Consider the following 42,435-nt stretch of genomic DNA (forward strand, 5'->3'; position numbering starts at 1 on the left):
GCTTCGGCGGCTCGATGATCTGGTTCGGATCGTCGGCCGGCGTCGCGCTGTCGAACATGTTCCCGGAAGCCCGCTCGGTCGTCGAATGGATCAGGCGCGGCTGGTACGTGACCGCGGGCTACGTGATCGGCTTTTTCGTGCTGCTGCTCCTGCACGGCTGGAACGCGCTGCCGCCCGCGTAGCCGGAGCTCGCCCGAACGCACCGTGGCACGAGTCTTGCTCCGAACGGTGTCACCGTTCATGCAAGGAGCGAGGCATGGCCGACCGTAACGAAGGCGAGGGCAGCCGCACTGCCGCGAGGCGCTACAACGAAGGCGCGACGAAGACGGCGAAGGAAAAGCCGAAGGCCGATCCGGCGCCCGGATCGGACGAGGAGCGCCAAGAGATGGAGCGCGCGGAAGAGGAAGGACGGCGGCGCGCCAAGGAGCTCGACCCGTCCGTCGATCGCGACTACTCCCGCCCGACGAAGTAGCCGCAACCGGCTGCGGCCGTTTGCAAATCGCGCCTCGGTGCTCGACACTACGCGCCATGGTTCGCTGGCTCGCGGGCGCGCTCAGCCTCTGCATCGCATTCGGCGGCATCGATGCGGCCGCCGACGTCGAGAGCAACGGCACGTGTGTCGAGAGTCTCGCGCAGGCGCAGGGCGAGCCCGGCAGCCCGGCGCTTCGCGCCCCGCGCTCGGATGAGCCGCCGGCTTCGGCCGCGGAGCAGGCTCCGCACTTTTGCCACTGCGGGCTGCACGTGCCCGCCGTCGCGGCTTCGGTAATCACGTCCATTCATCCGTCGCCGCAGCCCGTGCCGGCGCTGCCGGTCCACGTGTTCGGCACCTGGCGCACGCCGCCCCCCGTTCGCCCGCCGAAACTCGGCTGATCTCCCGTCTGCCTTCCGGCGCCGCGCACCGTGCTTTCTCGGTGCCGGCGTGCCGCTTCTTTGCACGGGACTCGGTCGATGCACAAACGTTTTCTTTGGGCGGCCGCGGCGATGCTGGCCGGCCCGCCTCTTCAAGCACAGGCGCCGATCGCGGCGGAGCGCATCGCCCCGGTCGACGCCCCGGCGCTCGCGGGGCTCGTGGCCGCCGCGCTCGCCGAGCACCCGGCGGTTCTCGCCGCCGAAGCCGGGCTCGACCGCGAGCAGGCGCTCGCGAGGGCCGCCGCGCGGCCGCTCTTCAATCCGGAGATCGAGCTCGATTACGAGAGCGCGGCCACCGACGACACGGCGCTGCGTCTCACGCAGACGCTCGACTTCGCCGGCCGGCGGAGCGCGCGTACGCGCGTGGCCGAGCGTCGGATCGACGCGACCGCGCAGCGCGTCGCGGTCAGCCGGCGCGACCTCGCGCTCGAAGTGCTCACGGCGCTCGGCGCGTACTGGACCGCCGACGGCCTCGTGCAGCTCGCGACCCGCCGCTCGGAGCTGCTCGAGCGCGTGGCCGACGTCGCGGCGCAGCGGGCCCGGCTCGGCGACGCGCCTCGATCCGACTTGAACCTCGCGAACCTCGCGCGCGCTCAGGCGAGGATGGAACGCGCCCGCGCGGCAGCCGATCTCGCCGAAGCCGAAGCAGCGCTGCAGGCGCTCGTCGCCGACCCGCCTGCCGCATGGCCGTTGCTGCCCGTCACGCTCCCCGAGGTCGATCTCGCTCCGGGCGAGCTCGCCTCCCTCGTGGCCGAAGTCCCGGACGTGGAGCTGCTCGAGGAGACGTCCGCGGTCGCCGCCGCCGAGGTGCGGCTGCGCGAGCGCGAGAGGCGGCCGAGCCCGAGCGTGAGCGTGGTCGGCGGCGAGGAGGACGACGAGTCCATGCTCGGCATCGGTTTCTCGATTCCGCTCAACGTGCGCAACCGCTTCGTTCACGAGGTCGAAGCCGCGCGCGCGGATGCGCGGCGCGCGGAGCGCGAGGTCGACGACGTGACGATTCGTGCCCTCGCGGCGGCGCGCTCCGCCACCGCCCGCTACGAGCTCGTGAACGACGCCTGGTCCGAATGGACCGGCTCGGGCGCCGTGAGCCTGACGCAGCAGACCGAGCTGCTCGAGCGGCTGTGGCGCGCCGGCGAGCTCACCCTCACCGACTACCTCGTGCAATTGAATCAGACGCTCGAGACCCGGCGCAGTGCGCTCGAGCTGCGGCAGGAGCTGTGGGACGCGTGGTTCGCGTGGCTCGCGTCCACCGGGCAGATCGGCGACTGGCTCGGCCTGCCGGTCGAGTCGATCCGCGGAGATGCGGGCGCAGGGCCGGTTCCGAATCGATGACTGCGGAGGTTCGATCATGAACGTCCAGTGGAAGAGGCTTTGGCCGCTCGCCGCGGCCGCGGTGCTCGCGGCTGGCGCCGCCGGGCAGGAGCGGGCGGAGGACGAGCATGCCCACGGTCTCGACGAGGCGCACGAGGAAGGCGTGCTCGAAATGCCGGCCGGCGTGCGGGAGGCGCAAGGTGTGCTGACTGCGCGGGTCGGGCCGCGGCAAATGTCGGCGACGTTGTCCGCGCCGGGCGAGGTGCGCACGAACGCCTATCGCTCGAGTCAGGTCACGCCGCGGATTCCGGCGCAGATCGTGGCGCGCCATGCGCGACTCGGCCAGGCGGTCGAGGCCGGTGACCCGCTCGTGACGCTTTCGAGCGTGCAGATGGCCGAGGCGCAAGGCGCATTGATCGAAGCCGATCGCGAGTGGCGGCGCGTCAGCGAGCTCGGCCGTGACGTCGTTTCCGAGCAGCGCTACATCGCCGCGCAGGTGGCGCGTCAGCGCAGCTACGCGACGGTGCGCGCCTACGGCATGACGGCGGAGCAGATCGACGAGCTTCTCCGGCAAGGCGACGCCTCGCTCGCGACGGGCGAGTTCCGGCTGCCGAGCCCGCAGGCGGGCACCGTGATCTACGACGATTTCGTCGTCGGCGAGGTCGTCGAACCCGGGCGCGTGCTGTTCGAGATCAGCGACGAGTCGGTGCTGTGGGTCGAGGCGCAGCTGTCGCCGGAGGATGCCGCCAGGATCGCGATCGGAAGCACGGCGGTGATCTTCGCCGGCGACGGGCGTCGGATCGAAGGCAACGTGACGCAGCGTCACCACCGGCTCGACGAGACGACGCGCACGCAGGCCGTCCGCATCGAGGTCGACAACGCGGACGACGTGCTGCACGCGGGCGAATATGTCGAGGTGGAGCTTGCGACGTCCGCCGCCGAGGCGCGCTTGGCCGTTCCGGAGCCCGCGGTGCTGCTGATGGACGGGGTGCCGACCGTGTTCGTCGTGGACGGCAGCGAGATTCGGGCGAGGCCGGTGGAGGTCGGGGTCACGGCGTCGGGCTGGACCGAGATCGTCGCCGGGCTCGCGCCCGGAGACGAGGTCGTCACGCAAGGCGCGTTCCTGATCAAGTCGCTGATGCTGAAGTCGCAGATGGGCGAAGGCCATGCGCATTGAAGGACACGCCCGGTGCTGAGCAAGATCGTCGAAGCTTCACTTCGCTATAAATTTCTCGTCCTCATCGCATTCGCCGCCGTCGCGTTCCTCGGCATTCGCGCCGCAACGACGGTGCCGATCGATGCTTTTCCGGACGTGACCCCCGTCCAGGTCAACGTCTACACGGAGTCTCCCGGGCTCGCGCCGGAGGACGTCGAGCAGCTGCTGACTTTTCCGATCGAATCCGGCATGGCGGGGCTGCCCGGCGTCGAGCAGATCCGGTCCGTGTCGCTCTTCGGGCTGTCGTACGTGTCGGTCTACTTCGCCGACGACGTCGACATCTACTTCGCGCGCCGCCTCGTGAACGAGCGGCTGCAGGAGGTCGCCGAGCGCATTCCGGAAGGCTACGGCGTTCCCGAGATGGGCCCGAACTCGTCCGGGCTCGGGCAGGTGTTCTGGTACACGCTCGAGCAGGCCGACGCGAAGCTCTCGGGCGAGCTGTCGGCGATGGACTTGCGGACGCTTCAGGATTGGACGGTGCGGCTGATCCTGAGGACGGCTCCGGGCGTCGATGACGTGCTCTCCTGGGGCGGGCACGAGCGCCAGTACCAGGTCGTCATCGATCCGCTCCGGCTCATCGAGTATGGGCTGTCGTACCGGGAGATCATCGAGGCGATCGACGCGAACAACCGCCAGGTCGGCGGTCAGTACGTGAACCTCGGGCCGGAGCAGTATCTCGTGCGCGGGCTCGGCCTCGTGGACGGCGAGAAGGATCTCGGGAACATCGTCGTCGAGGTCGAGGACGGCACGCCCGTCTACCTCCGCGACGTCGCGCGCATCGAGCAGGCGCCCGGGCTCCGCTTCGGCGCCGTCACGCGCGACGGCAAGGAGGTCGTGCTCGGCATGGCGTTGTCCCGGATCGGCACGAACGCGGCCGACGTCGTCGAGGCGGTGAAGGAGAAGGTCGAGACGGTCCGCTCCGCGCTGCCCGACGGGGTCGTCCTCGACCCGGTCTACGAGCGGTCGGATCTCGTCGAGCAGGCGGTCGGTACCGCGGAGCGCGCGCTGATCGAAGGCTCGATCCTCGTCGCGATCGTGCTGTTTTTGTTTCTCGGCGAGCTCCGGGCGGCCGTCGTCGTGATCGCCGCGCTGCCGCTCGCGATGCTGATTGCATTCATCTTCATGGAAAGGGCCGGCCTCTCGGCGAACCTGATGTCGCTCGCCGGGCTCGCGATCGGCATTGGCATGATGGTGGACGGCGCGGTCGTCATGGTCGAGAACTTCTATCGGATCATGGCCGAGCGGCAAGCCGAAGGCCGCGAGGTCGACCGAACCGAAGCCGTGCTCGCGGCGGCTAAAGAGGTCGCGAATCCGATCGCGTTCGCGATCCTGATCATCATCGTCGTGTTCCTGCCGCTCTTCAGCCTCGAAGGTCTCGAGGGGAAGCTCTTCAAGCCGATGGCGTTCAACATCAGCTTCGCGATGGCGGGCTCGCTGATCCTCACGATGACGCTGATCCCGGTGCTCGCGGCGATCATCCTCAGGCCGAAGGAGGGGCGCGACACGCCGCTCGTGCGCGCCGTCAAGCGCCGTTACGTGCCGCTTCTCGCATGGTCGCTCGCGCACCGGAAGATCGTGCTCGCGGGCGCGGCGGCTCTGCTCGTCGCGAGCCTCGTGCTGTATCCGTTCCTCGGCAAGGAGTTCATGCCGCAGCTTCGAGAGGGCGCGATCATGTGGCGGGTCACGTCCATTCCGTCGACGTCGCTCGAGCAGTCGATCGAGATCTCGAAGCGCATCGAGAACGCGCTCGGCGAGTATCCGGAGGTGACGACGACGATCGCGATGATCGGCCGGGCGGAGAAGGGCGAGACGGCGGACGTCAACTACATGGAGATCTACACGGGCCTCGTTCCGCCCGACGAGCGAGAGCGCTCGATCGCCGAGCTCACGGAGGCGATGCGCGAGACGCTCGAGGAGATCGTGCCGACGGCCGTGTTCGCGTACACGCAGCCGATCCAGATGCGTGTCGAGGAGCTGATCTCGGGCGTGCGCGCGACGCTCGCGGCGAAGCTCTACGGCGAGGATCTCGCCGAGCTCGACCGGCTGAGCGCCGAGGTGCTCGACGTCATCGCGCAGGTGCCGGGCGCCGCGGACCTTTCGCTCGAGGCCAATCTCGGCAAGCCGCAGATCAGGATCGAGGTCGATCGCGGGCAGCTCGCCCGGTACGGCATGAACGCGGACGACGTGCTCACGATCGTGCGCACCGGCATCGGCAACGAGCCGGTCTCGACGTTGATCGACGGTGTCCGGCGCTTCGACATCACCGCGCGAATCGACGACGCCTCGAAGACCTCCGTGGAGGCGATCCGCAACATCCCGCTCGAGACCGCGACCGGCGCGATCGTGCCGCTGTCGCGGGTCGCGCGCGTTTCGGTCGCGGAGGGCTACTCGTTCATCCGGCGCGAGCAGCTCCAGCGCTACGCCGTCATTCAGATGGACGTGCGCGGCCGCGACGTCGACAGCTTCGTGCAGGACGCGAACGCCCTGATCGAGGAGCAGGTCGATCTGCCGCCGGGCTATTGGATCGAGTGGGGCGGCGCGTTCGAGAACCAGCAGCGGGCTCTGACGCGGCTCGCGGTAATCGTGCCGGTGACCGTCTTCTTCATCTTCGTGCTGCTCTACACGGCCTTCAACTCGATTCGCTACGCTGCGCTGATCATCGCCAACGTGCCGTTCGCGATCATCGGCGGCGTCTTCGCCCTTTGGATCACCGGGCAGTATCTCTCGGTGCCCTCGGCGATCGGCTTCATCGCCGTGTTCGGCGTAGCGATGCTGAACGGGATCGTGCTCGTCGCGTTCATCAACGAGCTGCGGCGAAGGGGGCTCGGGGTGGCGGAGGCCGTCCGCGTCGGCGCGGAGCGCCGGCTTCGGCCGGTGCTGATGACCGCGAGCGTCGCGATCCTCGGGTTGATCCCGATGCTCTGGGCGACCGGGGCGGGCGCGGAAACGCAGCGGCCGCTCGCGACGGTCGTCGTCGGCGGGCTCGTCACGTCCACGGCGCTCACGCTGCTGTTGCTTCCCGTGATCTACGAGTGGATCGAATCGGGGAGATCGCGGGGGCCTACCGCATGAGCGCCGTCGTCGCGCCGCCTATCCCTGCCGGCGGCCGCGGCGCTCGACGGCCTCCCTTAGCGCACGCACATGCGCGGGCCTGGTCCCGCAGCAGCCGCCGATGACTCTCGCGCCGGCCGCGATCCACTCCGCGGCGAGCGCCGCGAGCCGGTCGGGGCCGAGCGGCTCCGCGGCCGGGACGCGCCGGCCGGCATAGCCGCCGAGCTCCGGATATGCCCCGATCACGGCGCAGCCGCGGGCTCGAAGCGCCGCGAGGGCCGGGGCGACGGCGTCGGGCGGCGTGTGCATCACGTTGACCACGTCGGGCGCGTAGACGAGGAGCGCGTCGAGCACCGCGGCGAGCGGGATCTCCGGGAAGTCGTACGCGACGAGCCGGCCGTTCGCGTCGAGCCGGGCGCTGACGCCGATCCAGAACGGCAGGCCGGTGTCCCGCGCCGCCTCGCACGCGCGCGGCGCGTGCTCCGTGTCCTCCATCATCTCGAGCGCGAGCAGGTCGACGCCGAGGTCGGCGAGGAGCGCCGCGAGCTCGGCATAGGCGGCACGCTCCGCCGTCGCGTCCGGATAGGCGTTCACGTCGAAGCGGGGAGGCAGGCAAGAGATCGAGCCCGCGATCGCGACGTCGGCCGCGGCGATCTCGCGCGCTCGCATCGCGGCGCTGACCGCCGCGCGGTTGAGCTCCTCGAACCGGTGACCGAGGCCGGCCGCGTCGAGAACGAATCGGCTCGCGGCGAACGTGTTCGTCGTGACGACCTCGGCGCCGGCGCGGATGTAGTCGAGATGGATCGACGTCAGCACGTCCGGATGCGTGAGCGCGGCGGGAGCGCTCCACGCCGCGTCGTCGGGCGTTACGCCGCGGCGGCGAAGCTCCGTGCCGGTCGCGCCGTCGACGACCAGGATTCCGCCGGCCTCGAGCTTTCTGCGCCAGCTATCCGTCACGGAGACGGCGCGGCCTCGGGCGGCGCGGCCGCGGCCGGCGGCGGCCCGGGCGCCGCGACGGTTCCCGGCTCGACCTCGCCGAGCGTGCCGTCGAGACCGAAGAGCCAGACGCTGTCGCCGCGAACGGAGCCGGCGAAGAGATTGCCGGCGGAATAGGCGACGACGTATTCCCGGCCGTCGTGGCGGAACACGGTGACGGGCGCGTTCATTCCGGCGCCGGTCTGGAACTCCCACAGCAGCGTGCCGTCGCTCGAGTCGAGCGCCGTGAGCCGGCCGTCGCTGCGGCCGACGAAGACGAGCCCGCCGGCCGTCGCGACCGCGCCGCTGTAACAAGGCTCCGGCCAGTGCTGCTGCCAGACGAGCCGATTCGTGCGCATGTCGAGCGCCGCGAACACGCCGAGCGAATGGAGATGGAAGCCGCCGAATCCGCCGGCGATGTACGTCGCGCCTTCGGGCGGGCGCTCCGGTCCGACCTCCTCCGCGAGATAGGCCCAGATGCGGTCGGCCGCGCAGACGTAGAGGTAGCCGGTCGTCGGGTCGTAGGCGCTCGGGGGCCAGTTCGCGCCGCCGCCGACGCCGGGCTTCACGGCGACGGGCGACGTCCAGAACGGCGTGAAGATGCGGCCCTGGTTCACGAGCGTCACGCCTTCCGGCGGGATCGGGATCGACTGCGGCACGAACGCGTCGCCGACGGGGTAGGGCTGCGTCGCCGCCGTCGCTTGCCGCGGCTCCTGCGGGACCGGCCGCTCCTCGATGCCGATCAACGGCGTGCCGTTCGTCCGGTCGAGGATGTAGACCCACCCGGTCTTGCTGGCCTGCGCGAGGCCCTTGCGGACCTCGCCGTCGATCTCGAGATCGAACAGCACGACCGGGGCCGGGCCGTCGTAATCCCAGATGTCGTGATGGACCTGCTGGAAGTGCCAGCGGTATTCGCCGGTCTTGGCGTCCACGGCGACGATCGACGCGGAGAAAAGATTATCGCCGGCGCGGATCGAGCCGTTGTAGTCCGGCCCGGGGTTGCCCGTCGAGAAATAAAGGAGACCGAGCTCCGGATCGACGGCCGGCGTCTGCCAGACCGGCGCGCCGCCGTCCATCCAGACGTCGTTGTCCTGCGGCCAAGTGTCGTGCCCGACCTCGCCGGGCCCCGGGATCGTGTAGAACGTCCAGACGAGCGAGCCGTCATCGGCGTCGTAGGCCTTGACGCGCCCGCGGATGCCGCGCTCGCCGCCGGCGAAGCCGGTGATCACGAGCCCGTCGTAATAGAGCGGTGCGCTCGTGATCGTATAGCCCTCCTGCCAGCGCTCGGCCTGCACGGACCAGACCACGGCGCCCGTTTGCCGATCGAGCGCGACGAGCTTGCCGTCGAGCTGGCCGACGTAGACCTTGCCGTCGCCGAAGCCGACGCCGCGGCTCGTCCAGCCGCAGCAGACCGCGTCGTTCGCGGGATCGAGGTTCGCGCGGTAGTCCCAGAGGATCTCGCCCGTCTCGACGTCGATCGCGAACACGTCGTCGGCGCCGGTGACGATGTAGATCACACCGTCGACGACGATCGGCTGCGCCTCGCCGGAGTACTGCGGTCCGACGCCGGAGGCGCCGAGGCGCGTGCGCCAGACGCCCTTCAGCCGCGCGACGTTCCCGCGGTCGATCTCGGCCAGCGGCGAGTAGCGCCGGTTGTAGAGATCGCCGCCGTTCGTCGGCCAACCGTCGGTCGGCGGCTCCGTGAGCGCCCGCATCTCGTCGGCCGGCGCGGCCTGCCCGCAACCCGCCGCGAGCCCCGCCGCCGCCACCAAAAATGGTGTCAGACACCTTTTCCAAGAAAATCGTGTCAGACACCCTTTTTTGAAATCCATCGCGCCCTCGCTGCTAGCGCGTTCCGAGCTCGCGCACGTAGGCGCTCACGTCGCGGATCTGCTCGGCCGTCAGCGCGCCGCCGAAGGCCGGCATGTCGTTGCGGCCTTCGCTGACGATCTGGATGATCGTGCCGAGGGTTCGAGCTTCGGTGAAGGCGGGGCCGCCGCCGTGGCCGCCTTCGCCTTCCGCGCCGTGACAGAACGAGCACGCGGTCGCGTAGACGGCCGCGCCGCTCTCGACGTTCGCGGCTTCCTCGATGTCCCGAGGCAAGCTCATGATCGCGCTGGCCGGCTCGGCCGCGTCGAGCGTGCCTTCGAGCCCGAAGAGCCAGACGCTGTCGCCGCGGGCCGAGCCGGCGAAGAGATTGCCGGCCGAGTACGCGGCGACGTACTCGCGCCCGTCGTGCTCGAACACGGTGACCGGGGCGTTGACGCCGGCGCCGGTCTGGAACTCCCACAGCTTCTCCCCGGTGCTCGAGTCGAGCGCCGTGAGCCGTCCGTCGTTGCGCCCGACGAAGACGAGCCCCCCGGCCGTCGCGACCGAGCCGCTATAGCAGTTGTCCGCCCAGTGCTGCTGCCATACGAGACGGTTCGTGTGCATGTCGACGGCCGCGAAGATGCCGAGGCGCGGCAGGCTCGTTCCGCCGAAGACGCCGGCCGCGTACAGCGCGCCGGGCTCCGGCCGCGACGCATCGATCTCCTCCGCCTGATAGACGCCGATGCGGTCCGTCGCACAAACGTAGAGGTAGCCCGTGCGCGGGTCGTAAGAGCTCGGGGGCCAGTTCGCACCGCCGCTGATCGAGGGCTTCGCGACGATCGGCTGCTCGGTCCAGAACGGCGTGAAGATCCGTCCGCCGTTCACGAGCCGATAGCCTTCCGGCGCGATGTCGATCGACTGCGGCACGAACGCGTCGCCGACGGGATAGGGCTGCGTCGGCGACGTCGCTTGCCGCGGCTCCTGCGGGACCGGCCTCTCCTCGATGCCGATCAACGGCGTGCCGTCCGTCCGGTCGAGGATGTAGACCCAGCCCGTCTTGCTCGGCTGCGCGATCCCCTTGCGCAGCGCGCCGTCGATCTCGAGATCGAACAGCACCACCGGGCTCGGGCCGTCGTAGTCCCAGATGTCGTGATGGACCTGCTGGAAGTGCCAGCGGTACTCGCCGGTCTTCGCGTCCACGGCGACGATCGACGCCGAGAAGAGGTTGTCGCCCGCGCGGACGGCGCCGTTGTAGTCCGGGCCCGGATTCCCGGTGGAGAAATAAAGGAGGCCGAGCTCCGGATCGACGGCCGGCGTCTGCCAGACGGACGCGCCGCCGTGGTGCCAGACCTCGTTGTCTTGCGGCCAGGTGTCATGGCCGACCTCGCCGGGCCCCGGAATCGTGTAGAAGGTCCAGACGAGGGCGCCGTCGTCCGCATCGAACGCTTTCACGCGGCCGCGGATGCCGTATTCGGCGCCGGCGAAGCCCGTGATCACCAGACCGTCGTAGTAGAGCGGCGCGCTCGTGATGCTGTAGCCTTCCTCGGCCCGCTCCGCCTGCACCGACCAGACGACCTCGCCGGTCCGCTGGTCGAGCGCGACGAGCCGGCCGTCGAGCCGCCCGACGAAGACCTTGCCGTCGCCCAATCCCACGCCGCGGCTCGTCCAGCCGCAGCAGATCACCGAGCCGATCGAAGGATCGAGGTTCGCGCGGTAGTCCCAGAGGATCTCGCCCGTCTCGACGTCGATCGCGAAGACGTCGTCGGCCCCGGTAACGATGTAGAGCACGCCTTCGTAGACGAGGGGCTGCGCCTCCCCGGAGTACTGCGTGCCGACGCCCGAGCCTCCGAGGCGCGTGCGCCAAACGCCCTTCAAGCGGGCCACGTTGTCGCGGTCGATCTCGTCGAGCGCCGAGTAGCGCCGGTTGTACCAATCCCCGCCGTTCGTCGCCCAGTTCTCCGCCGCCGGATTCACGAGCGCATCGCCGGTGAAGGCCGGCGCGAGCGCGATGCCGCTCTTCTGAGCGAGGCCGGCGGCCGGCAGCACACCGAGAAGCAGCGCCGCGGCGACGCGGATCGGCGCGCCTCGGCCCCCGATCCGCGCGCCTCGGCCGCCGATTCGCCGGCGGCCGCTCGACCGTCGCCCACACGATGATCCGCCGCTTCCTCCGGCGCCTCGCCGGGATCGCATCCCCGTCATGCCCGCTCCCCCCACGTGCATCGATCGTTATTTCGTGCCCTTGTAGTGCTCGAGCCCCGGCTTGAAGCTCTTCTCGTCGAGAAAGGCTTTCATCGCATTCGCGCGGTTCTCCGCGCCGCCGAGGTGGAGCGCCTCGGCCATCTTCGCGTAGAGATAGTCCGCGGAGACCTCCCAGTCCATGTACTTGACGCGCTTCATCGCGAGCTTCGCGCCGCGCAGGACCGTCTGGTTCTTCTCGAGCAGCACCTTCGCGAGCGCGCGCGTGCGCTCCCGCAGTTGGGCGCGCGGGACGGCCTCGTTGACCAGCCCCATCTCGGCCGCCTTGCGGCCGTCGAAGCTCTCGCCGGTCATCGTGTAATACAGGGCGTTGCGGTAGCCCATCGTCTCGATGGCGGCCTTCGTCACGTTGCCCGCCGGCAGGATGCCCCAGTTGATCTCGGAGAGCCCGAATATCGCCTCCTCGGCCGCGATCGCGAGGTCGCAGGCGACGACCGGCGTGAACGCCCCGCCGAAGCACCACCCGTTCACCATCGCGATCGTCGGCTTCGGATAGTCGCGGAGGCGCCGCCACTGCCACTCCTCGGCCGTGCGGCGGACGTGGAGCAGGATCGTGTCGGGCGCGCCGTCGGTCATCCGGAAATACTCCTTCAGATCCATGCCTGCCGCGAACGACTCGCCCGCGCCGGTCAGCACGAGCACGCGGCAGCGGTCGTCCGTGGCGAGCGCGACGACCGTCCGCAACATCTCCTCGTTCAGCGCGGGGCTCATCGCGTTGCGCTTCTCCGGGCGGTTCATCGTCACCCAGGCGATCCCCTCGTCGAACTCGACGAGCACCAGGTCGCCCCACGGTTCCTTGGTTTCGGACATGCGGTTCCTCCTTCAGCCGATATGAATGCGCGGCGGTCGGCGGCTCGGGCGGCGCGCGGGGCCGCGGCCCGGCGCTCTCCGGGGCCGTCCGGGGCCGGCCCGATGCCCCGCTACTGTCTTCCCTGATGGATTGTTGTAGGCTATGAATTTCAGCCGCCGGCGCTTCAGCCGGGTATCGTACAGCGAGAAACGGGACCAATGCTGCCCGATTGCGCCTTTCCGTTCCCAACCGGGCACGCGCGGAGAGGTCTGCGCCGCCCGCCGGGGCGGGGAGGGCTTGCGGCGAGCGCCCGGACGGAAGGCGCCATGCGCCAGGGCCCGGGGGGCGGCGGCGATCGAACGGCCGTAGGGCCAAATTGAGCGGAGAGCATTCCGATGGCGGACGATCCGAACGCACACGAGGGACGAGGCGAGGGGCTTTATCCGGAGCCGAGGTACGACGGCGGCGGGCTGTCGAGGGCCGGGTCGCTGAAAGCGACGCGGCGGCAGTTCATCAAAGGCGTGATCGCCTCGGGGGCGGTGGTGTCCGGGGCCGGGTACCTGTTCGGGTGCTCCTCCGGCGAGCGCGCGGGGCCGACCGGCGGCGTGGAGCGGCTGCTGAGCCTGACGGTGAACGGCGAGACGCGCCGGGTCGACGTGCTGCCGAACGAGACGCTGGCGATGACGCTGCGGTACAAGCTCGGGCTGACGGGGACGAAGCTCGGGTGCGACCGCGGGGAATGCGGGGCGTGCACCGTGCTCATCGACGACGTGCCGACGTACTCGTGCTCGACGCTGACGCATCGGGTTCGAACGCGGGCGATCACTACCGTGGAGGGGCTCTTGGGGCCGAACGGTGAGCTGCACCCGGTGCAGGAGGCGATGATCGAGGAGCTGGGGCCGCAGTGCGGGTTCTGCACGCCGGGGCAGGTGATGAGCGCCGTGGGGCTGCTGAAGGCGAACCCGACGCCGACGCGCGAGGAGGCGCGGCGGGCGATGTCCGGGAACCTCTGCCGCTGCGGCGCGTACGACCACTACCTGAACGCGGTGCTTCGCGCCGCGGAGAGCGGCCGCGTGACGCAGGCGTAGGAACGAAAAAGGTGTCTGACACCTTTTTCGTGATGCAGGTGTAGGAGACGACTCATGGCTTACGAACTGCTCGGGAAGGACTTCGTGCCGCCGGACGTGCACGGCAAAGTCACGGGCATGGCGAAGTACGCCGAGGATTTTCGCGCCGACGGCATGGTGTTCTGCCGGCTCATGCTGTCGCCGATGCCGCACGCCCGAGTTCGCAATCTCGACGTGTCCGAGGCCCTCGCGATGGAGGGCGTCCTCGCCGTCCTGACCGCCGACGACGTCCCGGCGCAGCCCCCGCCCGCCGACCCGATCCTCACGAACGAGCCGCTGTTCGTCGGCCAGCCGATCCTCGCGGTCGCCGCCGAGTCCGAGACGCTCGCGCAGGACGCGATCGACCGGATCCGGATCGAGCTCGAGGAGCTGCCGTTCACGGTGGATCCGCTCGAGAGCCTCTATCCCGGCGGCCCGGACGCGCGCACCGACGGCAACGTCGTCGACAACCGTTTGATCGGCCCGCCGCAGCTGAAGCGCGTGAAGTGGACCGCCGCGGACTTCGCGGCCGCCGGCGAGGACAAGCTGCCGATGGGCGAGCCGCTCGCGGAATGGTCGTACGGGGACGTCGACGCGAACTTCGAGAACGCGGCCCTCGTGCTCGACGAGACCTTCGTCACGGCCGGCATGTCGCACCACTCGATGGAGCCGCGCTCGGCCCTTGCGTACTGGCAGAACGGCAAGTGCTTCGTTTACGGCTCGTCGCAAAGCCAGAGCTTCGTGGTCCCGGATCTCGCGCGCTTCATCGGCGTCGACGTCGCGGATCTCGTTTACGTCGCCGAGACCTGCGGCGGCGGCTTCGGGTCGAAGGGAACGGCGTATCCGATCATGTCGATCCCGGCGCACATGTCGCGGAAGCTCAACGGGCGTCCCGTGATGATGCGGATCAGCCGCGCGGAGGAGTACTACCTCGGCTTCGCGCGCACGGGTTTCCAGGGCCGCATCCGGATGGGCTTCAAGCCCGACGGGCGCGTCACGGCGGTCGACATGTACGTCGTGCAGGAAAACGGTGCGACCGCGGGCTTCCCGGATTGGCCGTCCTCCGGCGAGACCGTTTCGATTCTCTATCAGCCCGAAGCGATGCGCTGGCGCGGCATGAACGTGTTCACGAACACGGTCCCGCGGTCGGCGCAGCGCGGGCCCGGCCATAATCAGACCGTCTCGATCGTCGAGCCGCTGATGGACAAGGCCGCGCGGCAGCTCGGTCTCGATCCGCTCGAGATCCGCCGGGCGAACGCGCCCGGGATGGACGCGAAGATCGGCGGCGAGCGGGCGCCGGTCACGAGCTGTTATCTGCGCGACGCGCTCGAGAAGGGCGCCGCCGCGTTCAACTGGGCCGAGCGCAAGGCGCGCAGCGGGCAGCGCAACGGCTCGAAGGTGCGCGGCGTCGGCGTAGGGCAAGCCTTCCATCCCGCCGGTTTCTCCGGTTTCGATGGAATCGTGCGCATCACGCCCGACGGCAAGCTCCACATTCATACCGGCGTCGGCAACCTCGGCACGTACTCGCACAGCGGCACGGCGCGGATCGCGGCCGAGGCGCTGAAGATGGACTGGGCGAACTGCATCGTCGAGCGCGGCGACACGCGCAAGCACCTGCCGTGGAACATCGGGCAATTCGGCAGCAACACGTCCTTCACGATGGCGCGCACGAATTTCGTCGCCGCCCAGGACGCGCTCGCGAAGCTCAAGGAGATCGCGGCAATGGATCTCGGCGGCGCGCCCGACGACTACGACATCGGCGGCGAGCGCGTCTTCCGCAAGGACGACGACTCGGTCGGCATGACCTACGCGGCCGCCGCGCAGCGTGCGATCGAGCTCGGCGGAAAGTTCGACGGCCACGAGCCGCCGGCCGATGTGAATCCGATGACGCGGGCATCGGTTCTGGCGCTGGCCGGGACCGGTCTCGTCGGCGCCGCGAAGGACAATCTCCCGATCACCGCGCAGCCCGCGGCGTTCGCCGTCGGCTTCGTCGAGCTCGACCTCGACGTCGAGACCGGGAAGTTCGAGATTCTCGACTACTTGGCGGTCGCGGATTGCGGCACCGTGATCCACCCGCAGGGGCTGGCCGCGCAGATCAAGGGCGGCGCGGTCATGGGCTTCGGCATGGCGTCGCTGGAGCGGCACATCTACGATCCGCAGAACGGCCTGCCGGGCAACGTCGGGCTGTACCAGGCGAAGCCCGCCACGTATCTCGACGTGCCTTCGGTCATGCGCAGCGATGCGGTCGACAAGCCGGATCCGCAGAGCCCACTCGGCACGAAGGGGATCGGCGAGCCGGTCATGGGCGCGGGGTCCGCGTCCCTGCTCTGCGCGATCAGCGATGCGATGGGCGGTCACTACTTCAATCGCATTCCGGTCACGCCGGACCAGATCGTGAACGCGCTCTACCGGCAAACGCAGTCGCACGGGCCGCTGCAGGTCAACACGGCGTAACCTTTCTTGCTAGGAGCGAAGCATGTCCAGAGACATGATGCCGGGATTCGAGTTGTACCAGCCGGAGACGGTGGACGGGGCCGTGGAGCTGCTCGAGCGCTTCGGCGAAGAGGGCTGGGCGCTGGCCGGAGGCAACGACAGCCTGGACTGGTTCAAGGACCGGATAAAGCGGCCGCGGTACGTCGTGGACCTGACCGGCATCGAAGCGCTGCGGGGGATTCGGGAGACGGCGGACGGTGGGGTCGAGATCGGCGCGCTGACGACGCTCACGGAGGTGGAGCGCAGCACGGTGATCCAGGAGCGTTACGCGGTCCTGGCGGCCGCGGCCGGGCGCGTCGCGAGCCCGCAGATCAGGAACACGGGAACGCTCGGCGGCAACGTGTGTCAGGACGCACGCTGCTGGTACTACCGCTACGGCGTGAGCTGCTACCGCGCGGGCGGGAACACCTGCTACGCGGACACGCCCGAGGGCCAGAACCGGGAGCACTGCCTGTGGGGCGCGAGCCGGTGCGTCGCCGTGAGCCCGTCGGACACCGCGCCGGCCCTGGTCGTGCTGGACGCGCGGATGGCGATCGTCGGGCCGTCGGGGGAGCGGGAGGTGCCCGCGGAGGAGTTCTTCATCGGTCCCGACGTCGACATCACCCGGATGACGGTGCTCGAGCCCGGCGACGTGCTGACGGCGATCCGGCTGCCGGCCGAGTGGTCGGGCGCGCGGTTCTATTTCGAGAAGGTGGCGGACCGGAACGTCTGGGACTTTCCGCTCGTGAACGTGGCCGCGGCGCTGTTCGTCGAGGGGGAGACGATCCAGCGGGCGCGGCTTGCGGCCGGGGCGGTGCAATGCGTGCCGCGGCGGCTGACGGTCGTGGAGGAGGTCGTGCGCGGTCAGCCGAAGACGGAGGAGACCGCGCGGCTCGCGGGTCAGGCCGCCGTGCGCGGGGCGACGCCGCTGAACTACAACCACTTCAAGATTCCGCTGCTGCAGAATCTCGTGACGCGCGCGATCCGCGACGCGTAGAGATTTCAGCCGGGGTGCCTCGCGTCCCGGGGAGGCTCGCTCGCGCGGGGCTCGTGACGCGGAACCTCGTAAGCGGACTTACGTACTTCACCGGCCCTCCCCGATCGGAGACACTTGGGGGCGTGAGTCGCATCGCTCCCACTGTCCTGGTTCGCCTCGCGATGCCGGCCGCGGTTGCGCTGACCGCGGCGTGGACCGCCGGCGTTCGAGCCGACGGCCCCGCCGAGCTGCTCGCCGATCCCGCCGAATTCGTGTTCGCGCGTCTTCACTACGACAGCGTCGGCGGCTGGGGCGAGGCCTACTACAACTACGACGGCCGCACGTGGGAGCGCTGGGAGACCGACTACCCGCAGGGGGACGAGAATTTTGTGCACCGGTTGAACGAGCTCTCGTCCGTGAAGGCGAGCCTGCGCGGCGTCGCGCGGCGCATCACCGACGAGGACGTGTTCGAGTTCCCGTTCCTCTACATGTGCGACCCCGGCTATCTGGCGATGACGGCGGAGGAGAAAGCGCGCCTGCGCGAGTACCTGCTGGCCGGCGGATTCCTTTGGATCGACGACTTCTGGGGCGAGGCCGAATGGTGGAACGTGGAAGGCCTGATGAAGGACGTGCTGCCGGGCCAGAGCTGGCGCGAAATTCCGCCGGACCATCCTATCCTGCACAGCGTCTTCGATTTGACGGCCGCGCCGCAGATTCCGGCTCAGGATTTTGCCGTCAGGGGCTGGAAGACGGACCCGGGCTGGGTCCATCGTGCACCGGCTACCGACCTTCAGCCCGTGAACTTTCGAGGGTACTTCGACGCCGAAGGGCGGCTGATGGCGATCGCCACGCACAACACCGATGTGGGCGACGGCTGGGAGCGCGAAGCCTACGGCCAGTGGTATTTCGAGAAGTACTCGACCCAGGCGTACATGATCGGCGTGAACGTCGTCGTCTACGCGATGTCCCATTGACGAGAAGGGCGGCGCGCGGCTTGCCTTGGTCGGGCGGCCGTGCCAGCCTTGACTTGCGTACACGCTCCGTACGCGTTCGGATGACCGAGATGCTTCGCCGGATGCTCGAGACGTCATGAAGCCGAAGACCTGGATCAAACCCTTGGGAGCGGTCGCCGCCGTAGTGGGCGTGGTGCTCGCCGCCGAAGCGATCGCGCCCGTCGATTGGCCTGCCGCCGAAGTCACCTTCATGCGGCTCGAGTACTCGGACTACGGGGGGCGCTACAGGGGCGGGAGCTGGCTCGTCGACTATCCGGACGCCGAGTTTCACTTCAGGGAAGGCGTCTCGCGGCTCACGCGCCTCGATCTCGGCGACGCCGGGACGGTCGACCTGCGCCAGGACACGGACAAGCTGTTCGATTATCCGTGGCTCTACGCGGTCGAGGTCGGCTATTGGTATCTCGACGAAACGGAAGCGGCGCGTCTCCGCGAATATCTGCTGCGAGGCGGGTTCCTGATGGTGGACGACTTTCACGGCACGCTGCAGTGGCAGCGGTTCGCGGAGTCGATGCACCGCGTCTTCCCGGACCGGCCGATCGTCGACATCACGGAGAGCGACGAGGTCATGCACGTTCTCTACGACGTGGACGAGCGCATCCAGATACCCGGCATCGCCGCGTTGTTCGCGGGTCGAACATTCGAGTACGACGGCGTCAAGCCGGAATGGAAGGGGATTTACGACGACGAAGGCCGCCTGATGGTCGCGATCAACCACAACATGGATCTCGGCGACGCGTGGGAGCATGCCGACGATCCGTTTTATCCCGAGCCGATGACCGCGCTCGCGTATCGCTTCGCCGTCAACTACGTGATCTACGCGATGACGCATTGACGGCGGCGCGCCGTCTCTCCGCTCCGTAATGCGGCGAAAAAGGTGTCAGACACGAGTGTCTGACACCTTTTTCCGTTCCGGCCGGCTAGACCGCCTGTTGCGTCAGCGTTGCCGGGTCGGTGCGGCCGAAGCGCTCGATCAGCGCGTCGACGGAGGTGGCCGCCGACTGGAGCTTCGCCGACAGCGCCTGCAGGCGCTCGTTCGCCTGCTCGGCGTCGCTCAGCCGCTTCTCGATCTCCTCGAGGCGCTGGCGCGCTTGCGACTCCGCGGCCTCGAGCCGCCCCTGAATCTCCTGCTCGAAGCGCTCCGCGTAGCCGCGGACGAGCTCGTCCGGCAGGTCGACGGCGACCTTGTCGACCATCGATTCGAGCTGCGCCATCGCCGCGTCGCGCAGCGCCTCGCGCGCCGCGTCGCCGAGCCGCCGTTCCTTCACGGTGGCGGAAAGCTCCGCGCTCGGCTGATCGTCCGGGCCGAACAGCCGGCGCCGTACCATCGACGCGGACCGGAACAGCAGCCAATCCGAGACGTTGCGCCGGACCGGGATCTGCTCGCTGTCGAGCCGCGGGCGGGGCGACGAGACCGCCGCGCCGGCCTTCAGGCCGCCGAGCGCCGCCTCGGCCGTGCTCTGCATGTCGATGTCGAGGGTCTTCAAGTCTGCGATGAGGTTCTCGTCCTCCGGCACGTCGGCGAAGCCCTCGGTGACCCGCCGCTTCAACGCGTCCTCGGTGTCGCCGACGAGACGCGACTGCGCGGACGCGAAGATCGGCAGCAGCTCGTTCTCGAGCAGATCGTGCAGGCTCGACGAGCTCTCGAACCACCGCTCGATCGTCGAGTTGATCGAACCCGCCGTTTCGGCCTTGATCTGCCGCGCGAGCTCGCCGACCCGCTCGAGCAGCGAGGGCGCGATGCCGTGAACGCGCTCGCTCCAGCTCGCTTTTCGCAGCCGGTCGACGGTTTCCGCCTGCGCGTTCGCTTCGTCACGGCCGGTGCGCAGCGCCACGACGTCGCGGCCGAGATGCTGCACCGTGTCGTCCCGAAGCGCCGCCTTGAGCTCGTCCATCAACGTGCGCGAGCGCCGCAGGCTGTCCTCGAGAAAGGCCTTCAGATACTCGTTGCTGTTCAGGTAATCGGTGAGGTCCTCGAGGAGCATGTCGAAGTCCGCCTCTCCGCGCGGCTGCTCGGCCTCTGCGCCGCTGCCGTTTCCGGCCTCCGTGCGGGTCGCGATTCGGCGGCTCGCCGCCCGGAGCAGATCGACGGGGTAGATGCCGAGCCGCCCGTCCTCGGCCGCTTCCTTCAGCGGCGCCGTCATCGAGAGGGTCTCGAAGGCCTCGATGATCTCCCACGGGCTTTCGTGCTCGAGGCTCGGCGCGAGCGTGCCGTCCGGGAGAAGGTCCTTCTTGCCCGAATCGAGGTTGACGACGAGGAAGATGCGGCTGAAGAGCTGGAGCAGCTCGTTGAACTCGTCGAAGACCTGCTCGAGGAACAGGTTGTCGGTCTTGACGATGAAGATCGCGCACGCGGCGGCGTTACGGAAGTCGCGGGTCATTCGGTCGTAACCGAACTTCATGCGAGTGTAGAGGCCCGGAGTGTCGACGAGCACCGCGCCGGACTGCGCGAGATCCGGAACGTTGATCTTGATATCGACCTTGCGAATCGCGTCGGGCATGTGCACGGCCGGATCGAACACCTCGCCCGCCGCCTCGACCTCGCGAATCCGTCGCGTGAGCTTGTGGTGACCGTCCGCGACGATCTCGCGCAGCGCCTCGCGGTGCGTGAAGCTCGCCGTGCGGCCGTCGTAGTGCGTGACGACGAATCCGGGCGTATTCGAATGCGACACGTACACCATGCACGGATAAGCCGGCAGGCAGGTCACTTCGCTCACGTACGCGGCGCTCAGCGCGTTCATGAACGTCGATTTTCCGCTCTTGATCGGACCGAAGATCAGGACGTAGGCCTGCTGCTCCGCTACCTTGCCGATCAAGGCTTCCATTTGATGACGGAGGTCGCGCAGCGTCGGCAGCACGCGCCGGGCGGCGATGTCCTCCGGTGCGGCGGCGAGCGCCTCGGCGGCGTGCTGCACGGGATCGAGAATGGGTCGGAGCTCGCTTTCGAAGGCCTCGCAGAACTCGCTGAGCACCGTGCGCATCAGCGGCGCCGACGGAGCGGATGAACCCGAGTCGCCGACGTGGGTGTTGGCGTAAGACATGAAATCGGTCCCCTGTAACGGATTGTTTTGTGGAGCGCGGATTCAGCCGTGTGTCCGAGCGCGCGCTAACCCGGAGCATACCGTCATCGGGATGCGGATCAAAGCATGTTTGACCGGCCGCTCTTCGGGTCGTGAAATGAAGGGCGGCCAATTTGGGGAGACGCCGATGGATGGGTTTCTGACGCGCAAGCGCGCCGCAGCGATTTGGGTCTTCGTCGGTCTCGTCTTCGCGGCCGTCTCCGCGCCCGTCGGGGCGCAGCCGCAGGCCGAGACCGAGCGCGCGCCGGCGCAAAGCGCGGCCGCGAACGCCGAGTGGGATGCCTTCGTCGAAGAGTTCATCGAGGCTTTCTTCGCCGCCCATCCCGCGTTCGCCGTCACGGCGGGCCGCCACGAGTACGACGGCCGGCTTCCGGACTGGAGCGCCGACGGCATCGCCGCGGAGATTGCCCGGCTGCGCGCGGAGCGGGAGCGTGCGCTCGCGTTCCGGCCGGAGGAGCTCGACGCGCGGCGACGCTTCGAGCGCGAATATCTGATCGCACGGATGGACCGCGACCTGTTCTGGCTCGAGACCGCCGAGTGGCCGTTCCGCAGCCCCTCGTTCTATTTCGACTGGCTGCTCGACTCCCTGGACCCGAACGTCTATATCGCCCGCCCGTACGCGCCGGCCGAGCAGCGGCTCCGGGCGTTCACGGCTTACGCCGAGGCGCTGCCGGCCGCGGCGGAGCAGATTCGCGACAACCTGCGCACGCCGTTGCCGCGCACCTACATCGACTACGGGGCCGCCGCGTTCGGCGGCCTCGCTGCATACTTCGAGAGCGACGTGCGGCTCGCGTTCGCGGACGTGAACGACCCGGCGCTCGAGGCGCGGTTCGACGCGGCGCTCGAGGACGCCGTGAAGGCGATGGAGGACCTCGCGGGATGGCTCGAGGACGAGCGCGAGGAAGCCACTGACGAGTACGCGCTCGGCTCCGCCGTGTTCGCCGAGATGGTGTGGGCGACCGAGCGCGTGGACGTCTCGCTCGCCCGGCTCGAGGAGGTCGGCCGCGAGGACCTCGAGCGCAACTTCGCCGCGCTGACGGAAGCCTGCGAGGCGCTCGCGCCCGGCGAGCCGCTCCACGAATGCGTCGCGATGGTCGCGGCCGACAAGCCGGAAGGCGGCCCTGTGGCCGAAGCGCGACGGCAGCTCGGCAGGCTTCGGGAATTCGTGGCCGCCAACGATATCGCGAGCATTCCCGGCACGGAGGAGGCGCACGTCGAGGAGGCTCCGCCTTACAACCGTCAGAACTTCGCGTACATCGACATCCCGGGGCCGTACGAGACGGGCCTGCCGTCCGTCTATTACATCGCGCCGCCGGATCCGAATTGGCCGCCGGAAGAGCAGGCGGCGTACGTGCCGGGGAAGGCCGATCTGCTCTTTACGTCCGTGCACGAAGTGTGGCCCGGGCACTTCCTTCACTTCCTGCATACGAACCGGCTCGAGTCGCCGATCGCCCGGCTTTTCGTCGGCTATGCGTTCGCCGAAGGCTGGGCGCACTATGCCGAGGAGATGATGGTCGAGGCGGGCCTCGGCGAGGGCGATCCGTCGGTGCGTGTCGGGCAGATCCTGAACGCGTTGCTGCGCGACGTGCGCTTTCTGTCGGCGATCGGGCTGCACACCGGCGGCATGACCGTCGAAGAGTCCGAGCGGATGTTCGTCGAGAAGGCGTTTCAGGATCCGGGCAACGCCCGACAGCAGGCGGCGCGCGGCACGTACGATCCGGCCTACCTCGACTACACGCTCGGCAAGCTGATGATCCGGCGCCTACGGGAGGATTGGACCGCCGGCCGCGGCGGCCGCGAGGCGTGGTGCGAGTTCCACGACGCTTTCCTGTCGTACGGCGGGCCGCCGATCCCCCTCGTGCGCCGCGCGATGCTGGGCGAGGAGGCGGGGCCGGCGCTGTAGGAACGCGGGCGAACGGGCACCGGTCGCAGGACCGGCACCCGCTCGCCGCTCTTCTCCCCCTTAGAAGCTGTAGTTGAACGACAAGGCGTAACGTCGGCCGAGCTGATCGTAACGGCTGTCCATCGCGGTCGGTCCGAACGACGGTTCCTCGTCGAACAAGTTCGTCACGTTCAGCGACGCCGACCAGGAGCGGCCCTGTGCGCCATCGCCGTTATAGGAGAAGCGGAGGTTCGTGTACGACGCGGACGGCGCGCGGTTGTTGTCGATGTCCACGCCTTCGACCCATCTGACGTTCCTGAGCGCGTCGTCGACGTAGCGCTCCTGCAGGCCGATGCCGAAGGGCCCGACGCTGTAGTTGAGCATCGCCATCAGCTTCCACTCGGGCAGGCTCGTTCCGCCGGCGTCATCCTCGGTGTCTCCGCCGAGCGGCGTATCCGAGTTCTCTTTCAGATAGCCGCCCAGCACGCGGAAGGAGAACGTCTCGCTGGCGCTCGAGAACAGATCCGGCTGCATGCGATAGGCCAGCTCCAGATCGAGCCCCCGAACGCGCGCCGCATCGATGTTCAGGAACACGTTCAGCAGCCGGCTGACTCTGCCCGACTCGTCGCGGTCGATGAGATCGCAATGGACGTTGTTCTCGAAGCACTCCTCGACGATCCGTTGCGCGCCGAGCTGGCCGATCGCCCCGGCGATGTCGATGTCGTACCAGTCCGCCGAGAACTGCAGGCCGTCCGCCCAACCGGGCTCGTACACGAAGCCGAAGACCGTGGTGTCGGCCTCTTCGGGCTTCAGCTCCGGATTGCCGCCGTCGAAGGTCGTGATCCCGTAACGCTCGAAGCCGAGGGCCGGATCCTCGATGTTGGCGCCGATGGCCTGACGGTCGAACTGCTCGGAGAAGCTGGCCTCCCGCACGTCTCGAGAGCGAGTCGCCCGCAGCCGGAGGCTGTCGGTGACTCGGAAGCTCAAGCCCGCCTTCCACGCCCAGATGCCGCCAGCGCGCGAATACCGCGAGTACCGCGCCGCGACATTGCCCTCGAGGCGCAGGGGGCCGTTATCGGCCGCGTACAGCGGCAGGATGGTCTCGGAGAAGAGCTCCCAGACGTCGAACTCGCCCTCCAGCGTCGGATACGTCGAGAACTTGTGCAGGTTCGGGCTGCCGATCGTATGGCCGAACGGTATCCCGCGTATTCCGAACTGCGGCACGTTGAGCGGCGGGCCCAGCGCGTCGAGCGCGCGGAACGAGTCGGGCGTGCCCTGCTCGAGCGATTCCTTGCGGTACGTGGCGCCGAGCGCTTGCTCGATGGCGCCGGGCCCCCAGCCCTCGTGCAAGGTGCCGTTCACGATGACCTCGGCGAAGTGCTGGGTCGTGATCGAGTAGGTCGGCTTGTCCGAATGAATGTAGTCCCATGCTTCGGGGGATGCGGGCGTCAGGCCGAACGGATTGAGCGGCACGCAGTCGCTGATCGTGTTGTCGATGCTGTCGACGGCGACCGGGTAGTCGATCGGGCTCGGTCCGTTCGGATCCTTGCCGGCATCGATGCGCGTGATGCTGGTATTCGCCAGCGCCCATTCGTGCAGATCCGCTTCGAAATTGGGATTGGCGCGCGCATAAAGCTGCACGTTGCAGACGATCTCGCCGGTGTCCGGATCCCGCACGGCGTCCCACGCGAGGAAGCTGCGATCGACGCGCTGCCAGTTCTTGAGCATCGTGTCCTTCTCGGCTTCGCCGTACTGATACGAGCTTCTGAGATCCCAGCTGCCGGGCAGGTCCGCGTCGAACCCGAAGGTCAGCGAGCGCATGCTGTGGTGCGCGAGGTGCCGCTCCTTCACGCCGCCGGGCGGTCCCCAGCCGCCGACGCGCTCCACTTGGATCGACTCCACGCCCTGGTCGTGCATGGCCTGGTTGAGGTCCTCGGGCAAGAAGGGATTGTCGCGGAAGATCGTCAAGAACCAGATCGAGTTCTGGTTCGGGTACACCGCCTCTCCGGGGTCGTCCGTCTCGATGCTCCCGGCGAGCAGGTGGCTCCAAAACGTGAGGTTGTCGTTGATTTCGAAGTCGAGCCCGAAGAACGCGCTCTTCTGCTCGACCTCGTTGTAGTTGAACCCCTGCGGGGAACCGATCCGCGCGATTTCGTATTCCGGCCCTCCGGAGGAGTTCTGCTGCCCGGAATCGACCGTCGCGAAATCGCCGGGCTGGAACAAGTGCGTGTCCGTCCCGTCGGCATTGAAGGTGTGCCGTAAGAAGGCAAAATCCGTCGCCGGGCCGCCGCCCTCGAGCGTGGCCCCCGTGATCAGACCCGTGGGCGAGCTGTCGGTGGGATGAACGAACGGTTTGCTGAGCAGGCGGGGATGCGTGCCCTCCGGCTCGTTCGGATCGAACTCCGGATTCGTCACCGTTCCCCAATCCTGGTCCCACGGCACCTCGTCGTAGTCGCCCGGATAACGGCCGCGCGTAAAGGGCTCGATGTATTTCTTCTCGACGGAGCCGATCACGTGCAGCCGGTCGCCGATATCGGTGCCGAAAGCCACCTCGGCCTGCCAGCTCTGGCCGTCGCCGAGCTCGGTGGCGCCGGCCTGGACGCTCGATTCGAACCCGGTGAAGTCGCGATCGAGGATGAAGTTCGTGACGCCCGCGAGCGCGTCGGCGCCGTATGCGGCCGAAGCGCCGCCCGTGACGATCTCCACGTTACGGATCAGAGCGCTCGGGAAGTAGTCCACGTTGACCGAGCTCAGACGATCCGAGGGCACGATCCGCGAGCCGTCGAGCAGCACGAGCGTGCGCTCGATGCCGACGCCGCGCATGTTGAGATGGCTCTGCCCTGCGCCTAGAACCGCGTGGCCGCCTTCCTGCGCCGTGGGCGTGAGGAAGAATTGCGGCAGCTTCTCGAGCTGCTCGGCGAGCGTGTTGACGGGAGCGATGTCGCGCAATTCCGTGGCGACGTTCAGAGAGGTCACGGGCACGGCCGTCGTGAACCCGCTGGTCTGAATGCGCGAGCCCGTGACGACGACTTCCTCGAGCTCGCCTTGCTGCTCTTGCGCTTGAGCATTACCGACGAGCGCTGCCGAAACGGACAGCGCCAGCACGGAAACGACGGGCACGCCGCTCGCGCTCGGCCGGCGGTTGCCGGCACGGAGACGGTCGACGGACGATCCTTTTGCACAAGCGCGTGCAGCGACGGCCCTTCCGCGGGCTATCGCAGACATTGACTGCCCCATTGATTCCCCCTGAATTGGTGTTGTTCGAACGCTCCCTGTTGCATGCACGATACATACCGTTGCATGCAATTCTCCAACATTGGCGCACCGGTCGCACGGTTGTCAAGGTGAAAAAACCCAGTTATGGGGTTCTTTCGGCGGGACGGAGTCGATCCTGCATGCAACCATCGATGAGGCTGCATACCGAAGACGGTGGACTGGCGTCGTGGACACCTGGCTCGCGGAGACGCCACGTCGCGCGCGGCTGCTCCAGCCGGGGCTCGGTCGCCTCGGCGAAGAGCTTCAGACTCTCGTAGGCCGCCTGCTCGCGGCCCTACCATAGGCGCTGCGGCGGATTCGACGGGACGAGTCCTTTCAGCAGATCGAAACAGGGGGACGAGCGTGTTCAAACGAAGGTTACGGCGGGACTACGTGCTGTTCCGCAACGTGCCGCATTCCGCAACCATGCGGATCGTCGAGCGCATCCGGCTCGTCGGTCAGGACTACATGGAGAACCAGGTGACCGTCGTCGATCCGGAGTACCTTACCGCCCCGTGGACGTGGACCTGGATGTACAAGCGCTGGCCGGGCTACAAGATTCAGGAGTACGTGTGCGAGGACAACCGCTATTACCGGGTCCGGAGCTCGGCTACCAGCGGCTGCGGATCGAGTAGCGCCCGGCTGAAGTAGACCGCACGGCCGGTCACGCCGCGAACGGGTTGCGATACAGCTCGTCGTGGCTCTCGACGCCCACGAGCAGCTCGCAGTCGGAGCGCGGCCGCGCTACGCACAGCAGCACGTAGCCCGCCCGGGACTGGCGCTTCTTCAACGCGGTGGCGCCGGGCTGCACCACCTTGCCGGCGACGAGCTTGGCGGCGCAGGTGATGCAGCCCCCGTAACGGCAACCGACGGGCAGGACGATCCCCGCCGCGTTGCACGCGTCGAGGATGCTCTCGTCTTCCCGCACGTCGATCCTGCGTCCTCCCCGGTTGCGGAGGATCACGCGGTGAATCTTCATTCGCAGCCGAAATGCACGTCCGGCACCGAGTGCACGCAACGCACGTCCGCCCTCAAAGCCAAATGTCGGACGTGACGTCGCCGCCGGGATAGCGCATCTCGTGGCAGCGCGATGGACCCTTCGGCTCCTGTCCGAAGTCGACGAAGAACCGCGGATTGATGCTCAGGCCGCCCTTCTCGGTGTCGCAGTCGATCTGCACGAGGCACCCGCCTTTGCTCTTCATCTCCGGATAGAACTGGTTGTCCCAGGTGGAGAACAGCGACGTCGTGCAGTAGAGGCGCTTGCCGTCCAGCGAGAGCTGCAGCATTTGCGGCGCGCCGTAGATCTTTCTGCCGTTGACTTCCGGGGCCTTGCCGAGCATCCCTCCAAGCCACACCTGGCCCGTCAGCCTGGGGTTCGACGGGTCCGAGATGTCGTACTGACGAATGTCGCCGTGCAGCCAATTCGAGAAATAAAGGAAGCGATCGTCCATCGAGATCAGGATGTCGGTGATCAGCGAGGGCATCGGCACCGGGAAGCCCGGAACGTCGACCGTCGGGACGTCGATGACCTTTTCGATCTCGACGCCTGCGCCGTTCTTGTGCCAGTGGAAGACGTTCGAGGACAGCGCGGCGGCGACGAAGCCGTGCGAGCTGCTCGGGTCGTGATGGAACCGCACCTCGAGCGGTATCAGGCCTTCCTCGCCCAGATCCACGGACTTCTCGACTCGCTTGCCTTCGAAGTCCCAAAAGTGAATCGAGTGGCCGTATTTTCCTCTTGCGACGTCCTCCAGATCGAAACCCGGCATGAACGTGTTCGGAGCGGCCCATTCCGACGACACCATCATGTTGTGGCGCGGCTGATACCAGAAGTCGTAATTGAACTTCATGCCGTTCAGCTCGTTCTCCCAGTGCCCGACGACGTCCAGATTCTCGTCGAGGTGGAGGAACCCGCCGGGGCCGTTGCCTTTCGCGTCTCCCAGCATCGAGATGATGATGTCCGAGCCGAGGCAGTGCACCGTGTGCGGTGCCGAGAGGTTCGTTTTCGCCTTGATCTCGTCGCCGGAAATGACCTTGTGCAGCTTCGGCGCACGCTCGTCGGACATGTCGAGGATGTTGAGATTCGTGGTGCGCACGCCGGGCATGATCAGGTACTGGCGCTTCTTGGTCGGGTCGTCGTGGCACGATGAGCAGGCGTTCCAGCCGCAGTGGTGCAGCTCGTCGCCGATGGTCGGCATCTCGGTGCGGTGCACGACCGTCGAATACGTAGGGCTCTCGGGGTCGACGTCCACGGTCGCGAGGTAGTCCGGCGCCTCGATACCGGTGCCGGTGTACAGCGCCACCGTGTAGAGCAGCTTCTCGCGCGGGGCTCGCATGGCCTCTTGAGGCGAGGTGTAGCCCGGTCCACAACAATGTTTTCCGTTCTCGCTCATCGGGGTGACCTCCGTGTTGCCGCCAAGTCCGCTGTGGAGCGTGCCGAACGAGCGCACGCCTGCTGCACGGTTGACCGTGCAGCAGCCAGGATAGACGAGCGCGTCGCCGTTTACCCGCGTCGGGACGGCGTGTAAGTAGTTTCCGAAGAGCGGCGCCTCGCTCAGCTCAAAGCCGCGCACGCCCGCTGGATACGGGAGCAGGCTTCCTTCAGAACCTCCGTCGACGTGGCGTAGGAGATGCGGAAGTACGGAGAGAGGCCGAATGCCGCGCCCTGCACCACCGCGACCCGCTCGGCGTCGAGCAGGTAGGCGGCGAAGTCCGTGTCGCTCGCAATCGGCTTGCCGTCCGGCGTCTTCTTGCCGATGACGCCGGCGCACGACGGGTACACGTAGAACGCGCCTTCGGGCACGCGGCAGGTCAGGCCGGGCGCCTCGTTCAGCATCGCGACGACGAGATCCCGGCGCTCCTTGAAGAGCGCGTTGTGCCGCGGGATGAAGTCTTGCGGCCCGTCGAGCGCTGCCGCCGCCGCGGCCTGGCTGATCGACGAGGCGTGTGTCGTCGACTGCGACTGCACGATGTTCATCGCCTTGATCAGCTCCACGGGGCCGGCGCCGTAGCCGAGCCGCCAGCCGGTCATGCTGTACGCCTTCGACGCGCCGTTGATCGTCAGCGTGCGGTCGTAGAGCGCCGGCTCGACCTGGGCGATCGTCGCAAACTCGAAGCCGTCGTACACGACGTGCTCGTAGATGTCGTCGGTCATGATCCAAACGTGCGGATGCCGCTTCAGCACTGCGGTGATGCCTTCGATTTCGGCACGCGTGTACGCCGCGCCCGTAGGGTTCGACGGTGAGTTGAACAGGAACCACTTCGTCCGCGGACTCAACGCGGCCTCGAGGTCCTCCGGCGTGACCTTGAAGCCGTTCTCCTCACGTCCCGTGACGAACACGGGCTTGCCTTCGGCGAGAAGCGCCATGTCGGGGTAGGACACCCAGTACGGCGCCGGAATGACGATCTCGTCGCCCGGATCGAGCGTCGCCATCATCGCGTTGTAGAGCACCTGCTTGCCGCCGTTCGCGACCGTGATCTGATCGATCGAGTAGTCGAGGCCGTTCTCGCGCTTCAGCTTCGCGCTGATCGCCTTCCGCAGCGCGATCGTGCCGGGAACGGGCGTGTACTTCGTCTCGCCGCGGTCGATCGCCGCCTTCGCGGCCGCCTTGATGTGCTCGGGCGTATCGAAATCCGGCTCGCCGGCGCCGAGGCCGATGACCTCGATCCCGGACGCCTTCATCTCGGCGATCTTGCCGGTCAGGGCGTTGGTCGGCGACGGCTTGATGCGGGACAGGCGTCTCGCGATGATCGACATGACATGCTCCGTTCGACGGGAAGGCCGGCGCGCACCATACGCACCGCCCGGGTCGGCCGCAAGTGCGGCCGGCGTCAGTCCTCGGCGACGGTTTCCAGCACGAAGATCTGCATGATCGGCGCGACGATCGCCGATACGAGGTGGCCGGCCCGCGTCGTGCCGTCGGACAGGCTGACGACGGCGTGCACGTGGACCCGCGGCGTGCCGTCCTGGTAGCTCAGGGCGCCGGTGAAGGCCACGACCTCGCTCTTCATGTCCAGCGGGATGCGCTTGAACGCGCGCCGCTCGGGATCGTACCAGGCGAAGACGGCCGATTCGAAGCCGCCGATGCCGGTGACGACGGCGTTCGCGGGCCGCTCGGACTCGACGAACTCGAGGAGGCCCGACAACACTTCGTCGCCGGGCGCCAGGCGCACTTCCGCCACTCGGCCGACGCGCCCGAGATCGGTGACCGCGAGCCCCGGCGCGAGGCCCGGCTCGGGCTCGTTCTCGCCGAGCGCGAAATACTCCGCGTTCGCGTCGTTCTGCGCCGCGCATTCAGCGGCCGGCAGCCCGGCGGCCAGCACGGCGAAGGCAAGCGCCGCGACGGGGATGCGTGAGGTCATGCAGACGGGGATGCGTGAGGTCATGCCGGACATGGTTCGCCTCCTGAACGCTTCTAGCTCTCGGGTCGCCTGCTTCCTTGCGCCGCGAGCCGCAGCACCGCACGCGCGCGCTTCACGACGGGCACGTCGATCACGCGGCCGTCGAGCGAGGTGGAGGCGCGCCCGCGGCGCTCCGCCTCCTCGAATGCCGCAACGATTCGCTCGGCTTCGGCGATTTCGGCCGCCGACGGCGAGAAGCATTCGTTCAGCGTGTCGACTTGCTCGGGATGGATCGCGAATCGGCCCTTGAAGCCGAGGTGCTTCGCCTGCAACGCGGTCGCGCGCAGCCCTTCCAAGTCGCGCAGCTTGAAGTAGGGCGTGTCGAGCGCCGCGACTCCGGCCGCGCGCGCGGCGATGCAGAGCGCGGACCTCGGGTACGCGAGGTGGCGCTCGTCGTCGAGCCGCTCGATCCCCATGTCGTTCGTGAAGTCCTCGGCGCCGAACGCGGCCGCGACGATGCGCTCGCTCGCCGCCAGGATCTCCCCGCAGCGCACGATCGCCTCGGCGTTCTCGATCCAAGGAATCAGCCGGATGCGGCCGACGGGCAGCCCTGCGCGCGTCTCGAGCTTCGCAATGAGGTTCGAGACTCCGGCGATGTCGGCCGCGCGGCGCACCTTGCCGATCGAGATGCCATAGATGTGCGGGCCGACGACGGCCTCGAGATCCTCTTCGGTCCACTCGGTCTCGAACGAGTTGACGCGCGGAATCACGTGCGAATTCGCGGCCGCGAGCCGCGGAAGGAAGCTTCGGATCGTCTCCCGCGCGGCGCGCTTTTCCGAATCCGGCACGGAGTCCTCCATGTCCGGAATCAGCGCATCGGCCTGCGTCCCGAGGGCCTTCGTCAGCATGTTCTCCTTGTTTCCCGGGACGAACAGCAGGCTGCGGAGGACGACGGCGTCATGCCTGTCCGGCGCCGAATGCATGTCAGGCATCTCCGGCACGGCAGCGAAGCACGATCTTGCCGAAGTGGGCGCCGTCTTCCATGCGGCGGTGGGCGGCGGCGACGTCCTCCAGCGGGTAAACGCTGTCGATCACGGGGACGATCCGCCGGGCGACGAAGAGCGGCATCACGACTTGATTGAACTCCGCAATGATCTTCGCCTTCTCGGCGATCGGGCGCGGCCGCAGCACCGAGCCGATGATCTGCTGGCACTTGACCAGCAGCCGGCCGAGGTCGATCTCGGCCTTGCGCCCGCCCATGACGCCGATCAGCGCGATGCGCCCGCCGACGGCGAGCGCCTTGAGGTTGCGCTCGAGATATGGCGCGCCGATGTGATCGAGGATCACGTCCGCGCCGCGGCCGTCCGTCTCCCGCAGCACCGCCTCGGCGAAATCCTCGTTACGGTAGTCGATCGTGCGATGGGCGCCGAGCCGCGCGAGGCGCTCGAGCTTGCCGCTCGAGCACGTCACGATCAGCTTCGATCGCTGCGCGAGGGTCCTGCAAAGCTGCACGGCCGCGGTGCCGACGCCGCCGCCGCCGCCGTGGAGCAGCACCGTCTCCCCGTCCTCGAGGCGCGCGCCGATGAACAGGTTCATGTAGGCCGTGATGTAGGCCTCGCAGATGCACGCGGCCTCGTCGAAGCTCATCGCATCCGGAATCGGAAGCACGTGGCTCGCGTGGGCCACGGCGAGCTCGGCGTACCCTCCGCCGGCGAGGAGCGCCGCGACGCGCTGCCCGCGGACGAGGCCATGCGTTGCGTCGCCCGCGTCCTCGATCGTGCCGGCGCATTCGAGGCCGAGGATCGGCGAGGCGCAGGGCGGCGGCGGATAGCCGCCTTGCCGCTGGAGGATGTCGGGCCTGTTGACCGACGTCGTCTCCACGCGGATCAGCACTTCTCCCTCCGCCGCTTGCGGCGTCTCGATATCGCCGATGCGCAGGACCTCCGGCCCGCCGTGACCGTCGAGTAATACCGCTTTCACTTGTCCTTCTTCCCGGGGGCCGGTTTCTTCCTATTGTTGTGCCTGCCGGGTCTTCTTACTATACGCGCCGCGGCGAGCATTCCGACCCCGGTCGAGGATCTCGCCGATGGCAAGCTCGAGGAACCCAAGCTCTGTCCGAATCGCCGCGGGGCGCCTGCGTCGTCGGGCGGCCCGCCCGCGATACCCATGCCGGCGTCCGCTCGGCCGAGCGCTCTCGTTTCGCTCGAAGGGACGGGGGCCCTGACTTAAGGAGTGACCAGTGCGCAAGCTCGACATCTTCAACCACATCTGGCCGAAGTCGTTTCATGCGAAGCTCGAGGAAGCTTGCAAGATCGTCGACATCACGAAGCGCAGCAACGACGTGCCGATGATGGTGGATCTCGACGAGCGTTTCCGCGTGATGGACATGTTCGACGAGTACAGCCAGGTGCTGTCGCTTGCGTCTCCGCCGCTCGAGATCGTCGCGCCGCCCGACGTCGCGGCAGAGCTGGCTCGTATCGGCAACGACGGGATGGCGGAGCTCGTGGACCGCTATCCGGACCGCTTCCCCGCGTTCACCGCGTCGCTGCCGATGAACGACATCGACGCGGCTCTCGCCGAAGCGCGCCGCGCGATCGACGAGCTCGGCGCGGCCGGCATCCAGATCTACACGAACGTGAACGGGCGCCCGCTCGACGAGCCGGAGTTCCGGCCGCTGTTCGAGCTCATGGCCGAGTACGACAAGCCCATTTGGGTGCATCCGGCGCGCGGCGCGAAGATGGCGGACTACGCGAACGAGGACGTCTCGAAGTACGAGATTTGGTGGACCTTCGGCTGGCCGTACGAGACGAGCGTGTTTCTCGCCCGCTTGGTGTTCTCGAAAATCATGGACGCGCTACCGAACCTCAAGATCATCACGCACCACGCGGGCGGCATGGTGCCGTTCTTCGAGGGCCGTGTCGGGCCCGGATGGGATCAGCTCGGCGCGCGCACGAGCAGCGTGGACTATCGGGCACTGCTGAAGGAGCTGAAGAGGCGGCCGATCGATTACTTCCGCGACTTTTACGCGGACACGGCCACGTTCGGATCGAAGCCCGCGATCGAATGCGCGCTCGCGTTCTTCGGCCCCGACCATATGCTGTTCTCCTCCGACGCGCCGTTCGACCCGGAGCGCGGGCCGATGTACATCCGCGAGACGATCAAGTGCCTGGACTCGATGGACTTGAGCGAGGAGGATCGGCACAAGATCTACCACCGTAACGCGGAGGCGATGCTCGGGCTCGCCTGATCCGCGGCCGGGTTGCCCGGGCGGCCCCCGGGGCCGCCTTCGGGCCGTCGGGCCGGAGAAACGTCACGTGTTTCAATCGCTGAAGCCCCTTCCGCCCGACGCGATCCTCGGGATCATGGCGCTCTTCCGCGCCGATACCGATCCGCGCAAGATCGACCTTTCGGTCGGCGTATACCAGGACGACGCGGGCCGCACGCCGATCCTCGAATGCGTGAAGCGCGCCGAGCGTGCGGTGCTCGAGCACCAGGGCACGAAGACCTACGTCGCGATTGCGGGCAACGCGGGATTCAATCGCGGGATCGAGGCTCTGCTGTTCGGCGGTAGCCACCCCTTGCTCGCGTCCGGGCGCGTCACGACGCTGCAGACGCCGGGGGGCAGCGGCGCGCTCTGCGTCGCGGCGCACCTTATTCGCCGGGCGAAGCCCGACGCGCGCGTGCATCTCAGCGATCCGTCGTGGCCGAATCACTTGCCGCTCTTGAAGCTTCCCGGGCTCGAGCTCGAGAGCTATCCGTACTACGACCGTGAGGCTCATCGGATCGATTTCGACCGCATGACCGCCGCCGTCGAGAAGATTCCTTCCGGCGACCTCCTGCTGCTGCACGGCTGCTGCCACAATCCCTGCGGCGCCGACCTCACGAGGGAGCAGTGGGACGCGCTCGCGGAGATCTGCGTGCGGCGCGGCATCGTGCCGTTCATCGATCTGGCGTATCAGGGGTTCGCGGAGGGCATCGAGGAGGACGCCTACGGCGTGCGCAGGATGGCCGAGCGGGCGCCGGAGCTCGTCGTCGTGACGAGCTGCTCGAAGAACTTCGGGCTCTACCGCGAGCGCGTGGGCGCCGTCAGCGTCCTGGCTGAAAGCGCCGAGAGCGCGAAGGGCGTGGCGAGCAACGCGGCGAACGTCGCCCGCGGCATCTACTCGATGCCGCCGGATCACGGGGCCGCGATCGTCGATCGGATCCTGCACGACGACGCGTTGCGCGCGTTGTGGGCGGAGGAGCTCGCCGGGATGCGCGATCGGCTGAACGGCCTCCGGCGGCTGCTCGCCGAGAAGCTCGGCGAGCGCGAGACACCGAGCGACTTCTCGTTCATTGCGAACGAGCGGGGGATGTTCTCGTTCCTCGGGCTGCGCCGCGAGCAGGTCGTCGCGCTGCGCGAGCGTTTCCACGTCTACATGATCGAGTCGAGCCGCATCAACGTCGCGGGCATCAACGCGAAGAACGTCGACTACGTCGCCGACGCGATTGCCGCGGTCGCGCGCGAGGGGTGAAGGCGCGCGAAGCGCTTCACTCGGGCCGTGATCGCGTGACTTCGGCGAGGAAGCGGTTCGCACGCTCCAGCGTGACCCGCGCCGGATCGTAGGTGAGCGTCAGGTAGCAGCGGTCGACGGCGCGGAGCACGACCTCGCCGCCCGCCGTGCGGACGAACGCGAGCTCGCGGCGCGGAGCGCCGACGCCGAGCGCGGCGGCGTGACCCGCGCGGAGCGGGAGCGGCATCGCGAGGAGGCTTCCCGAGGCGCCGTAATCGTAGACGACGAAGGCGTGCATGGCCTCGTCGCCGCCGCGTTCCGGCTCCGGCATCTCGAGAGCGCGCGCGATCGCGTGCAGCGGCAGCGTATCCGCGTCCGCAACCGTCGTCGTCCGTCGCACGCCGTTCTCGGCACGTTCCGCCGCGACGTGGATCCGCTCCCCGGCCTTGAGCTCCGGCACGACACGGAGCGCTCGCGAGGCCGCGGCCGCGAACCATGCGAGAAGCGGCACGTCGGCCCCGCGCTCGCGAGCTTGCGCGCGACGCTCGAGGGCGGCGGCGAGCTCGCAGTCGAAGACCGTCGTGGCCGGCGCGGCGGCAACCTCCGGGCGCGATTCGGCGCGGGGGGCGTCGAGCCGCCCGGAGCCCGTTTCCGTTCCCGCGTCGGCCGCCGGCCGCTGGAGCGACGCCGGCCCGCGGTCCGACACGGGCTGCAACGGCGAGTCGTCCGCGTCGAGTGGCTCGCCGCGCCCGCTGAGGGCGCCCATCACGTCCGCGACCCGCAGGCGCCCTCCGGGACCCGTGCCGCGAATGCCGGTCACGTCGAGGTCGTATTGCTTCACGAGCCGGCGAACGGCCGGGCTCAGCGCGTCGCGATCGAGCGGCTCCGGCGTCTCGGCAACGTCGGGCTCGGCGGCAGGCTCGGGGCCCGGCGCCTCGTCCGACACGTCCTCGGGAGATCCGTGTGGCCGTTCGTCGTTCACGAGTGCTCCGCCGGCGCATGCAAAAGGAAGGGGCCGCGCAGCGGTAGAATGCCGCACATGCCGCGCATACGTCCATGCCGCGGGGCCGGCTAGCCGGCCCCGCACGTCACGCTCTACGCCTCTCCGATGCGTTTGCCGCCCCCGTACGACCGCATGCTCGCGCCGGTCTACGTGCCGTCGCTGCTGATGTCCGTGAGCCAGGAAGCGGCGCTCATTCTGCTGCCGCTCCACGTGCTCGAGATCGGCGGGGGCGCGGCGCTCGCCGCCGTCGTCGTCGGCCTGCGCGGGATCGGCATGCTGCTGTTCGACGTGCCGGCAGGGCTGCTCGCCGCACGCTTCGGCGACAAGCCGCTGCTCGCGGGCGGGCTCGCGGCGATGATGGCCGCGATGCTCGTGCTCGCGGCTGCCCCGGGACTCTGGGCGGTGGCGATCGGGGCGTTGCTGCTCGGCGTCGGCAACGCGGCCTGGATGCTGGGGCGGCAATCCTACATCGCGCAAGTGTGCGCGAGCGCCGAGGTCGGGCGGGCGATTGCGGGCATGGCAGGCTTGCAGCGCGTCGGCACCTTCATCGGCCCGGCGGCCGGCGGCCTCGTCGCGGCATCGGCCGGCTACGCGGCCGCGTTCGCTGCGGGAGCCGCGTGCGGCGTCGTCGCCGGCGTTTTCGTGCTGCTTTTCGCGCGGGACGTCACACAGCCGGCCGCCGCCGACACGCGGCTCGGCGCCGTCGGCACGGTGCTTCGCGCGCACCGCCGGGAATTCTCGACGGCCGGGCTGGCCGCGCTCGCGCTCCAGCTGATGCGCGCGACGCGGCAACTGCTCGTGCCGCTCTTCGGGCGCTCGATCGGTCTCGACCCGGCGGCCATCGGCTTGCTCTATTCCGCCTCGGCGGCGATCGACATGTCGCTGTTCTATCCGGTGGGCGTGCTCGTGGACCGGCGCGGCCGCAAGTGGAGCGCCGTGCCGAGCATGACGCTGTTCGCGCTCGGGCTCGCGCTGCTGCCGCTCGCGCAAAGCTTCCTCGGGCTGCTCGCCGTGGTGATGCTGCTCGGCCTCGCGAACGGGCTCGGCACGGGGATCGTGATGATCATCGGTGCCGATCTCGCGAGCGCGAGCGGCCGCCGCGGTCAGTTCCTCGGCGTCTGGCGGCTGATCGGCGACGTCGGCATGAGCGGCGCGCCGCTGCTCGCCGGCGCGCTCGTGCAGCTTTCCGGGCTCGCGCTCGCGAGCGCCGCGGCCGCCGGAATCGGCCTCGCCGGCGCGCTCGTGATGCTGTTCCTCGTCACGGAGACGCTGGACCTGACGGAAGCGCGCTGAAGACGCGCCGAAGTGCGAAAGCTCGCGCTATTTTTTCGGGCCGTGCCGCGTTATCCTGCACTTCCACCCCCGCCGTTTATTGGGCCTACGGGCATGGTGCCCCTATCCTCCTTTAGCGGTGAGCGACCCATTCAGGAGGTACTGTGGGCAGAAAGCTCTACGTCGGTAATCTTCCTTATACGGCCACCGAAACGATTCTTGCCGAAAAATTCGGCGAATGCGGCCGCGTCGAATCGGCACGGTTGATCACGGACCGGGATACGGGTCACAGCAAGGGCTTCGGTTTCGTCGAGATGTCGTCCGCCGCAGAAGCGCAGGCGGCCATCGACAAGCTGAACGGCGCGGATTACGACGGCCGCCCGATGAGGGTCAACGAGGCGAAGCCGCAAGACAAGAAGCCGCCGGGCCCCCGCCGTCAGGGCGGTCGCTGGTAGGTTGTGAAAAACGAGAACGGGGCGCGACGCGCCCCGTTCTCGCTCGATCGCGTCAGCTCTTCGCGACGCTGATGACCTCGGGCTCCATGTAGCCTTTCAGCCCGATGATCGAGTACTGCCGCCCGAGCCCCGACTCCTTCGCTCCGCCGAACGGCACGAACGCGGACGTCGCGCGGTGCTGGTTCACCCACGCCGTGCCGACCTCGAGCCGCGCGGCGATCGCCTTGCCTCGCTCGGGGTCGCTGGTCCAGACCGAGCCGCTCAGACCGTAGCGGGTGTCGTTCGCGCGCCGGATCGCGTCCTCGACGTCGGAGAACTTCAGGATCGGCACGATCGGGCCGAACTGCTCCTCGCGAACCAGGCGGCTTTGCTCGTCGACGTCCGTGACGAGCGTCGGCGGAATGAAGTAGCCCGGCCCTTCGGGCACCTCGCCGCCGACGAGGATGCGCGCGCCGCTCCGCTTCGTATCCTCGATGATCCCGCGGACCTTGTCGTACTGCATCTTGTTCTGGATCGGGCCGAGCTGCGTGTCCGGATCGAGCCCGTTGCCGACCTTCGCGTTGCGCGCCTCCTCGACGAGCGCCTCGCAGAGCTCCTCATAGACGCTCTCGTGCGCGTATATCCGCTTGATGGCCATACAGACTTGGCCGCTGTTCACGAACGACGCGAAGAACACCTTCTTCGCGATGGCCTTCGGATCGACGTCGTCGAGAATGATCGCGGGATCGTTGCCGCCGAGCTCGAGCGTGACGCGCTTCAGCGTGGCGGCCGCCGTGGCCGCGACCTTCTTGCCCGTGGCCACCGAGCCCGTGAAGGAAATCTTGTCGATACCTTCGTGCTCGGTCATCCATTGTCCGAGCTCGTCGCCTCCGGCGAGCACGTTCACGACGCCCGCCGGGAAGATCTCCCGCAAGATCTCGCCGAGCTTCAACGTGGTGAGCGGCGTGTACGGAGAAGGCTTCAGCACCACCGTGTTACCGGTGTAGAGGGCCGATACGAGGGGGCCGAGCGCGAGGTTCACGGGCGCGTTCCACGGCGTGATGATGCCGACGACCCCGAGCGGGCGGTAATGCAGCTCGATGTGCCGCTGATCGTCGTCGACGAGCACTTCCACCGGAATCTCGATGCTGACCATGCCCTCCGACTGTGCCGCCCCGCGATCGATTTCCGCGACGGATTGGCCGAGCGGCTTGCCTTGCTCGCGAGTCAGGAGCTCGGCCAGCTCCTGCTGGCGTTCCCGAAGCGCCTGCGACAGCTTCTTCACGAGGGCGGCGCGCTGCTCGTAGGAGGCGGCACGCCATTCCGGGAAGGCGCGGCGCGCGGCGCCGACCGCGGCGTCGAGCTCCGCGCGCCCGGCCGCCGGGCAGCGGGCGAAAACGCTCCCGAGTGCGGGATTGATTACGTCGAGCTTCGCGTCGGCGTCGACGAGCTCGCCGCCGATCAGCAACGCGAAATCCGTGCGCAGCTCGGCGTCGCGTGCGACGTTCTTTGCTCTTTCGACCATCGGAGCGTCTACCTCCCGAGTAGCATGTTGGAAGTGTGCGGCGGGCGCCGTCGCCGGACGCGCCGCTTGCCGCGGCCGCGTCGACATGAAGTACAATTCATGATACACGATCGACCCCTTGCGGGGTCTCCCGCGCAAACGCCGGTGCCCGTCCGGTCTGCAAATCTTGCACGGCGGCGTGGGGGAGTATCGGGTTCACAACCACTCGGAGGAGGAGTAGATGAAGATCGTCGTCGTCGGGCAGGGAGCCTTCGGCAGAAAGCATCTCGACGGATTGAAGAACATCGAAGGCGTCGAGGTCGTCAGCCTGGCCGGCGGCAGCCCGGACTCCACCGAGAAGGTCGCGAAGCAATACGGCATTCCCCATTGGACCAGCGATCTTGCCGAGGCCCTCGCGCAGCCGGGTGTCGAGGCGGCGATCATCACGTCGCCGACGCAGATGCACGCCAAGCAGGCCGAGCAGGTCATGCGCGCGGGCAAGCACGTCGAAATCGAGATACCGATCGCGGATTCGCTGGCCGATGCCGAGCGCATCGACAAGGTCCAGCGCGAGACGGGCCTCGTCGCGATGGCAGGGCACACGCGCCGCTTCAACCCGTCGCATCAATGGGTGCACAACAGGATCGTGGCCGGGGAGCTCAAGCTCCAGCACCTCGTCGTGCAGACTTTCTTCTTCCGCCGCAAGAACATCAATTTGGAGGGCAAGCCGCGGAGCTGGACCGACCATTTGCTCTGGCACCACGCTTGCCACACCGTCGATCTCTTTCACTACCAGACGGGCGAGACGCCGTCCGACGTGTTCGCGCTCGAAGGGCCGAAGCATCCGGAGCTCGGCATCGCGATGGACATGAGCATCGGCATGAAGGCGCCGTCGGGCGCGGTCTGCACGCTCGCGCTGTCGTTCAACAACGAAGGCCCGCAGGGCACGTTCTTCCGCTACATTTGCGACAACGGCACGTACATCGCGCGCTACGACGATCTGTTCGACGGCAACGACAAGCAGATCGATCTCTCCGGCGTCGCCGTCTCGATGAACGGGATCGAGCTGCAGGACCGCGAGTTCATCGCGGCCATTCGCGAGGGGCGCGAGCCGAACGCGAGCGTCGCGCAGGTCCTGCCGGCGATGCGCACGCTCGACCGTCTCGAGCGCTGCCTGGAGGGGCGAGGAGCATGAGCGCAATCCCGTTCTGCCGGCCGCCCGATCCGAACACGAAGACCCCGAAGTACAAGCCGCCGCGTCACGCGTGCGACGCGCACTGCCACATCTTCGGTCCCGGCGATAAGTATCCCTACGCGCCCGACCGCAGCTATACGCCGCCGGACGCGCCGCTCGAGCGTTTCGTCGAGCTGCAGAAGACGCTCGGCCTCGAGCGCGCCGTGCTCGTGAACGCGAGCTGCCACGGTACCGACAACACCGTGATTCTCGACGCGATCGCGCAGAGCGGAGGGCGCTACCGCGGCGTCGCGAACGTCGACGGCTCGATCAGCGACAAGGAGCTCGAGCGCCTGAACGAAGGCGGCATTCGCGGCATCCGGTTCAACTTCGTGCAGCACCTCGGCGGCACGCCGGACCTCGACGAGTTCCACGAGCTCGTCCAGCGCATCGTGCCGTTGGGCTGGCACGTGGTGCTGCACTTCGACGCGAAGGATCTGCTCGAGTTCGACGGTCTGCTGCGCAAGCTTCCCGTGCCGTTCATCATCGACCACATGGGCCGCGTGCCGGCGAAGGACGGTCTCGAGCAGGAGCCGTTCAAGCGGCTGCTCGAGGCGGCCCGCATGGAGAATTGCTGGGTCAAGATCTGCGGCGCGGAGCGCATCTCGTCCGCGGGCCCGCCGTTCACCGACGCCGTGCCGTTCGCGCAGGCGCTGCTCGAGGTGGCCCCGGACCGGATCCTATGGGGCACCGATTGGCCGCATCCGAACATCAAGAAGCACATGCCGAACGACGGCGACCTCGTCGATCTGATCCCGCTGATGATGCCGGACGCGGCGCTTCAGCAGAAAGTGCTGGTCGACAACCCGCATCGGCTTTACGGGTTCACGGGCTGACGGCAACGTCTCGGTGAGTCGTGACCGTCGCTCGTGACGGCGGCTTTGCCTTGCACCGTTCGTGCGGCTACTGCTCGAAGCGACTCGTGGCGTCGCGATCGCGCTCGTATCGTCTCGTGAGCGGAAACGGCGGCAACCAGGACTCCCGACGGACGATCCAGCTTTCGTAGGTGGGCATCAGCTGGTCGGGGGCATCCAGGGATCCCAGGCTCACTTCGATCTCGTCACCGGTGCGTGCGAAAACGGACGAGCCGCAGCGGGGACAAAAGAACCGCCCGGCGTAATCGCGCGTCTCGCCGTCGATCGTCACCGCGTTCTGGGGGAACACCGCGAAAGGGTTGAAAAGGGCGCCGTGATGCTTGCGGCAGTCGAGACAGTGACAAAGGCCGACCCGGTATGGGCGCCCCGTTGCCACGATTCGAACGTTGCCGCACAGGCAACCGCCGGTGAATCGGTCCATGCTGCGTCTCCTCCGAGATCAGGGGGACGAACGCCCATCCTCTAGGCTTTTAACGCGCCGGAGGGGAAATTTCGGTCGGATCCAGCTCGAGCGGCTCACGCCCGCGGCGTTCGCTCGGTCACCCGTCAGTCGGCACATCCATTGGGTGACACCGCGAATATCGCTTTCATGAGATCCTGCTGATCGTGCCCGCCGGTGAAGCGGATCTCGCAGTCGAATTCGTCGCATTCGACCGACTCGATGCTCGTGAAGGACATCCCGCTGTTCGCAAGAGCGCTCCACAGGATCGACTCCAGCTTCGCGGAGGCGGACTCCAGCTTCGCAGTGGGGGACTCCAGCCTCCGAGCTCCCTCGACGTCGTCGAGAACGAGCCGAGCTTCCGAGCCTGGATTGTACTCGACGGTACTCGAGCCGGTTCTTGTAGGCGCCGCGAGCGCGCCTCTCGCCGTCCGGTCAATACGGAAAAGCGGCGTCTTTGCCGAGCTACGCGGCGTCGATATCGAGTGTTTTCGGCGGAAATTTGCTGCGCAGGATATCGTTGATTTGAGAATCTTTTCGTTCATACGACTGGATGCATATATAGCTTGAGGACAAGCCATGGCAGCATCGGCAGCGACGCCCGATTCAAGCTGCGTGATCCCGCGCGAGCCGCTCCCGGAGGAGCTGCGGGCGGAGGCGCTCGGGCGGGAGATGGTGGAGCTGTGCGCGCACATCAGCGCGGCGGAGGCGCGCTTTCTCGAGCGGCTCGCGGAGTTCGATCGCG

Annotated in this window: 35 protein-coding genes; 19 read left to right on the plus strand and 16 right to left on the minus strand. The window is 68.1% G+C overall.

The window, feature by feature from the left end; translation table 11 throughout:
- The 6 genes from VF329_14385 to VF329_14410 all read left to right on the plus strand — a co-directional run.
- A partial coding sequence (locus tag VF329_14385; protein ID HEX7082191.1) for a citrate transporter occupies window positions 1-182 on the plus strand: 182 nt, incomplete at its 5' end.
- A 74-nt stretch (window positions 183-256) separates the two neighbouring features.
- Window positions 257-472: a hypothetical protein gene (locus tag VF329_14390; GenBank protein ID HEX7082192.1), complete on the plus strand. Its 216-nt coding sequence runs from the start codon at window positions 257-259 to the stop codon at window positions 470-472.
- Window positions 473-528: 56 nt separating this feature from the next.
- Window positions 529-870: a hypothetical protein gene (locus VF329_14395; protein HEX7082193.1), complete on the plus strand. Its 342-nt coding sequence runs from the start codon at window positions 529-531 to the stop codon at window positions 868-870.
- A gap of 78 nt (window positions 871-948) precedes the next feature.
- A complete protein-coding gene (locus VF329_14400; GenBank protein HEX7082194.1) occupies window positions 949-2,241 on the plus strand; it encodes a TolC family protein in 1,293 nt (430 codons plus the stop codon).
- Window positions 2,242-2,257: 16 nt separating this feature from the next.
- Entirely contained in the window at window positions 2,258-3,397 is a 1,140-nt protein-coding gene (locus VF329_14405) for an efflux RND transporter periplasmic adaptor subunit (GenBank protein HEX7082195.1), read from the plus strand.
- 12 nt (window positions 3,398-3,409) lie between these two features.
- Entirely contained in the window at window positions 3,410-6,508 is a 3,099-nt protein-coding gene (locus VF329_14410) for a CusA/CzcA family heavy metal efflux RND transporter (GenBank protein ID HEX7082196.1), read from the plus strand.
- 18 nt (window positions 6,509-6,526) lie between these two features.
- Here VF329_14410 and VF329_14415 read toward each other — a convergent pair whose 3' ends face one another.
- The 4 genes from VF329_14415 to VF329_14430 form a co-directional block, all read right to left on the minus strand.
- The gene (locus tag VF329_14415; protein HEX7082197.1) at window positions 6,527-7,444 is read right to left on the minus strand and encodes a homocysteine S-methyltransferase family protein; all 918 of its coding nucleotides are present in this window, start codon (window positions 7,442-7,444) and stop codon (window positions 6,527-6,529) included.
- A complete protein-coding gene (locus tag VF329_14420; GenBank protein ID HEX7082198.1) occupies window positions 7,441-9,231 on the minus strand; it encodes a PQQ-binding-like beta-propeller repeat protein in 1,791 nt (596 codons plus the stop codon). The genes VF329_14415 and VF329_14420 overlap by 4 nt, the downstream gene beginning before the upstream one ends.
- A gap of 76 nt (window positions 9,232-9,307) precedes the next feature.
- The gene (locus tag VF329_14425; protein HEX7082199.1) at window positions 9,308-11,317 is read right to left on the minus strand and encodes a PQQ-binding-like beta-propeller repeat protein; all 2,010 of its coding nucleotides are present in this window, start codon (window positions 11,315-11,317) and stop codon (window positions 9,308-9,310) included.
- Between the two features lie 180 nt (window positions 11,318-11,497).
- Window positions 11,498-12,337: a p-hydroxycinnamoyl CoA hydratase/lyase gene (locus VF329_14430; protein HEX7082200.1), complete on the minus strand. Its 840-nt coding sequence runs from the start codon at window positions 12,335-12,337 to the stop codon at window positions 11,498-11,500.
- Window positions 12,338-12,712: 375 nt separating this feature from the next.
- Here VF329_14430 and VF329_14435 point away from each other — a divergent pair, with 375 nt between their 5' ends.
- The 5 genes from VF329_14435 (at window position 12,713) to VF329_14455 (ending at window position 18,716) form a co-directional block, all read left to right on the plus strand.
- A complete protein-coding gene (locus tag VF329_14435; protein HEX7082201.1) occupies window positions 12,713-13,405 on the plus strand; it encodes a (2Fe-2S)-binding protein in 693 nt (230 codons plus the stop codon).
- A gap of 54 nt (window positions 13,406-13,459) precedes the next feature.
- Window positions 13,460-15,877, plus strand: coding sequence for a xanthine dehydrogenase family protein molybdopterin-binding subunit (locus VF329_14440; protein ID HEX7082202.1), 2,418 nt, complete (start codon window positions 13,460-13,462; stop codon window positions 15,875-15,877).
- 22 nt (window positions 15,878-15,899) lie between these two features.
- Entirely contained in the window at window positions 15,900-16,892 is a 993-nt protein-coding gene (locus VF329_14445; protein HEX7082203.1) for a xanthine dehydrogenase family protein subunit M, read from the plus strand.
- A 122-nt stretch (window positions 16,893-17,014) separates the two neighbouring features.
- Entirely contained in the window at window positions 17,015-17,845 is an 831-nt protein-coding gene (locus VF329_14450) for a DUF4159 domain-containing protein (GenBank protein HEX7082204.1), read from the plus strand.
- Between the two features lie 115 nt (window positions 17,846-17,960).
- Window positions 17,961-18,716, plus strand: coding sequence for a DUF4159 domain-containing protein (locus VF329_14455; GenBank protein ID HEX7082205.1), 756 nt, complete (start codon window positions 17,961-17,963; stop codon window positions 18,714-18,716).
- 85 nt (window positions 18,717-18,801) lie between these two features.
- Here VF329_14455 and VF329_14460 read toward each other — a convergent pair whose 3' ends face one another.
- Entirely contained in the window at window positions 18,802-20,922 is a 2,121-nt protein-coding gene (locus VF329_14460) for a dynamin family protein (GenBank protein HEX7082206.1), read from the minus strand.
- A 166-nt stretch (window positions 20,923-21,088) separates the two neighbouring features.
- Between VF329_14460 and VF329_14465 the strand changes: the two genes are divergently transcribed.
- Complete coding sequence (locus tag VF329_14465) at window positions 21,089-22,864, plus strand: DUF885 domain-containing protein (protein ID HEX7082207.1); 1,776 nt, start codon at window positions 21,089-21,091, stop codon at window positions 22,862-22,864.
- Between the two features lie 60 nt (window positions 22,865-22,924).
- Here VF329_14465 and VF329_14470 read toward each other — a convergent pair whose 3' ends face one another.
- Window positions 22,925-25,963, minus strand: a complete 3,039-nt coding sequence (locus VF329_14470) for a TonB-dependent receptor (GenBank protein HEX7082208.1) — start codon at window positions 25,961-25,963, stop codon at window positions 22,925-22,927.
- A gap of 498 nt (window positions 25,964-26,461) precedes the next feature.
- On the opposite strand from VF329_14470, the gene VF329_14475 reads away from it, so the two are divergent.
- On the plus strand, window positions 26,462-26,749 hold the full coding sequence (locus VF329_14475; GenBank protein HEX7082209.1) for a hypothetical protein: 288 nt from the start codon (window positions 26,462-26,464) through the stop codon (window positions 26,747-26,749).
- 13 nt (window positions 26,750-26,762) lie between these two features.
- Here VF329_14475 and VF329_14480 read toward each other — a convergent pair whose 3' ends face one another.
- From VF329_14480 to VF329_14505, 6 genes are all read right to left on the minus strand, one after another.
- Window positions 26,763-27,077 (minus strand): 2Fe-2S iron-sulfur cluster-binding protein, encoded by a 315-nt coding sequence (locus VF329_14480; protein HEX7082210.1) that lies wholly within the window; start codon window positions 27,075-27,077, stop codon window positions 26,763-26,765.
- A 52-nt stretch (window positions 27,078-27,129) separates the two neighbouring features.
- Window positions 27,130-28,488, minus strand: a complete 1,359-nt coding sequence (locus VF329_14485; GenBank protein ID HEX7082211.1) for a selenium-binding family protein — start codon at window positions 28,486-28,488, stop codon at window positions 27,130-27,132.
- Window positions 28,489-28,649: 161 nt separating this feature from the next.
- A complete protein-coding gene (locus VF329_14490; protein HEX7082212.1) occupies window positions 28,650-29,852 on the minus strand; it encodes a pyridoxal phosphate-dependent aminotransferase in 1,203 nt (400 codons plus the stop codon).
- A 74-nt stretch (window positions 29,853-29,926) separates the two neighbouring features.
- Complete coding sequence (locus tag VF329_14495; protein ID HEX7082213.1) at window positions 29,927-30,481, minus strand: DUF296 domain-containing protein; 555 nt, start codon at window positions 30,479-30,481, stop codon at window positions 29,927-29,929.
- A gap of 29 nt (window positions 30,482-30,510) precedes the next feature.
- Window positions 30,511-31,419 carry a CoA ester lyase gene (locus VF329_14500; GenBank protein HEX7082214.1) on the minus strand — a complete coding sequence of 303 codons (909 nt, stop codon included), beginning with the start codon at window positions 31,417-31,419 and terminating at the stop codon, window positions 30,511-30,513.
- A gap of 1 nt (window position 31,420) precedes the next feature.
- Window positions 31,421-32,416, minus strand: coding sequence for an NAD(P)H-quinone oxidoreductase (locus VF329_14505; protein ID HEX7082215.1), 996 nt, complete (start codon window positions 32,414-32,416; stop codon window positions 31,421-31,423).
- Window positions 32,417-32,675: 259 nt separating this feature from the next.
- Here VF329_14505 and VF329_14510 point away from each other — a divergent pair, with 259 nt between their 5' ends.
- Both VF329_14510 and VF329_14515 read left to right on the plus strand, forming a co-directional pair.
- Window positions 32,676-33,683: an amidohydrolase family protein gene (locus VF329_14510; protein ID HEX7082216.1), complete on the plus strand. Its 1,008-nt coding sequence runs from the start codon at window positions 32,676-32,678 to the stop codon at window positions 33,681-33,683.
- A 67-nt stretch (window positions 33,684-33,750) separates the two neighbouring features.
- Window positions 33,751-34,950, plus strand: coding sequence for an amino acid aminotransferase (locus tag VF329_14515; protein HEX7082217.1), 1,200 nt, complete (start codon window positions 33,751-33,753; stop codon window positions 34,948-34,950).
- Between the two features lie 16 nt (window positions 34,951-34,966).
- Here the strand turns inward: VF329_14515 and VF329_14520 are convergent, their stop codons facing one another.
- Window positions 34,967-35,911, minus strand: coding sequence for an E3 binding domain-containing protein (locus VF329_14520; GenBank protein HEX7082218.1), 945 nt, complete (start codon window positions 35,909-35,911; stop codon window positions 34,967-34,969).
- Window positions 35,912-36,037: 126 nt separating this feature from the next.
- Between VF329_14520 and VF329_14525 the strand changes: the two genes are divergently transcribed.
- Both VF329_14525 and VF329_14530 read left to right on the plus strand, forming a co-directional pair.
- Window positions 36,038-37,225 carry an MFS transporter gene (locus tag VF329_14525; GenBank protein ID HEX7082219.1) on the plus strand — a complete coding sequence of 396 codons (1,188 nt, stop codon included), beginning with the start codon at window positions 36,038-36,040 and terminating at the stop codon, window positions 37,223-37,225.
- Window positions 37,226-37,368: 143 nt separating this feature from the next.
- Window positions 37,369-37,659, plus strand: a complete 291-nt coding sequence (locus VF329_14530) for an RNA-binding protein (GenBank protein ID HEX7082220.1) — start codon at window positions 37,369-37,371, stop codon at window positions 37,657-37,659.
- A 52-nt stretch (window positions 37,660-37,711) separates the two neighbouring features.
- Here the strand turns inward: VF329_14530 and VF329_14535 are convergent, their stop codons facing one another.
- Entirely contained in the window at window positions 37,712-39,163 is a 1,452-nt protein-coding gene (locus VF329_14535) for an aldehyde dehydrogenase family protein (GenBank protein ID HEX7082221.1), read from the minus strand.
- A gap of 220 nt (window positions 39,164-39,383) precedes the next feature.
- On the opposite strand from VF329_14535, the gene VF329_14540 reads away from it, so the two are divergent.
- Together VF329_14540 and VF329_14545 are read left to right on the plus strand one after the other, a co-directional pair.
- The gene (locus tag VF329_14540) at window positions 39,384-40,337 is read left to right on the plus strand and encodes a Gfo/Idh/MocA family oxidoreductase (GenBank protein HEX7082222.1); all 954 of its coding nucleotides are present in this window, start codon (window positions 39,384-39,386) and stop codon (window positions 40,335-40,337) included.
- Entirely contained in the window at window positions 40,334-41,212 is an 879-nt protein-coding gene (locus tag VF329_14545) for an amidohydrolase family protein (protein ID HEX7082223.1), read from the plus strand. The genes VF329_14540 and VF329_14545 overlap by 4 nt, the downstream gene beginning before the upstream one ends.
- A 67-nt stretch (window positions 41,213-41,279) precedes the next feature.
- On the opposite strand, the gene VF329_14550 is transcribed toward VF329_14545, so the two are convergent.
- Together VF329_14550 and VF329_14555 are read right to left on the minus strand one after the other, a co-directional pair.
- Window positions 41,280-41,672: a GFA family protein gene (locus VF329_14550; protein HEX7082224.1), complete on the minus strand. Its 393-nt coding sequence runs from the start codon at window positions 41,670-41,672 to the stop codon at window positions 41,280-41,282.
- A 125-nt stretch (window positions 41,673-41,797) separates the two neighbouring features.
- Window positions 41,798-42,235 carry a hypothetical protein gene (locus tag VF329_14555; GenBank protein HEX7082225.1) on the minus strand — a complete coding sequence of 146 codons (438 nt, stop codon included), beginning with the start codon at window positions 42,233-42,235 and terminating at the stop codon, window positions 41,798-41,800.
- Window positions 42,236-42,435: the final 200 nt, after the last annotated feature.

Source organism: Gammaproteobacteria bacterium (assembly GCA_036381015.1).
In the GTDB taxonomy this organism is placed as follows: Bacteria; Pseudomonadota; Gammaproteobacteria; order Steroidobacterales; family Rariloculaceae; genus ZC4RG20.

Bases quoted from the DNA above. Each gene is read 5' to 3' on its own strand.
- VF329_14390 (HEX7082192.1), top strand. From the start codon at position 257: ATGGCCGACCGTAACGAAGGCGAGGGCAGCCGCACTGCCGCGAGGCGC.
- VF329_14395 (HEX7082193.1), top strand. From the start codon at position 529: ATGGTTCGCTGGCTCGCGGGCGCGCTCAGCCTCTGCATCGCATTCGGC.
- VF329_14400 (HEX7082194.1), top strand. From the start codon at position 949: ATGCACAAACGTTTTCTTTGGGCGGCCGCGGCGATGCTGGCCGGCCCG.
- VF329_14405 (HEX7082195.1), top strand. From the start codon at position 2,258: ATGAACGTCCAGTGGAAGAGGCTTTGGCCGCTCGCCGCGGCCGCGGTG.
- VF329_14430 (HEX7082200.1), bottom strand. From the start codon at position 12,337: ATGTCCGAAACCAAGGAACCGTGGGGCGACCTGGTGCTCGTCGAGTTC.
- VF329_14435 (HEX7082201.1), top strand. From the start codon at position 12,713: ATGGCGGACGATCCGAACGCACACGAGGGACGAGGCGAGGGGCTTTAT.
- VF329_14440 (HEX7082202.1), top strand. From the start codon at position 13,460: ATGGCTTACGAACTGCTCGGGAAGGACTTCGTGCCGCCGGACGTGCAC.
- VF329_14445 (HEX7082203.1), top strand. From the start codon at position 15,900: ATGTCCAGAGACATGATGCCGGGATTCGAGTTGTACCAGCCGGAGACG.
- VF329_14455 (HEX7082205.1), top strand. From the start codon at position 17,961: ATGAAGCCGAAGACCTGGATCAAACCCTTGGGAGCGGTCGCCGCCGTA.
- VF329_14460 (HEX7082206.1), bottom strand. From the start codon at position 20,922: ATGTCTTACGCCAACACCCACGTCGGCGACTCGGGTTCATCCGCTCCG.
- VF329_14465 (HEX7082207.1), top strand. From the start codon at position 21,089: ATGGATGGGTTTCTGACGCGCAAGCGCGCCGCAGCGATTTGGGTCTTC.
- VF329_14480 (HEX7082210.1), bottom strand. From the start codon at position 27,077: ATGAAGATTCACCGCGTGATCCTCCGCAACCGGGGAGGACGCAGGATC.
- VF329_14485 (HEX7082211.1), bottom strand. From the start codon at position 28,488: ATGAGCGAGAACGGAAAACATTGTTGTGGACCGGGCTACACCTCGCCT.
- VF329_14490 (HEX7082212.1), bottom strand. From the start codon at position 29,852: ATGTCGATCATCGCGAGACGCCTGTCCCGCATCAAGCCGTCGCCGACC.
- VF329_14495 (HEX7082213.1), bottom strand. From the start codon at position 30,481: ATGACCTCACGCATCCCCGTCTGCATGACCTCACGCATCCCCGTCGCG.
- VF329_14500 (HEX7082214.1), bottom strand. From the start codon at position 31,419: ATGCATTCGGCGCCGGACAGGCATGACGCCGTCGTCCTCCGCAGCCTG.
- VF329_14525 (HEX7082219.1), top strand. From the start codon at position 36,038: ATGCGTTTGCCGCCCCCGTACGACCGCATGCTCGCGCCGGTCTACGTG.
- VF329_14535 (HEX7082221.1), bottom strand. From the start codon at position 39,163: ATGGTCGAAAGAGCAAAGAACGTCGCACGCGACGCCGAGCTGCGCACG.
- VF329_14540 (HEX7082222.1), top strand. From the start codon at position 39,384: ATGAAGATCGTCGTCGTCGGGCAGGGAGCCTTCGGCAGAAAGCATCTC.
- VF329_14545 (HEX7082223.1), top strand. From the start codon at position 40,334: ATGAGCGCAATCCCGTTCTGCCGGCCGCCCGATCCGAACACGAAGACC.
- VF329_14550 (HEX7082224.1), bottom strand. From the start codon at position 41,672: ATGGACCGATTCACCGGCGGTTGCCTGTGCGGCAACGTTCGAATCGTG.
- VF329_14555 (HEX7082225.1), bottom strand. From the start codon at position 42,235: ATGAACGAAAAGATTCTCAAATCAACGATATCCTGCGCAGCAAATTTC.